Below are 55,618 nucleotides of genomic sequence, written 5' to 3'. Positions count from 1 at the left end.
GACACCCACGACGAGCAGCACCCCGATCACGACGAGCAGCTCGACCGTCCCGCCGGTGACCGACAGGGCCACCGCGCCGAAGGACAGGAGAGCCGCCCAGAAGTACATGGTCAGCACCGCCCGGCGGTGCGAGTGCCCGATGGACAGCAGCCGGTGGTGCAGGTGCATCTTGTCCGGCGAGAACGGCGACTGCCCGCGCCGGGTGCGGCGTACCACCGCGAGGAGCAGGTCGACGAACGGGATGAAGAGCACCGCGATCGGCACCAGCAGCGGCAGGGCCAGCGGCAGGAGGCTGGCCGCGGAGTCGAAGGACTGGGCGTCGACCCGGCCGGTGGCGCTCACCGCGGCGGCCGAGAGCATCAGCCCCACGAGCATCGACCCGGAGTCGCCCATGAAGATGCGCGCCGGGCTGAAGTTGTGCGGCAGGAAGCCCAGGCAGGCGCCGGCGAGCACCGCCGTCACGAGGGCCGGGGCGCTGGCGACCTCGTCGTAGCCGACCCGGCTGAGGTTGTAGCTGTAGGCGAAGAAGGCCAGCGCCGCGATGGCCGAGACGCCCGCGGCCAGCCCGTCGAGGCCGTCGATGAAGTTGAGCGCGTTGACCGTGAGGACGGTCAGCAGGATGGTCAGCGGCACGCCGACGTCCGGGCCGAAGGAGATGGTCCCGATGTCGGCGACCGGCAGGAACAGGAACGCCAGCTGGACACCGAGCAGCACCATGACGCCGGCGGCGGCGATCTGGCCGGTGAGCTTGGTGAGCGCGTCGAGGCCGAACTTGTCGTCGAGCACGCCGAGCAGGCAGATGAGCCCGCCGGCGACGAGGACGGCGGCGGTCTGCGAGTCGTCGAAGGTGCGCTGCAGGGCGGGCAGCCGGGTGGCCACCAGCACCGCCGCCGCGACCCCGAGGTACATGGCCACGCCGCCGCCGCGCGGGGTGGGGATGACGTGCACGTCGCGCTCGCGGGGGGCGGCCATCATCCGCAGCCGCACCGCCGCGATCCGCACCACCGGCGTGGCCAGGAAGGTGACCAGGCCCGCGGTCAGCAGGACGACGGCGTACTCGCGCACGGCTCAGCCCCCGTGCGGACCGCGCGCGGTCCCGGCCGGGCGCGCAGCGGGCGTGCTCATCGCGACGGGGCTCCCGGGGGCGAGGCGGCGGGCGGACGGGACTGGCGGTACCCCCACGGTATCCCCCCGTCACCGGACGGAGCGGGATCCGCAGCCGCCGGCGACGGGGCCCTAGTCCGTGACCTCGGGCACGACCTCGCGCAGCCGCTCGACCGGCACCGCGCCCACCCGCAGCACGCGCGGCACCGGGCCGGTGCAGTCGACGATCGTGCTGGCCGCCGAGCCCGCGCGCGGGCCGCCGTCGAGGACGACCGCGGCGTGCTCGCCGAGCTGCGCGTCCGCCTCCTGCGCGTTCGTGGCGGCGGGCCGGCCGGAGCGGTTGGCGCTGGACACGGCGAGCGGGCCGGTGCGGCGCAGCAGGTCGCGGGCGACGTCGTCGTCGGGGAGGCGGACGGCGACCGTCCCCTCGGCGTCGCCGAGGTCCCAGGCCAGCGACGGCGCGTGCTCGACGACGAGGGTCAGCCCGCCCGGCCAGAAGGCCTCGGCCAGCCGCTGCGCCACCCGGGGCACGCTCATGGTCAGCCCGGCCATCGTCGAGGCCTCCCCGATCAGCACGGGGACCGGCATGGCGCGGCCGCGGTTCTTCGCCGCCAGCAGGCCGGAGACCGCGGCGGGCGAGAACGCGTCGGCGCCGACGCCGTAGACGGTGTCGGTGGGCAGCAGGACCAGCTCGCCGCGGGCGATCGCGGCGGCGGCGGCGGCGAGACCCGCGGCGCGCTGCTCGGGGTCGGTGCAGTCGTAGAGGTCGGCCACGGGCGGTCAGTCTCCCCCAGCCCGGACGGCGGTCGTGAACCGCGGCCTCCCGGCGAGGTCGGGGTGGTCCGCGACGGCGGTGAAGTCGCCGGTGCCGCGCACCAGCGCGGGCAGCGCACTCCCCTGCGCGTCGGCGTGCTCGACGCCCAGCCCGCCGCCGGGGCGCAGCAGCCGGGCCGCCGTCGTCAGCAGCCCGCGGACGACGTCGAGTCCGTCCGGGCCTCCCCACAGCGCCAGCGGCGGGTCGTGGTCGACGACCTCCCGCGGCACCCGCGCGCCGTCGGGGACGTAGGGCGGGTTGGAGACGACGAGGTCGACGGTGCCGTCGAGGTCGCGCAGCAGGCCCGGGTCGGTCATGTCGCCGGCGAGCACGGTGACCGGCCGGTCCCCTGCCGCGGCGCGCAGGCCGGCGTTGTGGCGGGTCCACTCGATCGCCTGCGGGTCGCGCTCGACGGCGGTGACCCGCGCGCCGGGGTGCTCGTGCGCGATCGACAGCGCGATCGCGCCGGACCCGCTGCCCAGGTCGACGACGACCGGCTCGTCGACGCCGGCCAGCCGCGCCAGCGCCCACTCGACGAGCTGCTCGGTCTCGGGCCGGGGCACGAACACGCCGGGGCCGACGGCGAGCTCGAGGTGGCGGAACGGCGCCCGGCCGGTGAGGTGCTGCAGCGGGACGCGGGCGGCCCGCTGGTCGAGCAGCGCGGCGAAGCGGGCGGCGGCGTCGTCGTCGACGTCGTCGAGGGTGAGCAGTGCCGTCCGGGTGGCGCCGAGGACGTGGGCGAGCAGCAGCTCGGCGTCCACGCGGGGCGACTCGACGCCGGCCTCGGCCAGGCGGCGGGCGGCGTCGGCGAGCAGCGTGCGGGTGTTCAGGACCCGGCCGCCAGCAGCTCGGCGGTGTGCGCGCGGGTGAGCGCGTCGATGACCGGGTCGAGCTCGCCGTCGAGGACGGCGTCGAGGTTGTGGGCCTTGAAGCCGACCCGGTGGTCGGAGATGCGGCTCTCCGGGAAGTTGTAGGTGCGCACCCGCTCGCTGCGGTCGACCGTGCGGACCTGGCTGCGGCGCTGGTCGCTGGCGGTGGCCGCGGCCTCCTCGCGGGCGGCGGCCAGCAGCCGCGAGCGGAGCACCCGCAGCGCCGACTCGCGGTTCTGCAGCTGGCTCTTCTCGTTCTGCGAGCTGACCACGATGCCGGTGGGCAGGTGGGTGATGCGGACGGCGGAGTCGGTGGTGTTCACGCTCTGCCCGCCGGGGCCGGACGAGCGGAAGACGTCGATGCGCAGGTCGTTCGGGTCGACGGTGACGTCGACCTCCTCGGCCTCGGGCAGCACGAGGACGCCGACGGCGGAGGTGTGGATGCGGCCCTGCGACTCGGTGACCGGCACCCGCTGCACCCGGTGGACGCCGCCCTCGAACTTCAGCCGCGACCAGATGCCCTCGTCGGTGCGGGACTTCACCGCGATCGAGACGTCCTTGTAGCCGCCGAGCTCGGCGGGGACGGCGTCGAGGACCTCGGTGGCCCAGCCGCGGCGCTCGGCGTAGCGCAGGTACATGCGCAGCAGGTCGCCGGCGAACAGCGCGGACTCCGCGCCGCCCTCCCCCGCCTTGATCTCGAGGATGACGTCCTTGTCGTCGTCGGGGTCCTTCGGGAGCAGCAGCTCGCGCAGCCGGTCGGTGAGCTCGTCGATGCGGGTCTCGAGGCCGCGGGCCTCCTCGGCGAAGGAGGGGTCCTCGGCGGCCAGCTCGCGGGCGGCGTCGAGGTCGTCGCGGGCGGTGTCGAGCGCGCGGGCGGTCTCCACCACGGGCGCGAGCTGGGCGTAGCGGCGGCCCAGGCGCCGGGCGCGGCCGGCGTCGGCGTGCACCGCGGGGTCGGCGAGCTCGGTCTCCAGCGCGGCGTGCTCCTCGAGCAGCCCGCGCAGCCGGTCGGGCGCGGCGTCGGTCGGGCTGCTCATGGCGTACCTCTCGTGCGGGGTGGAGCGGGGGTGGACACGACGACGGCGCCCGTCCCACGCGAGGTGGGACGGGCGCCGTCGGGGGTGCTACTTGCCGGCGGTGGCGCCGCGCTTGCCGAACCGCTTCTCGAAGCGGGCCACGCGGCCACCGGTGTCGAGGATCCGCTGCTTGCCCGTGTAGAAGGGGTGGCAGGCGGAGCAGGTCTCGACGGTCAGCGTGCCGCCGGGGGCGGTGCTGCGGGTGGTGAAGGTGTTCCCACACCCACAGGTCACCGTGGTGGTGTGGTAGTCGGGGTGGATACCGGACTTCATGATGCGGGCCTCTTCCGGGGACGTCTCGGTGCTGTTGTCGTGAACGCCGGCGGCCGGCCGGTCATTCCGGCCCTGCTCGGGGCGCTGGCGCGGGGCTCGGCCGACCAGTATCCCCGATCGGCCGAGCGCGGCGGCGGGCGGTGCGTCAGTCGCGCTCGGGGCCGAGCGTCGTCTTCTGGATCTGCATGAGGAACTCGACGTTGTTGCGCGTCTTGCGCAGCTTGTCGAGCAGCAGCTCCAGCGCCTGCTGCGGCTCGAGCGCGGCGAGCACCCGGCGCAGCTTGATGACGATGGCCAGCTCGTCGGGCGAGAGGAGGATCTCCTCCTTGCGGGTGCCCGACGCGTTGACGTCGACGGCCGGGAAGACCCGCTTGTCCGCCAGCCGGCGGTCGAGCTTGATCTCCGCGTTCCCCGTGCCCTTGAACTCCTCGAAGATGACCGTGTCCATCGTCGAGCCGGTCTCGACCAGCGCCGACGCGAGGATGGTCAGCGAGCCGCCGTTCTCGATGTTGCGGGCGGCCCCGAGGAAGCGCTTGGGCGGGTAGAGCGCCGTCGAGTCGACACCGCCGGACAGGATCCGCCCGCTGGCGGGGGCGGCCAGGTTGTAGGCGCGGCCCAGGCGGGTGATCGAGTCCAGCAGGACGACGACGTCGTGGCCCATCTCGACCAGGCGCTTGGCGCGCTCGATCGACAGCTCCGCGACGGTGGTGTGGTCCGACGGCGGCCGGTCGAAGGTCGAGGCGATGACCTCGCCCTTCACCGAGCGCTGCATGTCGGTGACCTCCTCGGGCCGCTCGTCGACGAGGACGACCATGAGGTGGCACTCGGGGTTGTTCGTGGTGATCGCGTTGGCGATCGCCTGCAGCACCATCGTCTTGCCGGCCTTGGGCGGCGACACGATGAGCGCGCGCTGCCCCTTGCCGATCGGCATGACCAGGTCGATGACCCGGGTGGTCAGCTGGTGCGGGTCGGTCTCCAGCCGCAGCCGCTCCTGCGGGTAGAGCGGGGTCAGCTTGGTGAACTCCGGCCGGTTGCGTGCCTGCTCGGGGTCCAGGCCGTTGACCGAGTCGAGGCGGACCAGCGCGTTGTACTTGTCCTTGCGCTCGCCCTCGCGCGGCTGGCGGACCGCGCCGGTGATCGCGTCACCGCGGCGCAGGCCGTGCCGGCGCACCTGGGACAGCGACACGTAGACGTCGTTGGGGCCGGTCAGGTACCCCGAGGTCCGGACGAACGCGTAGTTGTCCAGGACGTCGAGGATGCCGGCGACCGGCAGCAGGACGTCGTCCTCGCTGACCGTCGGCTCGCTGGGCTGGTCGAAGCGGTCCCGGCCGTTGCGGCGGTTGCGGTCCCGGTAGCGGCGCCCGCGACGGCCGCGGCCGCCCTCGAAGTCGTCGTCGTCCTCATCGTTGCGGTTGTCCGCGCGGTCGTTCCGGTCGGTGCGGTCGTTCGGCCGGGCGTTGCGGTCGGTGCGCTCGCCGCGGTCGGGGCCGCGCCCGTCGCGCTGGCCGTCGCGCTGGCCGTCGCGCTGGCTCTCGCGGTTGCCGTCGCGCTGCCCGTCGCGGTTGCCGCGCTCGGCGCGGTCGCCGTCGCGGGCGTCGCGGCCGTCCCGGTTGCCGTCGCGCTGCCCGTCGCGGTTGCCGCGCTCGGCGCGGTCGCCGTCGCGGGCGTCGCGGCCGTCCCGGTTGCGGGTGCGGTCGCGGTTGCGGGCCGGGCGGTCGCCCTCGGCACGGTCGCCGTCGCCGCGGTCGCCGTCGCCGCGGTCGCCGCGGTCGGCGTCCGTCCGGTCGCCGTCGGTGCGGTCAGCGGCGGGTCGCTCGCCCTCGGTGCGCTCCGCGGGCGGGGCGGCCGGCGGAGCCGCGGCGGGGGCCTCGGCGGCCGGGGCCCCGGCAGCGGGCGCCTCGGCAGCGGGGGCCGCGGCGGCGGGCGCCTCCGTGGTGGGGGCACCGGCCGGGCGGCTGGCGGCACGCCGGCGCCGCGGGGCGCCCTCGGCCGGGGCGTCGGCGGCGGGGGCGGTCACCGGACCGCTGTTGGCGCCCCCGGTGACGGGGGCCTCGACCGGCGTGGCGGTGGCGGCGACGGCGTCGGCGCCCCGCGAGGCCGGGACGTTCGGGGCCGCGTCGGCCGGGGCGCCGGGCGCCGGGACGCTGCCCGGCGTCGCGCCGCCGACCTGGCGGGCGGAGATGGCGGCGACGAGGTCGCCCTTGCGCATGCGGCCCGTGCCGGGGATGCCCAGCTCGGCCGCGAGCCGCTGCAGCTCGGGGAGCAGCATGCCGGCCAGCCCACTGCCGCGGCGGCGGGAGCGGCCCGCCGTGCCGGTGGCCGCAGGTGCCTCGCCCGCAGCGCCCTCGGGGGCGCCGGTGGTGGCGAGGTCGGTGGTTTCGCTCACGTACAGGTCCTTCCCTGCGGTGGCCTGCGCCTACCAGCGCAGGAGGTGACCCGGCGCCGCCCCGTCCATCTGTTCCGGACAGGGGGGACGGCGGATCGAGTGGGTGCGGAGCGGGGATCAGCGTCGACAGGAAGGTCGTCTGCAACGTTCCGCGCGAGGCTCGCCCGAGGGGCGGCTACGCAGCAAGCCTAGGACTCGCCCCACGGACGGGACAACACCGCTGACCAGCGGAGTGTTCCTCGTTACGAAGACGATACCCCAGGCGTCACTCGAACCACTCGGGCGCCGCCGTGGTCCACCTCCAGGGGGTACACCCGCCACCCGTCCGGGGTGATCCCGCTCACCTCGCGCACCGCCGCCGCGTCCCCCGGGACGTCGTCGGGGTGCCGCCGCGCGAGCACGAGGACGCTGGGCCCGGCCCCGGACACGACGGCGGCGTGTCCGGCCGTGCGCAGCCGGTCGACCAGCGCGATCGTGTCCGGCATCGCGGCCGCGCGCTGCCGCTGGTGCAGCCGGTCGTCGGTGGCCTCGAGCAGCATCGCCGGCTCCGCGGTCAGCGCGTGCACCAGCAGTGCGGCGCGGGCGGCGTTGAACGCGGCGTCGGCGTGCGGCACCAGGTCCGGCAGCAGCGTGCGCGCGGTGTGCGTCGACAGGGTCGCCTCCGGCACCAGCACCACCGGCACGACGTCCTCGCTCACCGGCAGCCGGTCGGCCCGCGCGCCCTCGGGCGTCGTCCACGACAGCGTCGCGCCGCCGAGCAGGCAGGCGGCGACGTTGTCCGGGTGCCCCTCGAGCTCGTCGGCCAGCCGCAGCACCGCGCCGTCGTCCCGGACGTCGACGTCGGGGCACAGCTCGAACGCGCCGACCACACCGGCGACGACGGCCGCGGCGGACGAGCCCATCCCCCGGCCCTGCGGGATCGCGTTCTCCGCGCGCACGCACAGGCCCGGCGGCGTCCAGCCGAGCCGCTCGCAGGCGGCGCGGAAGGCCCGCACGACCAGGTGCCGCTCGTCGGTGGGCAGCTCCCCCGCGCCGACGCCGGACACCTCGACGGTGAGCCCGGAGTCGGCCACGGCGAACTCGACGACGTCGTGCAGCGTCAGCGCGAGGCCGGCGCAGTCGAACGCCGGACCGAGGTTCGCGCTGGTCGCGGGCACGCGCACCCGCACGGAGGACCGAGTGGCCACTCAGAGACCCAGCTGCGCGGCGGCCGCGGCGGCGTCCACCGGCACGGTGACCGGCGCGGGCGCACCGGAGATGGCCCACTCCGGGTCCTTGAGCCCGTTGCCGGTGACGGTGCACACGACGCGCTGCCCCGGCTCGAGCTCCCCGGCCGCGGCCACCTTGAGCAGCCCGGCGACCGACGCGGCGGAGGCGGGCTCGACGAAGACCGCCTCGCTGCGGGCGAGCAGCCGGTAGGCGGCGAGGATCTCGCGGTCGGTGACGGCGTCGATGCGGCCGCCGGACTCGTCGCGGGCGGCCAGCGCCTTGGTCCACGACGCCGGGTTGCCGATGCGGATCGCCGTCGCGATGGTGCTCGGGTTCTCCACCACCTGGCCGGTCACGATGGGCGCGGCGCCGGCGGCCTGGAAGCCGAACATCCGCGGCCGCCTCGTGGCCGGGCCGTCGGACTCGTACTCGCGGTAGCCCTGCCAGTAGGCGGTGATGTTGCCGGCGTTGCCGACCGGCAGGCAGTGCACGTCGGGGGCGTCGCCGAGGACGTCGACGACCTCGAAGGACGCGGTCTTCTGCCCCTCGATGCGGTACTGGTTGACGCTGTTGACCAGGCTGACCGGGTAGTCGATCGCCAGCTTGCTGGCCAGCGCGAGGCAGTCGTCGAAGTTGCCCTCGACCTGCAGCAGCTTGGCGCCGTGCACCAGCGCCTGGGCCAGCTTGCCGAGCGCGATCTTCCCCTGCGGCACGAGGACGGCGCAGACCATCCCGGCCCGCGCGGCGTAGGCGGCGGCGCTGGCGCTGGTGTTGCCGGTGGACGCGCAGATGACCGCCCGCGATCCCTCCTCGAGCGCCTTGGTGATGGCCATGGTCATGCCGCGGTCCTTGAACGACCCGGTCGGGTTCGCGCCCTCGACCTTGAGGAACACCTCGCAGCCGGTGCGCCGGGACAGCTCGACGGCGGGCACCAGCGGGGTGGCGCCCTCGTGCAGGGTGACCACCGGCGTCGTGGCGCTGACCGGCAGCCGCGACCGGTAGGCCTCGATCAGCCCGGGCCAGACCGGCGAGACGGCACCGCGCAGCGTCCCCGTCATGACAGACCCTCCACCCTCAGCACGCTGGTGACCCCGCGGACCGCGGGGACCTCCCGGAGCGCGGCGATCGTCGCCGACAGCGCCGCGTCGGGGGCGCTGTGCGTGACGATGACCAGCGTGGCGGCGTCGCCGTGCCCGTCCTGGCGGACGGTGGCGATGCTCACCCCGTGCTCGGCGAAGGCGGTCGCGACGGTCGCCAGCACACCGGGGACGTCGGCCACGTCGAGGCTGACGTGGTACCGGGTGGGCGTCTCGGCGATCGGCCGGGCCGGCAGGTCGGCGTAGGCGGTCGGCCCGGCCCCGGCGGCGCCGGCCACCCGGTTGCGGGCGACGGCGACCAGGTCGCCGAGCACGGCGCTCGCGGTGGGCTCGCCGCCGGCGCCCTGCCCGTAGAACATCAGCTGCCCGGCGGCCTCGGCCTCGACGAAGACGGCGTTGAACGCCCCGCCGACGGCGGCCAGCGGGTGCGACGTCGGGATCATCGCCGGGTGCACGCGGACGGCGACCGACTCGCCCTCCCCGTCCCCGTTGGCCGGCACCCGCTCGCAGATGGCCAGCAGCTTCACCGTGCAGCCGATCTCGGCGGCGCGGGCGACGTCGGTGGCGGTGACCGACGAGATGCCCTCGCGGTGCACGTCGGCGGCGGTGACCGCGGTGTGGAACCCGAGCGACGCGAGGATGGCGGCCTTCGCGGCGGCGTCGAAGCCGTCGACGTCGGCGGTCGGGTCGGCCTCGGCGTAGCCGAGCTCGGTGGCCTCGGCCAGCGCCTCGGCGAAGCCGTGCCCGGTCTCGGCCATCCGGGACAGGATGTAGTTGGTCGTGCCGTTGACGATGCCGACCACGCGCCGGATCTGGTCGCCGGCCAGCGACTCGCGCAGCGGCCGCAGCAGCGGGATGGCCCCGGCCACCGCCGCCTCGTAGTAGAGGTCGACCCCGGCCTTGGCCGCGGCGGCGTGCAGCGCGACGCCGTCCTCGGCCAGCAGCGCCTTGTTCGCGCTGACCACGGACTTGCCGGCCTCGATCGCCGCCTGGATCAGCGTGCGGGCCGGCTCGATCCCCCCGATGACCTCGACGACCAGGTCGACGTCGTCGCGGGTGACCAGGCCGAGCGCGTCGGTGGTGAGCAGACCGGCGGGCACGTCGGGGTGCCGGTCGGGCCGGCGGACGGCGACCCCGGCGACCTGCACCGGGCGCCCGACGCGGGCGGTGAGGTCGGCGGCCTGCTCGTCGACCAGGCGCAGCACCGCGCTGCCGACGGTGCCGCAGCCGAGCAGGGCGACCTTGAGCGGTTTCACGAGCGGGCTCCCACCGGGTGCTCGGGCGCGGGCTGGTCGATCGCCGGGGACGGGGCGGGCACCGCGGCCAGCACCGCGTCCAGGGTGAACACGTCGGACAGTGTCTGACGCCGCACGATCTCGGTGGCGGCGCCGTCCCGCACGGCCACCACCGGCGGCTTGAGCAGGTAGTTGTAGTTGCTGGCCATCGACCAGCAGTACGCGCCGGTGGCGGCGACGGCGAGCAGGTCGCCGGGCTGCACGTCCGAGGGCAGCCACAGGTCGCGGACCAGCACGTCGCCGCTCTCACAGTGCTTGCCGACGACGCGGCACAGCGCCGGCGGGGCGTCGGAGGTGCGGTTGGCCAGCACGCAGGTGTAGCTCGCGTCGTAGAGCGCGGTGCGGATGTTGTCGCTCATCCCGCCGTCGACGGAGACGTAGTTGCGCACCTGCGGCCCGCCGTGGCCGCCGCCGCCCAGCCGGACCGGCTTGATCGTGCCGATCTCGTACAGCGTGACCGTGCCCGGCCCGGCGATCGCGCGGCCGGGCTCGACGGCCAGCCGCGGCACCGGCAGGTCCAGCGCGGCGCACTCGGCGGCGACGACGGTGCGCAGCCGGCGGGCGACGTCGGCGGGGGTGACCGGGTCGTCGTCGGACAGGTAGGCGATGCCGAACCCGCCGCCGAGGTTCAGCTCCCCCAGCACCTCGCCGGTGGCCTGGTGCACCTGCCCCATCAGCCCGACGACGCGGTGCGCGGCGGCCTCGAAGCCGGCGGTGTCGAAGATCTGCGAGCCGATGTGGCTGTGCAGCCCGGACAGGTGCAGCGCGGGCTCGCGGATGACCCGCACGGCCGCGGTCAGCGCGTCCCCGGTGGCCAGCGAGAAGCCGAACTTCTGGTCCTCGTGGGCGGTGGCGATGAACTCGTGGGTGTGCGCCTCGATGCCGACCGTGGTGCGCACCAGCACCGGCACCGGGCTGCCGCCGGCGGCGACCCGCGCCTCGGCCATGGGCACCAGCCGGTCGATCTCGTCGAAGGAGTCGAGCACGACGTGGCCGATGCCGGAGTCGACGGCCAGCTGCAGCTCGACCAGCGACTTGTTGTTGCCGTGCAGCGCGATCCGCTCGGCGGGGAAGCCGGCGGCCAGCGCGACGGCGAGCTCGTTGCCGCTGCAGGCGTCCAGGTGCAGGCCGTCGTCGGCGATCCAGCGGGCCACCTGGCCGCAGAGGAAGGCCTTGGAGGCGTAGTGCACGTCGGCGCCGTCGAAGGCGGCCGCGAAGTCGGCGGCGCGGCCGCGGAAGTCCTCCTCGTCGAGGACGAACAGCGGGGTGCCGTGGGTGCGGGCGAGCTCGGTGACCGGCTTGCTGCCCACGTGGAGCTCGCCGTCGACCCGGCGGGCCGTGCGCGGCCAGACCTGCGGGTCGAGCGCGCCGAGGTCGGCCGGGGGCATCCCGGCCGAGGGCTCGGGGGCGAAGGCGCCGTGGAGCGGCCCCGCCGGGTGGGCCCTCACATCCGCTCCGGAGCGGAGACGCCGAGCACGCCGAGGCCGTTGCGCAGGACCACCGCGGTGGCCGCGCACAGCCACAGCCGCGCCGTGGTCAGCGGCGTCGCCTCCTCGTCGCCGCGGGGCAGGACCCGGCAGGCGTCGTAGAAGCGGTGGTAGGTGCCGGCCAGCTCCTCGAGGTAGCGGGCCACCCGGTGCGGCGCGCGCAGCTCGGCCGCCGAGGACACCACCCGCGGGAACTCGCCGATCGCCCGGAGCAGGTCGTTCTCCCGCTCGTGGGTGAGCAGCCCGGGATCGACGCCGTCCGCCTCCCCCAGCGTGAGGCCGAGGTCGGTGGCGTTGCGCAGCACCGAGGAGATCCGGGCGTGCGCGTACTGGACGTAGAAGACCGGGTTGTCGCTGGTGCGCCGGCTCCACAGCTCGACGTCGATGTCGATGGTCTGGTCCACCGAGGCGCGGGCCAGGGCGTACCGGGCGGCGTCGACGCCGATCGCGTCGGTGAGGTCGGAGAGCAGCACGATCGTGCCCGCCCGCTTGCTCATCCGGACCGGCTCGCCGTCGCGCAGCAGGTTGACCAGCTGGCCGATGAGGATCTCGAGGTGGGTGTCGGGGTCGTCGCCGGTGGCGGCCACCAGCGCCCTGTACCGGCCGACGTAGCCGGAGTGGTCGGCGCCGAGCATGATCACGACCCGGTCGAAGCCGCGGGACCGCTTGTCCAGGTAGTAGGCGCAGTCGGAGGCGAAGTACGTCGTCTCGCCGTCGGCCTTGACGAGCACGCGGTCCTTGTCGTCGCCGAAGTCGGTGGTGCGCAGCCACACCGCGCCGTCGGACTCGTAGACGTGCCCCTGCTCCCGCAGCCGGGCCAGGGCCTTGTCCACCGCGCCGGTGTCGTACAGCGACCTCTCGGAGAACCAGACGTCGAAGTCGACGCCGAAGCCCTCCATCGACCGGCGGATCTCGTCGAGCATCAGCGCGACGCCGCGGTCGCGGAAGGTCTGCCGCTGCGCGTCGTCGTCGCGGTCGAGGGCGTCGGGCACCTCGGCGACGACGGCGGCGGCGATGTCGGCGATGTAGGCGCCGCCGTAGCCGTCCTCGGGCACCGGCTCGCCCTTCGCGGCGGCCTGCAGGCTGCGCGCGAAGCGGTCGATCTGGGCGCCGGCGTCGTTGATGTAGTACTCGCGGGTCACGTCGGCGCCGCTGGCCTGCAGCAGCCGGCCGATCGCGTCGCCGACGGCGGCCCACCGGCTGCCGCCGATGTGAACCGGGCCGGTGGGGTTGGCGGAGACGAACTCCAGGTTCAGCCGCTGCCCGGCCAGCGTGGTGGTCCGGCCGTAGGCCTCCCCCGCGGTGACCGCCTGCACGGCGATCCGCCCCAGCGCGCCCTGCGCGAGGGTGACGTTCAGGAAGCCGGGGCCGGCGACGTCGACCCGGCCGACGCCCGGCTGCGCGCGCAGCTCCTCGGCCAGCAGGTCGGCCACCGCGCGCGGCGGCATGCCGGCGGGCTTGGCCAGGCGCAGGGCGACGTTGGTCGCGTAGTCGCCGTGCTCGGGGTTCCTGGGACGCTCGACGAGGACGTCGTCGGGGACGGCGACGGCGAGCGTGCCGCGCTCGACGACCGCCGCGACCGCGGTCCGGACGAGGTCGCGCAGCTGCTCGGGTGTCACTGCGTCATCGTAGGCAGCGTCCGCGACCCGGCTCCCCGCCGCACCCGAGTTGTCAGGGGGCGCACAGGTGCGCGACCTAGACTCGCGTGCCTGGAGGCAGGCGGGAGGCCTGCCGCGCCGGCGCGCACCCATGCTGCGCCACGACCGGCGGACGCACCACTCGACGAGCACTGAGGAGAAGCACGTGGCCAAGGACCGCAAGCCCGAGGCCGGCCGCGCCGGAGGCGGGTCGAGCCGGTCCGGGTCCGGTGCCCGTCCGGTGTCGACGGCCAAGTCGTCGGCCGGCGGGTCGTCGGCCCGCCCGCCCGCCGGCCGGAACGGGGGCCGCGGCCGCACCCGCCCGCCGACGCAGGTCGTGACGCAGCAGCGGCCGTGGGGCCTGATCGCCGCCGCCGTCGCCGTCGTGGTGTTCGCCGCCGCGGCCATCACCTACGCCGTCGTGCAGGTGCGGCAGTCCGACGCCGAGCGGATCGACGCCCTCGACGAGATCTCCGGCATCCAGAGCTTCGACTACGCCGCCGGCCAGGAGCACGTGACCACCCCGGTCGAGTACGAGCAGACGCCGCCGGTCGGCGGGCCGCACGACGGCGAGTGGGCCGACTGCACCGGCACCGTCTACGACGTCGACATCCGGCACGAGAACGCCGTCCACTCGCTGGAGCACGGCGCCGTGTGGATCGCCTACGACCCGGACGAGGTCTCCGGCGCCGACGTCGAGAAGCTCGCCGAGCTGGTCGACGGCGTCTCCGGCCGGCTGCTGTCGCCCTACGCCGGCCTCGACTCCGCGGTCAGCCTGCAGTCCTGGAACCACCAGCTGAAGGTCGACTCCGTCGACGACCCGCGGATCGAGCAGTTCGCCGACTTCCTCACCTTCAACTCCGAGGTCGAGGGCGCCTACCCCGAGGTCGGGGCCAGCTGCGAGAACCCGACCTTCATCAGCGACCCGCTCGTCACCGGCGAGGGCAGCCGCGGCACGGAGGCCATGACCACCGACGCCCCGACGACGCCGACCGCGGCCGCCGGGTCCCCCACGGAGTGAGCCCGCGATGACCGCCACCGCCACCCGCCCCGGGCAGGAGACCCCCGCGCCGGCGCCCCGCCCGCGCGGCCGCGGCCTGCGGGCCGCGCTCCTGGCCGTGATCGCCGTCGCGCTGGTCGCGCTCGGCGGCGGGCTGGCGGTGGGGCTCGGCATCGGGCAGGAGGCGACGCCGACGGCGGACTCCGTCGACGCCGGCTTCTCGCGGGACATGGCGGTGCACCACCGGCAGGGCGTGGAGATGGCCAACCTGGCCCTCGAGCGCAGCACCGACCCCGAGATCCGCCAGATCGCCTTCGACATCTCCAGCACCCAGACCAACCAGGCCGGGCAGATGGAGGGCTGGCTCGCGCTGTGGGGCCTCCCCCGCTCCGGCGGTGAGCACATGGCGTGGATGGGCGGCGGGCACGCCTCGCACGACACGCCCTCGACCTCCGGCTCCGGCGCGCTGATGCCCGGCATGGCCACCGAGGACGAGCTGGCGGCCCTGCGGTCGCTGTCGGGCACGGCGTTCGACGTGGAGTTCCTCCGGCTGATGATCCGCCACCACCAGGGCGGCTTCGACATGGCGCAGTACGCCGCGGGGAACGCCGCCGAGCCGGCCGTGCGGACGCTGGCCCGCTCCATCGCCGAGACGCAGACCGCCGAGGTGACGACGATGGTCGGCATGCTGACCGCGCGGGGCGGGACGCCGCTGCCGGCGCCCTGACCCGCCGCCGGGACGGGCGGGGAGGGCTGGTAACTTCTCTCCTGCCCCGAGCCCCCGTAGCTCAGGGGATAGAGCACCGCCCTCCGGAGGCGGGTGCGCAGGTTCGAATCCTGCCGGGGGCACACACCGGTGCTAACCGTTGGTCCCGTGAGCGGCTGACCGTTGGTTCCGGGCACGACGACGAGAGGCCCCGCCGGCCCCCTTGAGGGGCGCCGGCGGGGCCTCTCGCGCATTCGGAGGCGATGCGCGTGCCGCGGCGGCGGTGCGCGGGCGCGCCGGCGGCCCGCACCGGGCGGTCGCGGCCGGTCTGCGGGCACGCCGAGCGCCCCGGCGGCCCGAGGTGGGCGCGTCGGGGTGCCGGAGGTGCTGCGGCGGTGCGGTGGGGCGAGGAGTTGTGCCACGGGCTGTGGCACAACCGGCGGCTACGGGCCGGGCGGGCCGGCGGTGCGGGCGGCGGCACCGGCGGCGGCGCGGTCGTCGCCGGCGGCGGCGAGGGCCTTCTGCGCGGCGATGCGGGCGCGCAGCTCGTGCCGCAGCAGGGTGTGCATCCGCGGGCGGCGGGGCCGGCGGGCCGGGGTGGTGCCGGCGGCGGCGGTCTTGGCCTGCCGGGCGGTGAAGGTCTGCATCAGCCGCAGGTTGGCGGCCATCACGATGAACAGCGTCATCAGCGAGGTGCGGGCCAGGCCCATGACGCGGAACCGGCCGCGGGTGAGGTTCTGGCTGGCGTCGTTCTTGACGTTGCCGAAGATGCCCTCGATCCGGTTGCGCCGGTTGATGCTGTCCCACCACTCGGCCGAGCCGTGCAGCAGCGGCTGCCAGAACGGCAGCTCGGCCATGCCGACGCGGGACTTCTGCTGCCCGCAGATCTTCGGCGGCCGCCCGCCCGGCGTGAACACGGTCGGGTCGTGGTGGGCCGCCGCGGCGTGGGCGGCTTGGCCATCGAGGTGGGCTTAATGTCGCAGCGCAGCGCGCCGAGGGCGTGCATCGCCTTGCAGCCGAAGTCCCAGCCGCCGTCGTCGCGGCGGCCGCCGATGGCGTGCAGCGCGTACGGGGCACGCTGGGCGATCCGGGCCTGGTAGGCGAGGATCGCCGCCTTTGACGCGCCGACCTTCGGCGGCTCGAGGTTGCGCAGGTGCGCGGGCAGCCGGGGGCTGAACGGCTGCCCGTCGACGACGATGGCGCCGTTGGCCAGCGGCGCCTTGTTGTTGCCCAGCTGGTGCTCGGTGAGGTGGTGCACGGAGTCGAAGCCGAGGGCGAACACCGGCCAGATCCAGTCGTCGCCGCGGTCGACCTCGGAGGTGTAGAAGCGGTCGGCGAGCAGGTCGCCGCGGGGCCGGTGCGGGCGGCCGGCGGCCTCGTCGGCGCGCTCGTGGTCGGCGACCATCCGGGTGAGCTGCTCCAGCGCGGCGACGCGGGAGTCGGCGTTGGCCGCGGTCAACTCGATCCGCTCGACCAGGCACGGCACGTCGTCCCCGCCGACCTCGGGCACCCGGACGACGCCGTGCAGCCAGTAGCCGTACCAGCCCTCGCCCTTGCCGTTCCACCGGGCGTCGGGGTCACTGACCAGCGCGGGGCGCTTGGGCTGGCGGTGGAACTGATGCGCCCAGGACGGCACGGCGGAGGCGTCGACGGCGTAGGAGCCGGTGTGCGGGGTGTCGGGCAGGGTGGAGTCCAGGCCGCGATCGAGCACGTACCGCAGTCGGGCGAGGCGCTCGAGCAGGACCTCGGCGTGCGCGGCCTCGAGCTCGGCGTGCAGCTGGCGGCGCAGGTCGCGGTTGTCTTCGCCGGGGTGCTCGGCACGGATGGCGTCGTGCGCGTCGCGCAGCGCGGCGACGTTGTGCGGGGAGTCCGGGGACGGGTCGACGGCGTGCGCGAGCTGGTTGAACAGCCGGGAGAACATCCGCTCGGTGACGGCCTCGGGCACGCCGAGGCGGTGCTTGTCGGAGGGGTGCAGCCCGTTGAGCAGGGCGACCGCGTCGCGGATGATCATGGCCTGCTCGGCGAGGGCGAGCAGCAGCAGCGCGACGAGCAGGGTGCGCACGCTCAGCGTGCGGGTCTTGCCGCCGGTGGGCCGGTCGGCCTGGGCGGGCAGCAGCGACTCGAGGTAGCCGATCAGCGGACCGCGGTCGACGGTCGCCTCGGCCAGCGCGACCAGGCTGCGCGGCACCTTCACGACGGTCACCTTGTCCGGACCGGTCAGCGGCGCGTCGTCGCTGGCGGCGGCGAGCGCGGCCCAGCTGCCGGTGAGGCCGCGCCGCACCGGCAGGGTGATCTGCACGTCCCCGTCGTCGAGGACCTCGTCGCCGTGGCCCTCGTCGTCGAGGACCTCGCCGGTGGTCGGGTCGATCCTCACGCCGACTTCCGGCCGGTGGAGGTGCGCGGGGCGTCGAGCAGGGGCACGCGCAGCGCGGGGTGGCGCAGCCCGGGCAGGGTGAGCTGCCCGGCGACCGGCAGCGGGCCGTCGGAGCAGCGCAGCGCGGTCTCGTAGGCGGCGTCGTCGAGCGCGGGCAGCCGGGCGAGCAGGTCGGCAAAGGTCTTCTCCCCGGTCAGGCCGGCGGCGGCGAGCACGCCGGCGAACGGGGCGCCGCCGGCGAGCACGGCGGCCAGCCAGGTGGCGCGCAGTCGGCCGGCGGTGAGCGGGAACCGGTCGGCGACCCGCCAGCCGGTGGCGATGACCAGGTCGCCGATGTCGGTATCGGCGCTCAGGTCGAGCAGCGGCGCGTCGCCGGCAGCCAGCGCGGCGTCGAGGATCGGCGCCTCGCAGGCGCCGAGGACGGGGATGCGCCGCGGGGTGGGGCCGGCGGTGGTGAACACCACCGCGTGCTCGGTGACCTGCACGGCGGTGCCGGTCGCGCCGACCAGGTCGGCGCGCTTGGCGCCGGTGCCGCAGATCAGCCACACCAGCAGGGCGAGCCGCCGGCCCAGGGCCGGCATGCCGTGCGTGGCGCAGAAGTCGAAGACCTCCTCCAGCTCGGCGGCGGTCAGCGGCTCCTGCCGGGGGTAGGCGGTGAACCGCTTCGGCGGGGGCGGGCTGGCCGGGACCAGCGCCCGGCCGATGGTGCGCAGCCGGCCGGCGTAGGAGGAGCCGAACCGGGCGGGCACGGTGTACGCGCTCTTGCCGCGGCCGATCCTGCCGCCGGCCAGCGAGGTGGCGACCGCGGGCGAGCCGTACCAGCCGGGCACGGTGCGGCTGGTGCCCGAGCGCAGGTGCACCCGGGCGTGCACGCCGAGCGCCCAGCCGATGCGGCGGACCTGCTCGCGGGTGCGCGGCGCGAGGGTCGCCATTCCCAGGTGGACCAGGTCGGCGACGTCGGCCCACTCGGCGTCGGTGAGGCCCTCGGGCCGGTAGGCCAGCACCGCGGCGGCGATGCCGGACCTGCAGGCTGCTGTAGACCGGCTTGGCCAGCTGTCCGAGGAGGAGCTGGCCACGGCCGTGGCACGCATCGCCGCCGAGTTCGCCGCCGCGGAGGGCCACCCCGACCCGATCGCCGGCTACCCGCTGCCCACCGCATCACTGCCGGGCCGGCATGCCACGCCGGGGAGCGAGACCGCGGCGGCGTTGACCGCGCTGCTCGCCGCGTACATCGACCCGGCCCTTGCGCCGGTCGGGCGGCTGATGGACGTGCCGCCGGAGGTCGCCGCGCGGGCCCTCGCGCTCGCTCACGGACGTGATCGTCCACGCCGACCCGGGTGGGTCAAGCCGACGAGACGTCCGGCGCAGCAGCCCCGCGGTGCCTGACCACCGACAAGGGGCGTGGGGCTCGACGTCGGTTCCGGTGCAGGTCTCACCCGGCGGAGGCCATCCCCGGAACGCACTTCGAGCAGCGGGTGGCCGAGACCGGCTTCTCCCGCTTCCCGGTCGTCGCGGACGACGGCCGCCCGGTCGGCTAGAGGCGCGGCCTGCCCGTGACGTCTCTCACTGCCGCTTGTGGAAGATACCCCCGGGGGGTACAGCTTGTCTCAGATACCGCTCGGAGGTACCGCCCTGCCTCGCACGCCAGGAGTTCGCGCATGTCCGCCGCACCGCCCGCCCAGCCGCAAGCAGCCGAGGCTTCCTCCGCCGATCGTCGGCTGGGCCTGTCCTTGCTGATCATCGCCACAACCCAGCTGATGCTCGTCCTCGACGACGGCATCGCGAACATCGCGCTGCCCAGCATCCAGGCCGACCTGGACATGCCGGCGGCCAGCCTGCTGTGGGTGATCAACGCCTACGTCCTGGTCTTCGGCGCGCTGCTGCTGTTCGGTGGCCGGGTCGGTGACCTGTTCGGCCGGCGCCGGGTGCTGCGGATCGGCCTGGTCCTGTTCGTCGCCGCCTCGCTGCTGGGCGGTCTCGCGCCGAACGGGACGCTGCTGATCGCCGCCCGCGCGCTGCAGGGCGTGGGTGCCGCGCTGGCCGCGCCCAACGCGCTGGCGTTGATCGCGACCACGTTCCCCGCGGGCAAGCCGCGCAACTCCGCGATGGCGGTCTACGGGGCCATGTCCGCGGTCGGCATCATCGGCGGGCTGCTGCTCGGCGGCGCCCTGACCGGGCTGCTGGACTGGCGCTGGGTCTTCTTCGTGAACGTGCCGGTGGGTCTGGCGGTGCTCGCCGGCACCGGCACCCTGCCCGAGGGCGGCCGTGGCCGGGGTCGGCTGGACACCCCCGGCGCGGTGACCGGCACCGGCGCGATGGTCGCCCTGGTTTACGGTCTCGCCCGCGCCGGCGAGCACGGCTGGACCGACGGGCTCACTCTGGCCGCGTTCGCCGCCGCCGCGGTCCTGCTGGCCGTCTTCCTGATGCTGCAGTCGCGCACCACCGGGCCGCTGCTGCCGCTGAGCCTGTTCGCCGACCGCAACCGCGCCGGGGCCTACGCCACCGTGCTGTTCATCGGCGCCGGGCTGATGGGCAGCTTCTACCTGCTGGCGCTGTTCCTGCAGCAGGTGCTGCAGTACGGAGCCCTGAAGACCGGCGTCGCGTCGCTGCCCTTCGCCGCCGGCATCATCCTGGCCTCGGGGATGGCGTCGAAGCTGGTCGAGCGTCTGGCGCCGCGCGTGCTGGCCGCGCCCGGGCTGCTCCTGGCCGCCGCCGGCATGGCGTGGCTGTCCCGACTGGACGTGGACCCCTCCTACGCCGTCGACATCATGCCGGCGCTGTTCCTCACCTCCTTCGGCCTCGGGCTGGCGTTCGTGCCGCTGACGCTGACTGCCGTGCACCGCGTCGCCGAGGACCGCGCCGGGGTGGCCTCGGCGCTGGTCAACATGGCCCAGCAGATCGGCGCCGCTCTCGGGCTGGCCGTGCTGACCACCGTCTCGACCACGGCCGCCGCCGCGCAGCTGCCCGAGGCCACCCGGGTGCTGCAGCAGGGCCAGGCCGGCGGGGACGTCGATGCCGTGGCCCGGGCCGGCGAGGCGCTGGCGCACGGCTACACCTCCGGCTTCCTCGCCGGAGCCGGCCTGCTGCTGGCCGCCGCCGTCCTCGTCGCCGCGACCGTCACCACCCGCGGCACCCAGCGGGCCGCCCCCGCCACCGGCGAGTCCCAGACGGCCACCGCCTGACGGCCGGAAACCCGCCCACTCTGCACGTGACCGACCGAGGAGCACCGATGGACCACTCCATGCACGACGGGCGCCCGACCGGCACCGCCCCCACCCGGATGGCCGTGTCCGCCACCCTGCACTGCCTCACCGGCTGCGCGATCGGTGAGGTCCTCGGCATGGTCATCGGGACCGCGCTGGGCTGGTCGGACGTGCAGACGATCGTGCTCGCCGTCGCTCTCGCGTTCCTGTTCGGCTACGCGTTCACCATCGGGCCGGTGATGCGCTCCGGCCTGGCACTGCGAGCGGCGATCCCCGTCGCGCTGGCGGCCGACACCGTCTCCATCACCGTCATGGAGATCGTCGACAACGCGGTCATGCTGCTGGTGCCCGGCGCGATGGACGCCGGCCTGGACAGCCCGCTGTTCTGGGGCGCGCTCGCCTTCGCGCTCGCCGTGGCCTTCGTCGTCACCGTGCCGGTCAACCGCTGGCTGATCGGCCGGGGCAAGGGGCACGCCGTAGTGCACCAGTACCACGGCGGCGGGCACGGGTCGCCCGAGCAGCACCCGACCGCCGGGGATCTCCACGGGCGCGACCACCACTGAGCCGCGCCCGACCACGGCGACCGCCGACGGCCTGCGTCCGCCCAGCGGAGGGCGGCCGTCAGGCGCCCTTGAGCTGGTTTCGGCGGGCGTAGGCGCGGGCGGCACGGGCACGGTCGCCGCAGCGGACCGAGCACCAGTGCCGGCGGCCGTGCGTGCGCAGCAGGTACCGGTTGCACGGCGGTGACGCGCACGCGGCCAACCGCTCGGCGTCGGGACCGGTGAGCAGGTCGGCGGCGTCCGCAGCCAGGACCGCCAGCGCGTGGTCGACGATCTGCGTCGTGCGGTGCGGCGGAGTCCGGTGCAGCCCGCGGGCCTCGTCCCACTGCAGCAGGGACGCCGTGGGCACGCTGGTCAGCGCCTCGTTGACGGCGCGCACGGCGGCTGCGGGAGCGGGGAGCCCGTCGATCCGCGACGCCAGCAGCGCCCGGACCTGCTCCCGCAGCGCCCGCAGCTGCGCCGCGCACTGATCCCGCAGGCCGGCGTCGGAGGGTGCGAGGTCGCGCTCGGCCAGCCACTCCGTCGCGGCCGTGGGCGTGCCCAGCAGCTCGAGGAACTGACCTCCCGGCAACGCCACGGCGCTGTTGGCGAAGTCCAGGGCGAGGTGCTGCTCGGCACCCGGCGCCGGCGGCAGGACGCGGTGCGCGGACTCGGCGGTCACGGCCTCCAACATGGTTCTCATGGTACGCCTTGCGATCTTCCGTGAGAACCGTCTACCGTCGCCTCACGGAAGATCCGCTTCATACCCGTGAGGTGTCACCTTGACCGACGTCCGTCCCACCGCCGACCAGATCCCCGTCCGGGTCCTCAGCGGCCCGACCACCCTCATCGAGTACGGGGGCCTGCGGTTCCTCACGGACCCGACCTTCGACGCTCCCGGCGAGTACCCGCTGGGCCCGGGCCTGGTGCTGACCAAGACCGCTCCCTGCCCGGTCGGCACGGCCGACATCGGCGCCGTCGACGCGGTACTGCTCTCCCACGACCAGCACCCCGACAACCTCGACAACGCCGGCCGCGAGCTACTGGCCGACGTGCCGCTCACCCTCACCACGCCCAGCGGCGCCGAGCACCTCGGTGGCACCGCCCGCGGCCTCGCCCCGTGGGACACCGTCGAGCTGCCCCGTCCCGACGGCGGCACCGTGACGGTGACCGCCGCCCCCGCCCAGCACGGCCCCGAGGGCTGCGAGCCGATCACCGGCGAGGTGATCGGCTTCGTCCTGACCGCCAGCGACCTGCCCACCGTCTACGTCAGCGGTGACAACGCCTCACTGGACCTCGTCCGCGACATCGCCGACCGCGTCGGCCCGGTGGACACCGCCGTGCTGTTCGCCGGCGCCGCCCGCACCCCGTTCTTCGACGGCGCGCTGGTCACCGTCGACGGCACACAGGCCGCCGAGGCCGCGCAGATCCTGGGCGCCCGCCGGGTCGTGGCCGCCCACTGCGACAGCTGGGGCCACTTCACCGAGAGCCGCGACGACGTCGCCGCCGCCTTCGCCGCGGCAGGGCTGGCTGATCGGCTGCAGCCCGCCTGACCCCACCTGGGGTGGTCGGGAGCGGCACACGCTGCCCGCCGCCCTGGAGAAGTCGGCCGTGCCCGGACCCGTGGACAGCGACTTTCGCCCGCGGGCCGGGGCACGTCTGCAGCGAGCGTGTAAGAAGTCGGCGGAAAACGTGTAAGAAGTGAGCCGGACGGCATGCTCCGCTGCTGGTCAGAGCAACGGTTAGCACCTCACACACGGACCCACCAGGACGGCCCGGACGGTCTCCCGTCCGGGCCGTCCTGCGTCCCGGCCCGCGGTCAGCGCGCGCGGAAGGGGCGGTAGCCGCCCCCGTACTGGACCGGCGCCGGGCCGGGCCACGCCCCGTCGCCGTCGGTCACCGCCCCCTCGGCCCCCACGCCGAGCAGGGTGCGGGTGACCTGCTGGGTGGAGTCCAGCAGGTCGTCGAGGGCCCGGTCGAGGTGCCCCGCGGTGACCGCGACGACCGGGTCCTGCTCGTGCAGCGCCTCGAGCACGGCGCGGCGCAGCAGCTCCTTGAGGAACGACGCCGTCACGCCCTCGCTGCGGTCGACGGCGCGCGTCACGTCGTCGTCGGTCAGCCGCAGCGGCACCGCCCGGCCGTAGAGGAGCAGCAGCCGCCGGCGGGCCGTGGCGTCGGGGAGGTCGACCTGCACGGCGACGTCGACGCGGCCCGGCCGGGCGGCCAGCGCCGGCTCCAGCAGGTCGGCCCGGTTCGTGGTCAGGACGAACAGCAGGTCGGCGTCGGGCGCCGCGCCGTCCATCGCGTCGAGCAGGTCGAACAGCACGGGGCTGCCGCCGGGACCGAAGGAGCGGTCGGCGGCCACGAGGTCGACGTCCTCGAGCACCACCACGGCCGGCTGCAGCTCGCGGGCGAGCTCGGTGACCGAGCCGACGACGCCGAGCGAGCGCCCGGTGAGCAGCAGCCGGGTGTAGTCGCCCATGCGGCCGAGCAGGTAGCGCACGGTGTGCGTCTTGCCGGTGCCGGGCGGCCCGTAGAGCAGCAGCCCGCGCTTGAGGTGCTGGCCGGCGGCGCGCAGGCCGGCACGGTGCCCGGCCACTCCCAGCGCGTGCCGCTCGACGCGGTCGAGGACCGCCGCGGGCAGCACGACGTCGTCGCGCGTGAGGTCCGGCGGGTCGAGGAAGGTGAGCGCGACCTGGCCGGACGGCGTCGGGGTCACCTCCACCAGCCGGCCCCGGTAGACGTTCAGCTCGCGGCGCAGCCGGTCGAGCTCGGCCAGGACGGCCTGCGCCCGCTGCACCGGCAGGCCGGCCACCTCGACGCTCATCGTCGGCCGGTGCTCCCCCGCCTCCTGCACCAGGAGGACGTAGCGGCCGTCGTCGTCGGTGACGAGCAGCAGCGCCAGGCGCAGGCAGGCCAGCGTCGACCCCGGGCCGTTCGGGAGGTCGACCACCGCGGGCGCGCTCAGCCGCACCGGGGGCAGCGCCTCGCCGGTCATCAGCTGCTGCAGGTCGATGCCGACGTAGTGGGGCGGGAGGACGACGCCGCGCACCTCCACGGAGCGCCCGGGCGCGGCGCTCCACGCGTCGAGCGCGGTCTGCAGGTTGACGTGCTCGAAGGCCGGCAGCTCCCGGGCGACGACCGACTGGCCGAGGCCGGCGGGGCCGAGCGTCCCCTGCACCAGCGCGACGACCTCGTTGCCCGCCGCGGGACCCGACAGCTGCAGCCAGTCGAGCAGAGACCGCAGCCCCGCGGCGAACTCCCTGACCTCGTCCTCCGACGTTCCCGCCACCGCGACCCCGCTCCCCTCGACCCACGTGGCGGCGGAGCGTAGCGATCGCCGGCCCGGCGTGTCGCCGGGGAACCCGGGGCCGGCCCCGCCCGCGTGGCGGGGCCGGCTCCCGCGCTCAGGCGGTCTTCGCCGGGCGGTCGAAGCGCCAGCCCTGCTCCCGCAGCAGCGGGACCAGCCGGTCGACGGCGTCGACGGTCTGGCTGCGGTCGCCGCCGCCGTCGTGCATCAGGACGACGGCGCCCGGGGTCACCCCGTCCACGACGCGGCGGACCAGCTCGTCGGTGCCCGGCGGCTCCCAGTCGCCGACGGCCAGCGCCCAGCCCAGCGGCTGCATGCCCAGCTCCGCCGCGACCTCCGGCGTCTGCCCCCAGCTCCCGTAGGGCGCGCGGAAGAACGGGATGTGCGCGCCGGGCACCGCCTCGCGGATGACCGCGGACGTGGCCTCGAGGTCGGCGCGGATCTGCTCGGGCGTCCAGCCGGCCATGTCGTCGTGGTGCATCGTGTGGTTGCACAGCGTGTGGCCGTCGCGGGCGATCGCCCGGGCGACCTCGGGGTGCTCGCGGACGTGGTCGCCCCACAGGCAGAACGTCGCCTTCACGTGGTGCTCGCGCAGGACCTCGAGCAGGCGGTGGGTGTCCGGCGGGTTGGGCCCGTCGTCGAAGGTCAGGGCGACCGACCGGTCGTCGTGCCGGGTCGTCGTCACGACCTCGGCGGTGGGCTGCCCGGCCTGCGCCGGCGGTGCGGCGGTCAGGAGGAGACCGGCCGTGAGGGCGGGGACGGCGAGGCGGACCAGGCGGGCGGGACGGCGCACGGGAGCTCCTGTCGGCGATCGGCGGGGCGTCTCGGTTCCCGGGAACTTCCGGAACGAGCGCGGCCGAGCGTGGCACCCGTCACAGCCGAGGGCAAGCGCGGACCGGCACCGGAGGGCGTCCCCCGAGGTCGGGACGGCGAGTCGCGGCGGGTCGGGTCAGCGCGGGGCGGCGGTGCTGTCGCGCACGACGAGCCGGGTGGCCAGCTCGACCTTCGGCCCCTCCAGCCGCTCGCCGTTGACCAGCCGCAGCACGGTGCGGACGGCCAGCTCCCCCATCTGCCCGAGGGGCTGGTGCACCGTGGTCAGCGGGGGCGAGGACCACGCGGCCTGCGGCAGGTCGTCGAAGCCGACGACGCTCACGTCGTCGGGGACCCGCAGTCCGCGCCGGCGCACCGCCTCGTAGACGCCGAGCGCCATCTGGTCGCTGGCGGCGAACACGGCGGTCGGCGGGTCGGCCAGCTCGAGCAGCTGCGCGGCGGCCCGGGCGCCGGAGGCGTAGTCGAACTCGCCGGGGACGACCAGCCGCGGGTCCGCCGCCAGGCCGGCGAAGTCCAGCGCGGCCCGGTACCCGTCGAGCCGGGCGCGGGTGCACCACAGCCCGGGCCGGCCGGCGACGTGGGCGATCCGCCGGTGGCCGAGCGCGGTGAGGTGCTCGGTGGCGGCGACCCCGCCGGCCCAGTTGGTCGCGCCGATGGTGGGGACGTCGAGGTCGGGCAGGCCGGCCGGGTCGACGACGACCGCCGGCAGGTGCAGCCCGCGCAGCTCGCTGTGCAGGTCCGGGTCGAGCGCGGTGGTGACCAGGATGACGCCGTCGCTGGCCCGCGCCCGGACGTTGTCCAGCCACAGCCGGGCGGAGCTGCGCCGCCGGTGCACGGCGGAGACGACGGTGCCCACCCCGGCGGCGTGCGCCGCCTGCTCGACGCCGCGGATGACCTCCAGCGCCCACGGGCTGTCGAGGTCGTCGAAGACGAGGTCGACCAGGCCCGCCCGCTCCTCCCGGTGCGGGCCGCGGCGCTGGTAGCCGTGCTCGCGCAGCAGCCGCTCCACCCGCTCCCGGGTGTGCGGCGCGACGTCGGAGCGGTGGTTGAGCACCCGGGAGACGGTGGGCACGGACACGCCGGCCTTCGCGGCGATCTCGGAGATCGTCACGGCATGGCGCTGGGTGTCCGTCACGTCCCCTCCTCCGGGCCGGCGGCCAGCCTACGGCGGTCCCCCGACACGTACCGCCGCTCCGGGCGCCCCACCCCCTGCGAGGAACCGCAGAAGTTCCGGTAACTTCCGGAAGTGACGCGGGCCACAGGGCCGTGCCCGCGCACCGGACGTCCTTGGAGGGACACCGTGAAGCGAGTTCTCCGACTGGCCGCCGCCACGTGCGCCGCCTCCGCCCTGCTGTCCACCGGCGCCCAGGCCTGGGCCGCGCCGGCGGGCGGGGGCACCGGCACCGCTCCCGGCTACGACAAGCAGGACACCCTGCGCCGCCTCGCGCCGCAGGACCTCGTGATCGGCAGCGCCGTCGCCGGCGGCGGGCACCACGTGGACATGCCCTACCCCGACCCATTCCCGAACGACGCGCAGTACCGCGAGGTCCTCGCCGAGGAGTTCAGCTCGCTGTCGCCCGAGAACCAGATGAAGTGGGAGTTCCTGCGCCCGCAGCGGGACGTGTGGAACTTCGGGCCGGCCGACGCGATCGTCGCCTTCGCCCGCGAGAACCACCAGGTGGTGCGCGGCCACACGCTGCTGTGGCACAGCCAAAACCCCACGTGGCTGGAGCAGGGCGACTTCTCGCCCGAGGAGCTGCGCGAGATCCTGCGCGAGCACATCCAGACGGTGGTCGGTCGCTACAAGGGCCAGATCCAGCAGTGGGACGTGGCGAACGAGATCTTCGACGAGGCCGGAAACCTCCGGACCGGGGAGAACATCTGGATCCGCGAGCTCGGCCCGGGGATCATCGCCGACGCCTTCCGCTGGGCCCACGAGGCCGACCCGGAGGCCAAGCTGTTCTTCAACGACTACGCCGTCGAGCACATCGGCGCCAAGAGCGATGCCTACTACGCCCTCATCCGGCAGCTGCAGGCCCAGGGCGTCCCCGTCGACGGGTTCTCGGTGCAGGGGCACCTGAGCTTCCAGTACCCCTTCCCGGACACCCTCCAGGAGAACCTGCAGCGGTTCGACGACCTCGGCCTGGAGACCGCCGTCACCGAGCTCGACGTCCGCATGCCCGTCACGCCCGGCACCGAGCCCACGCCCGCGCAGCTGGAGCAGCAGGCCGACTGGTACGGCCGTACGCTGGAGGCCTGCCTGGCCGTCGAGGACTGCAACTCCTTCACCCTCTGGGGCTTCACCGACAAGTACTCCTGGGTGCCGGTGTTCTTCCCCGCCGAGGGCGAGGCCACGGTCATGGACGAGGACTTCGTCCCGAAGCCGGCCTACACCCGGCTCCAGGAGGAGCTGGCCGAGGCCCGGCCCGGCCGGCAGGTCACCGAGCGCTGACCGTCCCGCCCGTCGCGCCGCCCGGCACCGGTCCCGTCCGGTGCCGGGCGGTCGCGCGTCCGGGGTTAGCGTGCGGAGCATGGAGCACACCGGGGTGCAGACCACCCGTGCCGGCGACGTCGAGCTGGCCTACGAGACCTTCGGCTCGCCCGGGGACCCGCCGCTGCTGCTGGTCATGGGACTGGCCACGCAGATGATCGGATGGCCCGACGAGTTCTGCCGGATGCTGGCCGCGCGCGGCCTGTACGTCGTCCGGTTCGACAACCGGGACATCGGACTGTCCACCCACCTCGACGACGCCGGGGCGCCCGACGTCCTCGCCGTCATGGGCGGCGACCACTCGGGGGTGCCCTACCGCCTCGCCGACATGGCCGACGACACCGCCGCCCTCCTCGACGCGCTGGGCATCGACAGCGCCCACGTCGTCGGCGCCTCGATGGGCGGGATGATCGCCCAGACGCTGGCCGTCCGGCACGCGGACCGGGTCCGCAGCCTCACCTCGATCATGTCGACCACGGGCGACCCCGCCGTCGGCGCGCCCGCCGAGGCCGCCATCGGCGTCCTGCTCGCCCCGCCGGCCACCGACCGGGAGAGCGCCGTGCAGCGTGCGGTCGACACCTACCGGGTCATCGGCTCCCCCGGCTTCGAGTTCGACGAGCACGGGCTGCGGGAGCGGGCCGGGCTGTCGTTCGACCGCGCCCACAACCCGGCCGGCGTCGCCCGCCAGCTGGCCGCGATCCTGGCCAGCCCCGACCGCACCGCCGAGCTCGCGCGGGTCGCCGTCCCCACCCTCGTCGTCCACGGCGAGCACGACGCGTTGATCGACGTGTCCGGCGGCCGGGCGACGGCGGCGGCGATCCCCGGCGCCGAGCTGCTCGTCGTCGACGGGATGGGCCACGACCTGCCGCGCGAGGTGTGGCCGCAGCTGGTCGACCGGATCACCGCGCTCGCCGCCCGCGCCGACGGCCGCTGAGCGCGACCGGGGCCCCGCCGCGGCGGGGCCCCGGGATCGCGGTCAGCTGGTGAGCATGCCGCCCTCCACCGGGATCGTCGTCCCGGTGACGTAGCCGCCCGCGTCGCTGACCAGGAAGACCAGGGCGGCGGCGAGCTCCATCGGGTCGCCGGCGCGGCCGGCGAGCACCCGGCCCATCTGCTGGTCGAGGTAGCCCTCGGGGTACTGGTCGGTCATCTCCGAGGCGAAGAAGCCCGGCGCGAGCGCGTTGACCCGGATGCCCTTGCGGCCGGTCCACTGCTGGGCGAGGTCGCGGGTCAGCCCGATCAGGCCGGCCTTGCTCGCCGCGTAGGCCGCCTGCGGCAGCCCGGCGGTGGTCAGGCCCAGCACGCTGGAGATGTTCACGATCGAGCTGCCCGGCTTCATCACCCGCCCGCAGGCCTGGGCCATCCAGTAGCAGCCGTTGAGGTTGACGTCGATCACCGCCCGGAACTCCTCGGGCTTCTCCCGGGTGGCCGGCGCCGCGGTGCCGATCCCCGCGTTGTTCACGAGGACGTCGACCCGGCCGAACTCGGCCATCGCGGCGTCGACCAGCGCCTGGCAGTCCTCCACCTTCGCCACGTCGGTGCGCACGGTGATCGCCCGCCGGCCCTCCGCCTCGACCGCCTCCTTCGTGGCGGCCATCCGGTCCTCGCGGCGGGCCCCCAGCGCCACGTCCGCCCCGGCCTGGGCCAGCGCCCGCGCGAACACCACGCCCAGCCCCGAGGACGCCCCCGTGACGATCGCCACCTTCCCGTCGAGCCGGAACATGTCCAGGATCGTCCTGTCCGCCACCGTGGTCTCCTCTCCCCTGCTGATCTCGTCCCCGGACCGTAACGGCGCTGTGCGGTAGATCACCGGGCGGGCGGGTAGGGAGGGCCGGCGGGCAGCAGGTCCCAGCCGTAGGAGGTACGTCGATGTCGCCGCAGGACCCCCCGGGCACCCCCTTGTGGCGGCAGGCCTTCGACGCCGCCGAGAAGCGGGTCGCGCCGCACGCCGAGAGCCTGGTGCGGACGCCGTACTTCGCCACCGGCGTCGGGCTGCTGCGCCGGGCGCAGACGCTGGCCCGGGACACCGCCCGCGGCGTCTCCGCGCGCGCCTGGCACCTGGTCAACCTGCCCGCCGGCACCGACCTCGCCCGGCTGCGCGCCCAGGTCGGCGCGCTCGACCGCGAGGTCCGGCGGCTGACCGTGCAGCTGGAGAACGAGCGCCGCCGTCCCCGGACGGCGGACGTCCCGCCCCCCTCGTCCTCGGAGGAAGCCGATGCCGACGGTGCCCAGTCCCCAGGCGGTCCTCGACCGCGTCCGCCGCGACGTGGAGCGCAACGCCCTCCGCGCACGTAACGGCATCAAGCTCGTCGCCGGCGTCGACCGGCCCGGCGTGGGGCTGACGCCCAAGGACGTCGTCTGGGAGCGCGGCCGCACGCAGCTGTGGCACTACCGCAGCGACAAGGTGCGGTACTCGCCGCCGCTGCTGATCGTGTTCAGCCTGATCAGCCGCAGCTACATCCTCGACCTCACGCCGGGGAACTCCTTCATCGAGCAGCTGCTCGACGCGGGGTTCGACGTCTACATGGTCGACTGGGGCGAGCCCGACGCCCGGGACGCGCAGAACCGGCTCGAGGACTACGTCGACGACTACATCCCCGCCGCCGTCGAGCGGGTCCGCGAGCTGTCCGGCGCCGACGAGGTCAACCTGTTCGGCTACTGCTTCGGCGGCGACCTGACCCTGCTCTACGCCGCCCACCACCCCGACGCCCCGGTCCGCAGCCTCACCGTGCTGGCCACCCCGGTCGACTTCACGAAGATGGGGCCGATGGCCGACGTCTTCCGCGGCGGCCTCGAGGTCGACGACGTGGTCGACGAGGACGGCAACGTGCCGCCGCGGGTCGTCGTCCAGGGGTTCCGCACCCTCACCCCCACCTCCGAGGTCACCCGGTACGTGACGCTGTGGGAGCGGCTCTGGAACGACGAGTACGTGCAGGCCTACCAGGCGATGACCGGCTGGTCCGACGACCACATCCCGTTCCCCGGCGCGGCCGCCCGCGAGACGGTGCAGATGCTGGTCCGGGACAACGGGATGGTCACCGACCGGCTGACCGTCGCCGGGGACCCGGTGCACCTGTCGGACATCCGGCTGCCGTTCCTCACCGTGCGCGCCGACCGCGACCACATCGTCCCGCCGGACGCGACCGCCCCGCTGATCGACCTGGTCGGCTCGGAGGACAAGCACGAGCTGCGGCTCAACGCGGGGCACATGGGCCTGGTCGTGGGCCGGACGGCGGCGAAGACGACCGTGCCGGAGATCATCGGCTTCCTGAGGAAGCGCAGCGACGAGGTCGGGGAGGACTGACCGTGGAGGTCGTCGAGCTGGAGTCGGCGCACTGCGACGCGCTGCTGCGCTTCTTCGCGGGCCTGCCCGAGGGGGACCTGACCTTCATCGAGGAGGAGGTCACCGACCCCGACGTCGTCCGGTCCTGGGCGTCGGGCGGCGCGGGCGGACGGCGGTTCGTGGCGCTGGACGGGGACGAGGTCGCCGGCTACGTCGCGGTGCGCCCGCTGCCCGGCTGGTCCTCGCACGTCGGGGAGGTGCGGCTGGTCGTCTCCCCCACCCGGCGCGGCGCGGGCCTGGGCCGCCAGCTCGCCCGGCAGGCGCTGGTGACGGCGGTCGGCGACGGGCTGGCGAAGCTGGTCGTCGAGGTGGTCGCCGAGCAGGGCGCGGCGCTGGCGCTGTTCACCGACCTGGGCTTCACCGGGGAGGCGCTGCTGCGCGACCACATCCGGGACCGCGAGGGCAACCTGCGCGACCTCATGGTCCTGGCCCACCACGTCGACGAGACGTGGGCCGGCATGGCCACCGTCGGCCTGGACGAGGCGCTGGGCCAGGACCTGAGCTAGCAGCCGGCGCGCAGCACCTGCCGCTGTTCCGGCCTCCCTGCAGGGCCTCGCCACGAGCCTGCGAGTGGTGGGGGGCAGGGAGGTCCTTCATTCCCTGACCCGGCCGCCGTCGACGGTGATCCGCCGGGTGGTGGCCACCGCCTCGAGCATCCGGCGGTCGTGGGTGACCAGCAGCAGCGTGCCCGGGTAGGCGGCCAGCGCCGACTCCAGCTGCTCGATCGCCGGCAGGTCGAGGTGGTTGGTCGGCTCGTCGAGGACGAGCACGTTCACCCCGCGGGCCTGCAGCAGCGCCAGCGCCGCGCGGGTGCGCTCGCCCGGCGAGAGGGTCGCCGCGGTGCGCAGCACGTGCTCGGCGGTGAGGCCGAACTTGGCCAGCAGGGTGCGCACCTCGGCGGTCGGCCAGTCCGGCACCTCGGCGGCGAAGGCGTCGAGCAGCCGCCGGTCGCCGGTGAACAGCCCGCGGGCCTGGTCGACCTCGCCGAGCCGCACCGCCGGGCCGAGCGACGCGGCGCCGGAGTCCAGCGGCACCCGGCCCAGCAGCGCGCCGAGCAGCGTCGTCTTGCCCGCGCCGTTGGGCCCGGTGATCGCCAGCCGGTCGCCCCAGTCGACCTGCAGGCTCACCGGCCCGAGGGTGAAGTCCCCGCGGCGCACCACGGCGTCGCGCAGGGTGGCGACGACGGCCCCGGCCCGCGGGGCGGCGGCGATGGTCATCCGCAGCTCCCACTCCTTGCGGGGCTCCTCGACCACCTCCAGCCGCTCGAGCCGGCGCTCGGTCTGCTTGGCCTTGGCCCCCTGCTTCTCCGCCGTCGCCCGGTTGTGCGCCTTGATGTGCTTGTCGGGGTCCTTCGACTTCTTGACCGCGTCGCGGACCCCCTTGGCCAGCCAGTTGCGCTGCATGCGCGCCCGGGCCTCCAGCTCGGCCCGGGTCTCCGCGTACTCCTCGTACTCCTCGCGCGCGTGCCGGCGGGCCACCTCCCGCTCGGCCAGGTAGGCCTCGTAGCCGCCGTCGACCACCCGGACCAGTTGCTGGGCGAGGTCGAGCTCGACCACGCGGGTCACCGTGCGGGCGAGGAACTCCCGGTCGTGGCTGACCACGACGACGCCGGCGCGGTTGCCGGCGACGAAGCGCTCGAGCCGGTCGAGGCCGGCCAGGTCGAGGTCGTTGGTCGGCTCGTCGAGCAGCAGCACGTCGTAGCGGGACAGCAGCAGCGCGGCCAGCCCCACCCGCGCCGCCTGGCCCCCGGACAGCGCGGGCACCGCGGCGTCCGGGCCGACGCCGGGGGCGACCTCGGCGAGGACCTGCTCGAGCCGCTCGTCGAGGTCGGCGCCGCCCAGGGCCAGCCAGCGCTCCAGCGCCTCGGCGTAGGCGTCGTCGGCGCCGGGGCGGCCCTCGGCGAGCTCGGCGGTGGCGGCGTCGAGGGCGGCCTGCGCGGCGGCGACGCCGGTGCGGCGGGCCAGCGCCGCGGCGACGGTCTCGCCCTCGCGGCGGTCGCGCTCCTGCGGCAGGTGCCCGACGGTCGCCGTCGGCGGGCTCAGCGTGATCGAGCCGGAGCCGGCGGGCAGCTCGCCGGCCAGCGTGCGCAGCAGCGTGGACTTGCCGGCGCCGTTGACGCCGACCAGGCCGACGACGTCACCGGGCGCGACGACGAGGTCGAGGCCGGAGAAGAGGACGCGCGCGCCGTGGCCGGCGGCCAGGCCGCGCGCGACGAGGGTGGCGCTCATGGGGGTGCTCCCGGGAGGACGGATCGGTCGGGTCGACGTCGTTCCGGGGCTCACAGCACGCGCCCACGGTAGCGCGCGGGCCGGTCAGGCGTCGCGCGCGTTCCCGTCGCCCGCCTCGTCGTCGCGGTCCCCGTCGAGGTCCCCGTCGAGGTCCCCGTCGAGGTCCCCGTCGAGGTCCCCGTCGAGGTCCCCGTCGAGGTCCCCGTCGAGGTCCTCGTCGAGGTCCTCGTCGTGGTCCCTGCCGAGCACCTCGTCGGCCATCTCGTCGAGCATCGCCTCGAGCACGTTGTCCTCCTCCCCCGCCGGGCGGCGGCGGACCAGCCACGGCCGGAGGTGGTCGTAGCCGCGCACCGACACCCGGCGCAGCGGCCGCACCCGGTAGCGGGGGTGCCCCCGCAGGCGGCGGGCGAGCTCGCGGTCGACCAGCACCGTCCCGGCGCGGGCCACCGAGGTCAGCCGGCTGGCCAGGTTGACCACCGGCGAGTAGACGTCGCCGAGCCGGGTGAGCACCGTGCCGTAGGCGGCGCCGACCCGCAGCGGCGGCCGGTCGGGGGCGTCCCACGCCTCGGGCAGGGTCAGCCCGATCTCGACGGCGTCGTCGGCGGAGGCGGCGGTGTAGAGGACGCCGTCGCCGACGGTCTTCACCACCCGGCCGTGCGAGCGGGCGATGACCTCGGTCGCGGTCGCCTCGAACGCCTCGACCATCGCGCCGAGCTCGCGGGCGGCCATGCCGCGGGAGCGGGAGGTGTAGCCGACCAGGTCGGCGAACCCGACGGCGAGCTCGCGGCGGTCGCCGGGCTCGCCGGTCGCCAGCACCCGGTCGATGTTGGCCGCGAGGTGCCGGCGCCACACGTAGTCCTGGGTGCGGGCCAGCAGCGGGAGCAGCACGTCGGCCGCGGCGACCGGGTCGACGGCCTCGGGGCCGAGCTCGCGGGCCTGCCGGGTGAGGACGTCGGCGAGCAGGTCGGTCTGCCAGTCGGCCAGCCGCGACAGCGCCTGTCCGGTGGCCCGGGCGATCGAGGCCTCGGTGTCGAGGTCGACGAAGCCGGAGTCGATGAGCGCCGACAGGGTCCCCAGCGCCCCGACGTCGGCGAGGGTGAAGGCCGGGTCGTCGTCGGCGACGTCGGGGAAGCCCAGCGCGCGCCACAGCCGCTGGGTCCGCTCGGGCGGCATGCCCGCGGCCGCGGCCACCTCCAGCCGGGTCAGCCGGCGCGGGCCGCCGAGCAGCAGTCGCTCCAGGGCCTCCCGGACGGCGTCGCGGTCCGGGCCGGACAGGGGGTCCACGTCCGCCCCGGGTCAGCCCGTCGTGTGGACGACGAGCACGTCGCAGGCCGAGCGGCGCGTGGCGTCGGCCGGCACCGAGCCCAGCAGCCGGCCCCGGATGCCGTTGAGCCCGCGGTTGCCGACCACCAGCAGGTCGGCGTCCTCGCGCCGGACGACGTCGAGCAGCGCCTCCACCGGCGACCCGAGGACGGCGACGGTGCGCACGTCGCCGGCGCCCGCCTCCGACGCCACCTCACCGGCGTGCCGCACGGTCTCCTCGGCGGGGGTCGAGCCGACCACCTGGTAGGCCTCGTCCCCCAGCACGTCCCGGGCCCGGGACAGCTCCCGGTCGTCCTCCTCGGTGGGCAGGTGGGCGCAGGCCACGACGAGGGTCGCCCCGCAGGCGCCGGCGAGGGCACCGGCCCGCGCGACCGCGCGCAGCGAGGACTCCGAGCCGTCCGTCCCGACCACGACCGTCCGATACGCGCTCACGGCGCGCACTGTAGTGATCGCGCCGCGCCGCTGTGCCGCCGGTCACGGCCGGGCACCCGATCGGGCTGCCGGGAAACGGCTGGTGGACGGAGGGTTGCCGGGCCGTGACCGGCGGCGCGCCGCTCCCCCCGGGACCTCGGCGGCGTCCCCGGCGTGGGCCAGGATGGCGACCGCACGGGGACCCGACGGCCGAGGAGGACCATGACCAGCGCGACCCCCGGACGCCCGGGACCGGTGCGGGTCGAGGTGGCCGGCCTGAGCAAGACCTTCGGCACGGTGCGGGCCGTCTCCGACCTCGGCTTCACCGTGGAGCCGGGCTCGGTGACCGGCTTCCTCGGCCCCAACGGCGCGGGCAAGACGACGACGCTGCGGATGGTCCTCGGGCTGGTCACACCCGACGCCGGCACCGCGACCTTCGACGGCGTCCCCTACGCGGCCCTGCGCGAGCCGGTGCGCACCGTCGGCGCCGTCCTCGAGACCGCGTTCCACCCCGCCCGCTCCGGCCGCGACCACCTGCGCGTGTACTGCCGCGCCGCCGGACTGCCCGTCTCCCGCGCCGACGAGGTGCTCGAGCGGGTCGGGCTCACCGCCGCCGGGCGCCGCCGTGCCGGCGGCTACTCCCTGGGCATGCGGCAGCGGCTGGCGCTGGCCACCGCCCTGCTGGGCGACCCGCCGGTGCTCGTGCTCGACGAGCCGGCCAACGGCCTGGACCCCGAGGGCATCCTCTGGCTGCGCGGGTTCCTGCGGCACCTCGCCCACGACGAGGGCCGCACGATCCTCGTGTCCAGCCACCTGCTGGCCGAGGTCGAGCAGACCGCCGACCGCGTGGTCATCGTCGGCGCCGGCCGGCTGGTGCGGCAGGGCTCGATCGCCGAGCTGCGCGCCGGGACGTCCGGGGGCAGCGTGCTCGCCCGCAGCCCCGAGGCCGACCGGCTGGCCGCCGTCCTCGCGGGGGCGGGCATCCCCGCCACCCGCGGCGACGACGGCCTGGTCACCGTCACCGGGACGACGACGGCCGACGTCGGCGCCCGCGCCTTCGCCGCCGGGGTCGAGCTGCACGAGCTGCGCGCCGAGACCACCGGCCTCGAGGACCTCTACTTCCGGCTCACCGCCGGCCAGGAGCAGTTCGCCGCCGGCCCGGCCGCCGCGACCACCGAGGGAGCCGCCCGATGACCGCGCTGGTGCGCGCCGAGTGGACCAAGCTGTTCACCACCCGCGTGTGGATCGGCCTGCTGGCCGGCGCCTGCCTCATGGCCGGCGGCTTCGCCGCGCTGTTCACCGGCCTGGCCGGCGCCGAGCAGGACGGCCAGCCGGGGCTGCCCGCGGTGGGGACGCCGGAGTACGAGGAGGTCGTCTTCTCCGTCGCGGCCAACGCCAGCGTCTTCTTCCTGATCCTCGGCATCATCGGGATGACCGCCGAGTACCGGCACCGCACCGCGACGCCGACCTTCCTCACCACCCCGCGCCGCGGGCGGGTGGTCACCGGCAAGCTGCTCGCCTACGCCGCCGCGGCCGTCCCGTTCGCGCTGCTCGTGCTGGTCGTCGACGCCGTCGTCGTGCTGGTCTACGCCGGTGCCCGCGGGGCGGCGCCGTCGCTGGACGCGGACAACCTGCGGACGCTGGGCGCGGCCGGGCTGGTGCTCGTCGTCTTCGCCGTCATCGGCGTGGGCGTCGGCGCGCTGCTGCGCAACCAGGTCGGCGCGATCGTCGGCGCGCTGGTCTACCTGTACGTGGCGGAGCCGATCATCTCCTCGATCGGCGCGATCCAGGGCGCCTACAAGTGGCTGCCCGGCGGTGCGGTGCAGGCGATCACCTCCGACTTCCAGGCCCCGGACCTGCTGGAGCCGTGGCAGGGCGGCCTGCTGCTGCTCGGCTACGGTCTGCTGGCGGCCCTGCTCGGCACCTTCCTCGCCGTCCGCCGCGACGTCGGCTAGCCGTCGCCGGCCTCCCCGAACCCGCACCGAGAGGTCCTCCCGCATGACCACCCGCATGACCGTGCAGCGCCTGGGCCGGTTGGTGGCCGACGGCGACGCCGAGGCCGTCCGCAGCGCCGTCGCCGAGACGCCGCGGCTGCTGACCGGCGCGGTCGACCACGACGGCGACGGCGGCTGGACCCCGCTGCACCTGGCCGTCGCGCAGGGCCGCGAGGACGTGGTCGAGGTGCTGGTCGAGGCCGGTGCCGACCTCGCCGCGCGCACCGAGTCCGGCCGCACGCCGCTGCACGTCGCCGTCGAGCACGCCCCGCAGCTGGTGCCCGTCCTCACCGGGCTGGGCGCGGCCGTCGACGCCGCGGCCGCCGCCTACCTCGACGACACCGGCCGGCTCGCCGCCGAGCTCGACGCCGGGGCGCCGCTGACCGACGCCGCGGGCGGCTGGGACCTGCTGACGCTCGCCGCCGCCGGCGGGGCGGCGGGCGCGCTCCGCCTGCTGCTCGACCGCGGCGCCGACCCCGACGGCGGCGCGCTGGCCGCGGCGGCCGCCGCCGGCCGCCCGGACCTGGTCCGCGTGCTGCTCGACGCCGGCGCCACCGTCGGCCGCCGGGACCCCGACACCGGCCGCACGGCGCTGCACGAGGCGGTCGCGGCCGGCCCGGGCGACGACGCGCCCGAGGTCGTGCGGCTGCTGCTGGCCGCCGGGGCCGACGTCAACGCCACCACCAGCGACGGCGCCAGCGCCCTGGACATCGGCCGGGTCGCGGCGGCCCGCCACCGGCGCGACGCTGGTCAGGCGGGCGCCCGGGACGCGCTCGTCGACCTGCTCGTCGCGTCCGGCGCGACCGACTGACCGGCCCCCGACCAGCGGCGTCCGGAACGCGGACGGCCTGCTCCGTCCGGTTCCGGAGAACCGGACGGGCGTAGACTCCAACCCCGGTCCAGCGACGTCCACCGACGACGAAGAAGGCACTCGCCCCGTGTCACGCGACAACTCATCCCGGCCGTCCACCACCTCGTCCTCCTCCGCGGTGGCGGGCTTCGGCACCAACGAGTGGCTGGTCGAGGAGATGTACCAGCAGTACCTCGCCGACCCGTCCAGCGTGGACCAGGCCTGGCACGACTTCTTCGCCGACTACCGGCCGGGCAGCCCGGTCGCCGCGAGCGACGACCGTGAGCAGGCCCCCGCCGGCAACGGCGCCGCCGCGCAGCCGGCCCCCGCGGCCGCCCCCGAGCGCCCCGCGGCCGCCGACGCCGCCGCGTCGGCTCCCCCGGCCACCGCCCCCGCGGCGCCGTCCCCGGCCCCGGCGCGCGCCACCCCGGTCCCCGAGCGCACGGAGGCCACCGTGGTCGACCAGGCCGCCGACCGCGCCGACCAGAAGGCGAAGGCCGCGCCCGCCCCGGCGAAGCCCGCCCCCGCCGCCAGGCCCGCCCCGGCCGCCGCCGACGGCCCGAAGCGGATCCCGCTGCGGGGTGCGGCGGCCAGCGTCGTCAAGAACATGAACGCCTCGCTCACCGTGCCGACGGCGACGAGCGTGCGGGCGGTGCCGGCCAAGCTGCTGGCCGACAACCGCATCGTCATCAACAACCACCTGAAGCGCTCGCGCGGCGGGAAGGTCTCGTTCACCCACCTGATCGGCTACGCGCTGGTCCGGGCGCTGGACGACTTCCCGAACATGAACGCGGCCTTCGCCGAGGTCGACGGCAAGCCGACCCTGGTGCAGCCCGAGCACGTCAACTTCGGCCTCGCCATCGACCTGCCCAAGGCCGACGGCTCCCGCTCGCTCGTCGTCGCCTCGATCAAGGCCGCCGAGCAGATGGACTTCGCCCAGTTCTGGGGCGCCTACGAGGACGTCATCCGCCGCGCCCGCGCCGGCAAGCTGACCCTCGAGGACTTCTCCGGCACCACGATCAGCCTGACCAACCCCGGCACGATCGGCACCGTCCACTCGGTGCCGCGGCTGACCGCCGGCCAGGGCGCGATCATCGGCGTCGGCGCGATGGAGTACCCGGCCGAGTTCCAGGGGATGAGCCCCGAGGCGCTGACCGAGCTCGGCGTCTCGAAGATCATCACGCTGACCTCGACCTACGACCACCGGATCATCCAGGGCGCCGAGTCCGGTGACTTCCTGCGCCGGCTGCACCAGCTGCTGCTCGGCGAGGACGGCTTCTACGACGAGGTCTTCCGGTCGCTGCGCCTCCCCTACGAGCCGGTGCGCTGGATGCCGGACGTGCGGGTGAGCCGCGAGGGGCAGATCGACAAGGAAGCCCGGGTCATCGAGGTCATCGAGTCCTACCGGCGCAACGGCCACCTCATGGCCGACACCGACCCGCTCGAGTTCAAGGTCCGCAGTCACCCCGACCTGGACATCCTCCAGCACGGCCTCACGCTGTGGGACCTCGACCGGCCCTTCCCCGTCGGCGGGTTCGTCGGCGAGAAGGTCATGCCGCTGCGCGACATCCTCGGCGTGCTGCGCAACTCCTACTGCCGCACCGTCGGCGTGGAGTACATGCACATCACCGACCCCGAGGAGCGCGAGTGGCTGCAGAAGCGCATCGAGCTCAAGGCCGAGCAGCCCGACCGGGAGAAGCAGAAGCACATCCTCGGCCGGCTCAACGCCGCTGAGGCGTTCGAGACCTTCCTGCAGACCAAGTACGTCGGCCAGAAGCGGTTCAGCCTCGAGGGCGGCGAGTCGGTCATCCCGATCCTCGACGAGGTCCTCATCGCCGGCACCGACCACGGCCTCGACGAGGTCGCGATCGGCATGGCCCACCGCGGCCGGCTCAACGTGCTCGCCAACGTCCTCGGCAAGAGCTACTCGAAGATCTTCGGCGAGTTCGAGGGCAACATCGACCCCGGCACGGTCCAGGGCTCGGGCGACGTCAAGTACCACCTCGGCGCCGAGGGCACCTTCGAGAACCCGTTCAAGCCGGGTGCCCAGATCGCCGTCTCGCTGGCCAGCAACCCCTCGCACCTGGAGACGGTCAACCCCGTCCTCGAGGGCATCACCCGCGCCAAGCAGGACATGATCGACAAGGGCGAGCAGGGCTTCACCGTCCTGCCGGTCCTGCTGCACGGCGACTCCGCCTTCGCCGGCCAGGGCGTCGTCCAGGAGACGCTGAACCTGTCCCAGCTGCGCGGCTACCGCACCGGCGGCACCGTGCACGTGGTCATCAACAACCAGGTCGGCTTCACCACCAGCCCGGCCGCGGCCCGCTCGAGCCTGTACTCGACCGACGTCGCGCGGATGGTCAACGCGCCGGTCTTCCACGTCAACGGCGACGACCCCGAGGCGTGCGTGCGCGTGGCCCGGCTGGCGGTCGAGTACCGGCAGGCGTTCAAGAAGGACGTCGTCATCGACCTGGTCTGCTACCGCCGCCGCGGGCACAACGAGGGCGACGACCCGTCGATGACCCAGCCGCTGATGTACGACATCATCGACCGCAAGCGCTCGGTCCGGAAGCTGTACACCGAGGCGCTGGTCGGCCGCGGCGACATCACGCTGGCCGAGGCCGAGGAGGCCCTGAAGGACTACCGCGACCAGCTGGAGCGGGCCTTCGCCGAGACCCACGACGCGACCGAGACCCCGAAGCCGCAGCCGGTCATGGACCAGCCGGCCCAGCAGGTCTCGGCCGTCGCCACCGCCATCACCCCCGAGGTGATGAAGGCGATCGGCGACGCGCACGTCTCGCTGCCGCCGGACTTCACCCCGCACCCCAAGCTCAAGCGGCTGCTCGAGCGGCGAGCGGCGATGGTCAGCGAGGGCGGCATCGACTGGGCGATGGGCGAGCTGCTGGCCTTCGGGTCGCTGCTCATGCAGGGCGTGCCGGTGCGGCTGGCCGGTCAGGACTCCCGCCGCGGCACGTTCGTGCAGCGCCACTCGGTGCTCATCGACCGGGAGACCGCCGCCGAGTACACGCCGCTGGCGCACCTTGCCGAGGACCAGGCGAAGTTCTTCGTCTACGACTCGCTGCTGTCCGAGTACGCGGCGCTGGGCTTCGAGTACGGCTACTCGGTGGCCAACCCCAAGGCGCTGGTCCTCTGGGAGGCCCAGTTCGGTGACTTCGTCGACGGCGCGCAGATGGTCATCGACGAGTTCATCTCCTCCGGCGAGGCCAAGTGGGGCCAGCGCTCCGGCGTGACCATGCTGCTGCCGCACGGCCTCGAGGGGCAGGGCCCGGACCACTCCAGCGGCCGCATCGAGCGGTTCCTGCAGCTGTGCGCCGAGAACAACATGACCGTCGCCAACTGCTCGACGCCGGGCAACTACTTCCACCTGCTGCGCCGGCAGGCGCTCTCCGACGTGCACCGGCCGCTGGTCGTGTTCACGCCGAAGTCGCTGCTGCGGGCCAAGGCGGCGGTCAGCCCGGTCGCGGACTTCACCGACGAGGGCTTCCGCCCGGTGCTCGGCGACCCGGGTGTCGGCGGCGAGCCGCTCGACGACGCCGCGGTGCGCCGGGTGCTGCTGTGCAGCGGCAAGGTCGCCTACGACCTGTTCGCGCAGCGGGAGAGCGAGGGCCGCGCGGACACCGCGATCCTGCGGGTCGAGCAGCTCTACCCGCTGCCGGCCGAGCAGATCGCCGAGGCGGTCGGCCGCTACCCGAACGCGCAGGACCTGGTCTGGGTGCAGGAGGAGCCGGCGAACATGGGCGCCTGGTCGTTCATGGCGCTCAACCTCCCCGAGCACCTCGGCGGCCGGACGCTGCGGCGGGTCAGCCGGAAGGCCTCGGCCAGCCCGGCGGTCGGCTCGGCGAAGGTCCACGAGGTGGAGCAGAAGGAGCTCATCGCGAGCGCCTTCGCGGACTGAGCCCGGCGTGTACTTCACCGACCGCGGGCTGGAGGAGCTGGCCGACCGGCGCGGCGAGGAGCAGGTGACCCTCGCCTGGCTGGCCGACCAGCTGCGGGCCTTCGTCGACCAGCACCCCGACTTCGAGGTGCCGGTCGAGCGGCTGGCCACGTGGCTGGCGCGCGGCGGCACCGACGACGTCGACGACCTCGACTAGACGAAGGACCCTCACGAGATCGGCGGTCCCGCCCGCTCCGGCCACCCGGAGGCGGCGGGACCGCCGATCTCGTCGTCTCCGGAGCGCGCCTGCGCCGGCCGGGCCGCGGACGACGGCACGCTGTGTCCGTGCTCGGTCACTCGCACGCCCTGTCCGGACTCGCGGCCGGGGCGGCGACCCTGCCCTGGGCGCCCGTCGAGGGCACCGTCGCCCAGGTCGCGTGGGTCGCCGCCGTCGGCGGGTTCGCCATGCTGCCCGACCTCGACCACACCGGCTCCACGGTCTCGGACATGTGGGGGCCGGTGACCGACGTGCCCTCCGGCGCGATCGGCCGGCTGGCCGGCGGGCACCGCTGGGGCACCCACGACGCCGTCCTGGCGCCGCTGGCCTTCGGCGCGCTCGCGCTGGCCGCGGCGAACCTGTTCTGGGCCAGCCTCGTGGTCATGGCGCTCGGGATCGGGCTGGCGCTGCGGGCGCTGCACTTCGTCATCCCCGGCCGGGCGGAGAACACCGTCGTCGGCAACCTGCTGCTCTCCTTCGGCGGCGCCTGGCTGCTGCTGGCGCACAGCCCGCAACCGACGTGGCTGCCCTACGCGGTGGGGCTCGGCGTCCTGACCCACATCGCGGGCGACCTGATCACCAGGCAGGGCGTGCCGCTGCCGGTGCTGTGGCTGGCCAAGCGGCGGCGGCTCGCACTCACCCCGATGCGCACCGGGACGACGCTGGAGAAGGCGGTGCTGGCGCCGCTGTTCCTCGGCGTCGCGGTGTGGTTCGTCTACGCCAACACCGGCGTCCGCGAGACCGTGGACCCCTACCTGACCGACCTGCTCAGCCTCGGCTGAGCTCGGCAGCAGGGTGTGATCCTCTGTGCGTGAGTGCGGCTACCCCGATGTGAGCGGTGTGGTGCGCGTTGGCGCTCTCGCGCCCGGCGGCTACAGGCGCGCTCGCACGTCTGCCACGCCCGCACCGGCGAGCTCGGGCAGGGCGGCGGTTCGGCCGGAGAGGGTGGTGAGGAGCGCGGTGGCCGGTCCGGAGACCTGGGCGCCCTCGCCGTAGTGCCAGTCGGTGTCGGTGGCCGAGAACGCCAGCCCGTCGAGGATGCCCGGCGGCAGCGAGCGACGGGCGCGGGGGCTGGTCAGCTGCTCGAGGGCGACCCGGGCGTTCTCCGGGTCGGTCGGGGATGGCACCCCGAGCGGCCGGTAGACGTCCTGGGCGTGGATGACCAGGTGACTCAGCGGCGCCTCGACGGGTGCGCCGGGCACGGAGAAGGTGCGGTGCTCGGTCTTCCGCAGGCCGGCGACCACCTCGGCCGGTGTCCGTGTGTCCGTGGTCGCCCAGCGGTCGGCGGCGCGGTCGAAGTCGAACCTGGCGCGCAGCATCATCAGCAGGAACCGGGGTGCCGAGAGCTCGTACGGCATGAGCAGGTGCACGACGAGGTCTCGCACCGCCCAGCCGGCGCACAGGCTGGGGGTGTCCCACTGCTCCTCGTCGAGCCCGTCGAGCACGTGGAGCAGTCGGGTGCGCTCGGTCTGGACGCGCGCGTCCACGTCCTGCTGGATCTCGGTCACCTGGATCCCTCTCGTTGCCCTTGCCGGCCCGCCGACGCCGGGTCCTCGCCGTCCAGGGGAAGGACGGCCGTCGGTGCCAGGAGTCATCGCTGGCGCCGAGTCTCACCCGTACAGGGGATCCGTACCGGCCGCGCCACGCACGGACTCACGCACATCTGGCACACCTTGCTGCCGAACTCGGGCTCGGCTGACTCCCGGCTGCCGTCGCGGGGTCCTGGCATCCGGCGGCGATGGCCGACGTCCGCACCGCACCCCGCTGGTGGCAGCCGCTGCTCGCCCGCGCGCTGCGGGCGGTCGCCGCGGCGCTGTGGACGGGCGTCGACACGGGCCGGCTCCCATGGCGGCCCCGGCGACTGCGGTGGGACCGGGCGCTGCTGCTGGTCGTCGCGTCCCACGGCTGCGTCGCCTGGCTCGCCGCCTCCGGTGCCCGGTGCTGCTGGCGGCCGCGTGGGCCCCGGCCCGCCGCGCCGCGGTCGGCGTGGGTGACCAGCCCGTGGCCGGTGGACCCCGTGTGGGCGCCGATCGCGGCGGTCGGCGTGCTCGCGCCCCGGGTGGCGCGAGCCTCGGTGCCCGGTGGGACGCCCAGGGCGCGCCGGCGGCCGGGCAGGCGCGGACGGCGGAGGCGCAGGCCGCCCGGGGCGCGCTGGCTCCGCGGGTGGCCGGACGGCGCTGACGTCCGACCGTGGCCCGGCCGCCCGCGACCTCCCCGGAGCAGCCCGGGGCCCGCGCGGGGGTTGTGCCGGGCCGAGGTCAGCCGGCGCGCGTCATCGTGGACTCGTAGCCGCCGCCGGGCCAGCGCCAGGCGCCCTCGTTGACCGTGCCGTCGGGGCTCCAGCGCCCCTCGTAGCGGGCCGGGGAGTCGGTGCCGCCGAACCAGATCCGGAGGACGTCGTCCCCGACCCGGTAGGTGTACTCGAGCAGCTCCCCGCCGGCTCCGAAGTAGTGCGAGCGCAGCTCGCCGGCGGCCTCGTCCCAGCCGATGTACTCCACCCCGCGGGTGGGGTCGTCGCCGCGCAGGTCCACGTGCTAGACCAGCCAGTTGCCGCCGTCCATCCACTCGTAGCGGACCTCCCCGCGCGGGCCGCCGGGGCCCGAGACGGTCCAGGTGCCGACGAGCCGGTCGAGGCTGCGCAGCGCCGCCGTGCGGGCCTCGGGGGCGGTGGGGGTGCTCGGGTCGGGGTCCATGGTCGCCTCCTGGGTGGGCGGGGCCGGGCACCGTCGCCGGGCCACACGGGGAGGACCGCCCTGCGGCCCGTCCCTCATCGGTGGAACCCGGGGAGGGTTCCGAGACCGTGCCGCGCCGACGGCGGCTACGGTCCCCCGCTGTGACCGCCGTCGCACCGCGCCTGTCCCGGGGCACCCACCTCGGCTACGCCCTCGGCTCGATCGGGACGGCGGCCTTCGGCACGGTGCCCGGCCTGCTGCTGCTCCACTACCTGACCGACGAGCTGGGCGTCGCCGCCGGGCTGGCCGGGCTGGTGGTGTTCGCCCCCAAGGCCTGGGACGTGCTGCTCAACCCGTGGGTCGGCAGCCGCTCGGACCGGACGGCGGGCCGCTGGGGGCCGCGCCGGCCGTGGATGCTGGCCGGCGGGCTCGCCCTGCCGCCGCTGTTCGTCCTCGTGTTCGCCGGCCCCGGCGCCCCGCCCGCGGCGGCCGCGGCGTGGGTGGCGGTCACCTTCCTGCTCGCCGCGACCGCCTACGGCTGCTTCCAGGTGCCCTACGTGGCCCAGCCGGCCGAGATCACCGACGACCCCGGCGAGCGGTCGACGCTCATGTCCTGGCGGGTGGCCGCGCTGGCGCTGGGCATCCTGCTCGCCGGCGCCGGCGCGCCCGCGGTGGTCGACCTGGCCGGCGGCGGGCGAGCCGGGCACCTGGCCATGGCGGTCTTCGTGGCGGTGCTGCTGGCCGCCGGGATGCTCGGCGCCGTGGCCGGCACGCGGCGGGCGCCCACCCTCACCCGCGTCGAGAGCGAGGGGCGCCTGGGCGCCACGCTCGTCGTCGCCTGGCGGTCCCGGCCGTTCCGGGTGCTGCTCACCGGCTTCGTCGTCCAGGCGCTGGGGATCGGGGTGATGCTCGCCGGCGTCCCCTACTACTCCGAGCACGTGCTCGGCGACGCCGCGGCCGGCTCGGTGCTGTTCGCCGCGCTGGTGGGCCCGGCGATCCTCGTCATGCCGCTGTGGCTGCGGGTGAGCCGGCGGCTGGGCAAGCGCACCGGGCTGCTGACGTCCTCGGCGCTGTTCGCGGCCGGGGCCGGGGCGCTCGCGCTGGTCGGCACCGGCGGCACCGGGCCGGCCGTCGCGCTGGTCGTGCTGGTCGGGGTCGGCTACGCGGGCATGCAGATGTTCCCGCTGGCGATGCTCCCCGACGTCGTCGCCGCCGACGAGGCCGCCTCCGGCCGCCGGCGGGCCGGCGTCTTCACCGGCGTGTGGACGGCGGCCGAGACGCTCGGCCTCGCCGTCGGGCCGGGCCTGCTCGGGCTGCTGCTCGCCGCGGCCGGCTACGTCTCCTCCACCGGCGGCGACGCCGTCCAGTCCGGCGGCGCGGTGCTCGCCGTCCGGCTGGGCTTCACCGTCGTCCCGGCGCTGTTCGTGCTGGCCAGCCTCCCGGTGCTGGCCCGCTACCGGCTCCACCCCGTCCCCGCCCGGCCCCAGGAGGTCCCCGCGTGACGCCGCAGGAGGTGCTGGCCGAGCTCACCGCGCTGCAGGCCGGCGACGTGCCCACCCACGGGGGCTCGACGATGGCCTACGTCTACGACTCCGGGCTGGCCGGCGTCGAGGACCTCGCCGCCGCCGCGCAGGCCGCGTTCCAGTGGACCAACGCGCTCGACCCGACCGCCTTCCCCAGCGTCGCCCGCATCGAGGACGACCTGGTGGGCGCGGCGGCCGACCTGCTCGGCGGCGGGCCGGCGACGGTCGGCACGGTCACCAGCGGCGGCACCGAGAGCTGCCTGCTGGCGGTGCTGGCCGCCCGCGAGCGGTGGCGGGCGCGCGGCGGCACCGGGCGGCCGCGGCTGGTCCTGCCGGTCACCGCGCACGCCGCGTTCCGCAAGGCCGCGCACCTGTTCGACCTCGAGGTGGCCGACGTCGCCGTCGACCCCGTCACCTGCCGGGCGCTCCCCTCCGCGGTGGCGGACGCTCTCGACGCCCGCACCGCGCTGGTCGCCGTCAGCGCGCCGTCCTACCCGCACGGCGTGCTCGACCCCGTCGGCGAGGTGGCGGCCCTGGCCGCCGCCGCGGGCGTCCCCTGCCACGTCGACGCCTGCATCGGCGGCTGGGTGCTGCCCTTCCTCGACGACGTCCCGGAGCCCTTCGACCTGTCGGTGCCCGGCGTGACCTCGCTGTCGGTGGACCTGCACAAGTACGGCTACGCGCCCAAGGGCGTCTCGGTGCTGCTCACCGCCGAGCCCGAACTGCGGCAGGGGCACTGGTTCAGCACCGCCGGCTGGCCCGGCTACCCGGTGGTCAACCCGACGCTGGCCGGCACCCGCCCGGCCGGGCCGATGGCCGCCGCGTGGGCGGTGCACCGGTGGCTGGGCCGCGACGGCTACGCCGACCTGGCGCGGGCCACCCGGGCGGCCACGGTGGCGCTCGCCGAGGGCGCGGCGGCGATCCCCGGCCTGCGGGTGGTCGGGACGCCGGTGGCCACGCTGGTCGCGCTGGCGCAGGACGGCCCGGACGGCGTCGACGTGCTCAACCTCGCCGACGAGGCCACCGCCCGCGGCTGGCTGCTGCAGCCGCAGCCGCCGTACGCCCAGCCCGGCGGCGCGGACCTGCCGGCCACGCTGCACCTCACCGTCACCGGCGCCACGGCCGGCCGGGTGGACGCCCTGCTCGCCGACCTCGCCGACGCCGCCCGGGCGGCCGCGGCGCTGCCCCCGCCGGTGGCCGACCCGGACCTGGTGGCGGCGGCCGCCACCATCGACCCCGCGGCGCTCACCGTCGCCGAGGTCGACGCGCTGCTGGAGGTCGCCGGTGTCGGAGGCGGCCGGCTGCCCGAGCGGATGGCGCCGGTGCACGCCCTGGTGGCCGCCCTCCCCCGCCCGGTGGCCGAGCGGCTGCTCGCCGGCGTCCTCGACCTGGTCTACCGGCCCCGCCGGGCGGCGCTCAGCGGGTGACGCCCTGCTCCCGGGCGCAGGCGGCCACGGCCTCGGCGACCGCGGTGGCCACCCGCCGGTCCAGCGGGCTGGGCACCACGTGGCCGGGCGCGAGGTCGTCGCCGACGACGCCGGCGATCGCCTCGGCGGCGGCCAGCTTCATCTCCTCGGTGATGGCCGTCGCGCCGGCGTCGATGGCGCCGCGGAACACCCCGGGGAAGGCCAGCACGTTGTTGATCTGGTTGGGCAGGTCGCTGCGCCCGGTGGCGACGACGGCGGCGTGGCGCGCGGCCATCTCCGGGTCGACCTCCGGCGTCGGGTTGGCCAGGGAGAACACGATGCAGCCGGGCGCCATCGAGGCGATAGCGGCCTCGGGCACCGAGCCGCCGGACAGGCCGAGGTAGACGTCGGCACCCTCGAGCGCGCCGGTCATCGTGCCCGCGTACCCCGAGCGGTTGGTGTTCTCGGCGACCCAGCGCTTCACCGGCGTCAGGTCCTCGCGGCCGGGATGCAGCACGCCGCGGGAGTCGGCGACGCAGATGTCACCGACCCCGGCGCCGAGCAGGATCTTCGTGCAGGCGATGCCCGCCGCGCCGGCGCCGGCCACGACCACCCGCAGGTCGGCCAGGGTGCGGCCGGTGACCCGGGCGGCGTTGCGCAGCGCGGCGAGCACGACGATCGCCGTCCCGTGCTGGTCGTCGTGCATGACCGGCACGTCGAGCCGCTCGCGCAGCCGGTCCTCGACCTCGAAGCAGCGCGGGGCGCTGATGTCCTCGAGGTTGATCCCGCCGAACGACGGCGCGATCGCGGCGACGGTCTCGACGATCTCGTCGACGTCGGTGGTCGACAGCACGATCGGCACCGCCGACAGCCCGGCGAACTCGCTGAACAGGCAGGCCTTGCCCTCCATCACCGGCAGTGCCGCGGCCGGGCCGATGTCGCCCAGGCCCAGGACGGCGGTGCCGTCGGAGACCACCGCGACCACCCGCGGGGCCCAGGTGAACCGGCGGGCCAGCGCGGGCTCCGCGGCGATCGCGCTCGAGACGCGGGCGACGCCCGGGGTGTAGGTGAGCGCGAGGTCCTCGCGGGTCTCGATCGGCCGGGTCGGGCGCACCGCGAGCTTGCCGCCCTCGTGCACGGCGAACGCCGCGTCCCCGCTGAAGCGGTCGGCACTGTCCCCGGCGGAGCCCGTCGCTGCGCTCATGGCCTCGACAGGGTAGTGCTGTGACCTCCGTCGCCCGGCCGCCGACCCGCGCGCGGGGCAGGGGGCTCGCTACCGTGCGCCCGTGGAGATCCGAGAACTCGCCGTCCCGGACAGCTACGTCCTCGACCTGGTGCCGCACGGGGACGACCGGGGGCGGTTCACCGAGTGGTACCGCGCCGACGTGCTCGCCGCCGCCACCGGGTGGGCGCTGCCGCTGGCCCAGGCCAACCACAGCGTCTCGGCGCGCGGCGTGCTGCGCGGCGTGCACTTCGCGCTCGTGCCGCCGGGGCAGGCCAAGTACGTGTACTGCCCGGCGGGACGGGTGCTCGACGTCGTCGTCGACGTCCGGGTCGGCTCGCCCACCTTCGGCGTCTCCGACGCCGTCCTGCTCGAGGCGGAGCAGCCGCGCGCGGTCTTCCTCGCCGAGGGCCTCGGCCACGCCTTCCTCTCCCTCGAGGACGGCTCGTCGGTCACCTACCTGGTCTCCTCGGGCTACTCCCCGGGCCGCGAGTTCGGCGTCTCGCCGACGGACCCCGAGCTCGGCCTGCCGTGGCCGGACGACGTCGAGGTCCGGCTCTCGGACAAGGACCGGGCCGCGCCCACCCTGGCGCAGGCCCGCGAGCAGGGCATCCTGCCGACGATGGAGGAGTGCCGCGCCTGGTACGCGCAGCGGCGCGCCGGCGCCTAGCCGGCTGGGGCCGCGGCCAGCCGGCCGGGGCGCGGGTGCAGCCGGAGGACGACCCGCCCCACGGCGACCGCGGGCCCGTAGGCCCGGCTGTCGTCGGTCACCAGCGGGTTGTCCCCGCGGACGTCGACGGCGCCGCCGTCGAGCAGCCGGTGCACCCGCTTGACCACCAGCAGGTCCGGGCGGGCCGGGAAACGGGCCAGCACGACGTCGCCCACCCGGGCCCGGCCGCGCCGCAGCCGGCGGACCAGCAGCCGGTCACCGTGCCGGACCGTCGGCGTCATCGAGGGGCCGGTGACCCGCGCGAGGACCCACACCGCGGGCAGCGGCGGGACGGGACGCTCGCCCGTGTGAGGGGTGATCACCGCGAGTAGGGTCGCAGACGACCAGATCCCGCGACATCGGAGGTAGGCACATGCTGCTCAGCCGCGTGTTCGCCGCCATGGAGGCCACCGCGCACTGCGACCTCCCGTGCGGCGTGTACGACCCGGCCCAGGCCCGCATCGAGGCGGAGTCCGTCAAGGCCATCCAGGAGAAGTACCAGGCCAGCGACGACGAGGTCTTCAAGCAGCGCTGCGTGCTCATCAAGGAGCAGCGCTCGGACCTGGTGAAGCACCACCTGTGGGTCCTGTGGACCGACTACTTCAAGCCGCCGCACTTCGAGAAGTACCCGCAGCTGCACGAGCTGTTCAACAAGGCCACCAAGCAGGCCGGCGCCGCGGGCGGCAAGGGCAGCATGGACCCGGCCGAGGGCCAGAAGCTCCTCGACTACATCGCCGAGATCGACCGGATCTTCTGGGAGACCAAGGCCGCGGCCTGAGTCGCGCAGCAGGACCCGACGGCCGGTGGGCACCCCGCCCACCGGCCGTCGCCGTCCCCGGGACGCGACGGGTCCCGTCGCGCCCGCCGGTCCGCACGCCGCCACCCCCGGACCGGACGAGGGGCCGGTCCCGACGGCCGGTCGACGTCGCCACTCCCGCGAGCCGACGCCGCGACCCGCCCACCGGCCTCCCCGGCGGGTGGACGGGCCGCCCGGCCGCCCCCGGTACCGTCGGACCTCGATGCGCATCGACCGGGCCGGGTGGCCCTTCATCACCGGACCCCTGGCCCCGGCCGCGCTGCTGGCCGCTGCCGGCGCGGCCCGCGGGCGCCGCTGGGCGCGGCTCGCCGCGTGGCCGTTCCTCGCCCTGTCGGCCTACATGGTCCTGTTCTTCCGCGACCCCGAGCGCGCCTGCGACCGCGAGGAGCCGCCGGCCGACGTCGTCCTCTCCCCCGCCGACGGCGTGGTGATGGTCGCCGGCGAGCCGCAGGAGGGGGTCGCGCCCCAGCCCGAGCCCGAGGGCGGGTGGCAGCAGGTCAGCGTCTTCCTCTCGGTGGTCGACGTGCACGTCAACCGCTCGCCCTACCGCGGCGAGGTCGTCGAGAGCTCCTACCGCAAGGGCAGCTTCCTGGCCGCCTACCGCGCCGAGTCGGCGCACCGCAACGAGCGCAGCGAGCTGTGGCTGCGCGAGGACCACCCGGAGGGCGAGCGCACCGTCGTCTTCCGGCAGCTGGTCGGCGTGCTGGCCCGCCGCATCGTCACGCGCACCGGCGTCGGCCGGCGGCTGGCCACCGGCGAGCGCTTCGGCCTGATGAAGTTCGGCTCGCGGATGGACGTCTTCGTCCCGGCCGGCTGCACGCTCACCGTGCGGAAGGGGCAGCGGGTGCGCGGCGGGGAGACCGTCATCGCCCGCTGGCCCGCCGCGCGCTGAGGGGCCCGCGGTGCCCAGTACCGCCTCGGGAGAGGGGCGGCCGACCCCCACGCGGCGCACGGCCACGGTCGAGTTCGTCCGCGGGTCGGTGCGCGGCAGCCGCCGGCGCGCGCTGGCGACCCTGCCCAGCCTGTTCACCCTGGGCAACATGATGTGCGGCTTCGCCGCCATCCTCGTGTCCATCCGCGGCCAGTACACGCTCGCCGCGGTGCTCATCGGCCTGTCGGTGCTGTTCGACATCACCGACGGCGCCGTCGCCCGGCTGGTCGGCGCGGTGAGCGCCTTCGGCCTGCAGTTCGACTCGCTGGCCGACCTGGTGTCCTTCGGCCTGGCCCCCGCGCTGCTGGCGTTCACGCTGTTCTCCGAGGGCCGCGACGAGTGGGACCCGCTGGGCTGGGTCGTGTGCTTCCTCTGGGTGGCGTGCGCCGCGATCCGGCTGGCCCGCTTCAACACCACCATCGACCCGACGGCGGACAAGCGGTACTTCACCGGCATGCCCAGCCCCGGCGCGGCCGGCGTCGTGCTGGCCTCGGTGTTCGCCTTCGGCGACCAGATGCAGGGCCGCGACCGGCTGTGGGTGCTGCTCATCGTGGCCGTCCCGGCGCTGCTCATGGTCAGCACCGTCCGGTTCCGCTCGTTCCGCTCGCTGGTCAGCCCGAAGAGCGGCCGGCCCTACGGCCTGGTCGCCGCGGCGGTCGCGCTGGTGATCGGCTTCGCCACCGTCCCCGTCGTCACCGGCTGCGTGCTCGCCTACGGCTACCTGCTGGCGCCGGTCCTGGTCCCCCTGCTGTCCCCCCTCGCCCGGCTGGTGCCGGCCCGCCTCCGTGAGGTGCTGACGTGACGGTCCGCCCGATCCGTCCCGACGACGTCCCCGCCGTGGTCGGCCTGGTGCGCGAGCTCGCCGAGTACGAGAAGGCGGCGCACGAGGTGCGGCTCACCGAGGAGCAGCTGCACACCGCGCTGTTCGGCGACTCCCCCGCGCTGTTCGGGCACGTCGCCGAGCGCGACGGCGCCGTCGTCGGGACCGCGCTGTGGTTCCTCAACTTCTCCACCTGGCGCGGCACGCACGGGATCTACCTCGAGGACCTCTACGTGCAGCCGCGGCACCGCGGCAGCGGCCTCGGCCGGGAGCTGCTGCGCACCCTGGCCGCCACCTGCGTCGAGCGCGGCTACGACCGGCTGGAGTGGTCGGTGCTCGACTGGAACGAGCCCTCGATCGCGTTCTACCGGGCCGCCGGCGCGGTCCCCATGGACGAGTGGACGGTGTTCCGGCTCACCGACCGGGCACTGGCCGGTTTCGCGGCCGACCGGCGCGATGCGGCAGGCTGACGCGGTGACCATCGAGCGCGGCCCCGCGGAGTGCTGGCTGACCGACATGGACGGCGTCCTCGTGCACGAGGGCCAGGCCCTCCCGGGCGCCGCCGAGTTCCTCGCCCGGCTGGTGGACCAGGACCGCCGCTTCCTCGTCCTGACCAACAACTCGATCTTCACCCCGCGCGACCTGTCCGCCCGGCTGTCGCGCTCGGGCCTGCAGGTGCCCGAGACCTCCATCTGGACCTCGGCCCTGGCGACGGCGGACTTCCTGTCCACCCAGCTGCCCGGTGGCTCGGCCTACGTCATCGGCGAGGCGGGGCTGACCACCGCCCTGTACGAGGCCGGCTACACCCTCACCGACACCGACCCGGACTTCGTCGTCCTCGGCGAGACCCGCACCTACTCGTTCGAGGCGATCACCCGGGCGATCCGGCTGATCGGCACCGGCGCGCGGTTCATCGCCACCAACCCCGACGTCACCGGGCCCTCGCCGGAGGGGCCGCTGCCGGCCACCGGGTCGGTCGCCGCGATGATCACCGAGGCGACCGGCGCCAAGCCCTACTTCGTCGGCAAGCCCAACCCGATGATGTTCCGCAGCGCGATGAACCGGATCGACGCGCACTCGGAGAGCACGGTGATGATCGGCGACCGGATGGACACCGACGTCGTCGCCGGCATCGAGGCGGGCCTGGAGACGATCCTCGTGCTCACCGGCTCGACCACCGCCGCCGACGTCGGCCGCTTCCCGTTCCGGCCCAGCCGGGTCCTCGACTCGATCGCCGACGTCGTCGACCTCGTGGTCTAGCGCCCGGTCGTCTAGCGGTCCAGGAAGGCCAGCCGCGCCTCGGGCGTGAACAGCAGGTACAGCTCGGCGACCGCCAGCACGATCAGCGGGATGCCCAGCAGCGGCTGGCCGCCGGGGAACGCGGTGCTGTAGCCGAACAGACCGAGCAGGATCTGCAGGACGACGACCGGTCCCCGCGCCCACCCCGACAGCCGCCGCAGGCCCACGGCGGCCGCGGCCAGGACGGCGCCGAAGATGCCGACGTAGACCACCTCGGCCAGCGCGCGGGCCACGCTGTCGGGGTCGCTGGTGAGGGTCAGCCACAGGATGACCAGCGCCCCGCCGATCAGCAGGGCCGCCTCGATCGCGGCCACCAGCGCCGCCCGGACGACCGCGGGCGGGGCCTCCGGCCGACCCGGCCGCGGCGGTCGGGCGGAGGGCTGCGCAGCGCCGCCGAGGAGCCGCTCGGCCCGGCTGGGGCGGCGGGTCGCGTCCTCGTCCGTCACAGGAGCGAGGCTACGCGTCACCGGTCACGCGAGGCCCCGTCCGTGCCCGTCGGGCGGCCGGGTGCTGGCTAGCCTGACCCCATGCGTGCGCTCGTGGTGGCCAACCCCGCGGCGACGACGACCACCGGGCGGGTCCGGGACGTGCTGGTCGGCGCGCTGGCCAGCGAGCTCAAGGTGGACCTCGCCGAGACGACCCACCGCGGGCACGCCCGGGAGCTGGGCCGGCAGGCGCTGGCCGACGGGATCGACGTCGTCGTCGCGCTCGGCGGGGACGGCACCGTCAACGAGGTGGTCAACGGCCTGCTGGCCGACGGGCCGGGTGAGCACGTGCCGACGCTGGCCGTCGTCCCCGGCGGCTCGACCAACGTCTTCTCCCGGGCCCTGGGCCGCTCCCGCGACCCGGTCGAGGCCACCGGCGAGATCCTCGACTCGCTGCGCGCCGGGCGCACCCGCCGCGTCTCCCTCGGCACCGCCAGCGCCACCGGCACCAGCACCGCGCCCGCGCGCGGGGTCGACCCGGGCGTCGCAACCGCCGTCGCCGAGGTCGACGCCGCGGCCGACCCCGGCTGGACCGACCCGCGCTGGTTCGTCTTCGCCGCCGGCCTGGGCTTCGACGCCGACGTCATCGCCCGGGTGGAGGCGCAGCGGGCGCGCGGCCGCCGCTCCACCGGGGCGCTCTACGTCCGGGAGGCCACCCGCGCGTTCGTCCTCGGCCGCGAGCGCCGCCGTCCCGCCGTGACGCTGTGCGTCCCGGGCTCGCCCGACCTCGACGGGCTGTTCCTCTGCCTGGTGTCGAACGTCAGCCCGTGGACCTACCTGGGCTCCCGGCCGGTCAACCCGAGCCCCGAGGCCTCCTTCGAGGCGGGCCTCGACGTGTTCGCCCTGGGCCGGATGGGCGTGCTGCGGATGCTGCACACCACCCGGCAGGTGCTGGCCCGCCGCCCCGACGCGCGCGGCCGCGGCGTGCACCGCCTGCACGACCTGGCCGGCTTCGAGCTGCGGGCGTCGCGCCCGCAGGGCTGGCAGCTCGACGGCGACCACCTCGGGACGGCGACCGGGCTGCGCGTGCGGTCGGTGCCGTCGGCGCTCTCCGTCATCGCCTAGCGCGCGGAACCCCCACGGCGCCCGGAGGACACGCCTCGGGACCTGTGTCGTGCACCACCGCGCCGCCGAGTGGCGCCCCTAGCACGCCCGTGGTGAGCTTGCTCACGAGGGGTCGACCCAGGGCCCCGGTGCGCTTGACACGAGTTCCTCAGGTGAAAACATCGCGAGAGGAACGCAACCTGCCGGTAACAAGCGGTGGGCGGTCGCTGGAACGAGGCGCTGGGCAACCGGTGTCGCGCCCGCGCATGCGGCCCGATGTCAGCGATCTGCGAGCAATGTAGTCGACACCGAGGAGTGCACAGACATGGACTGGCGCCACCGCGCGCTCTGCCGGGACGAGGACCCGGAGCTGTTCTTCCCCATCGGGACGACCGGCCCCGCCCTCGTGCAGATCGAGCAGGCGAAGGCGGTCTGCCGTCGCTGCTCGGTCGTCGAGTCCTGCCTCGACTGGGCTCTGCGCTCGGGTCAGGACTCCGGCGTGTGGGGCGGGCTGTCCGAGGACGAGCGGCGTGCTCTCAAGCGCCGTCAGTCCCGCACCCGCGTCCGCGCCTGACACAGCAGTTGCCGGCACCCGCCGGCCGAGCAACGGCGGGTGGGCGGTGACCCCCGGGGGGGCCCGGCTCGCGGGCCGGGATGTAGACGGCCGC

At 75.4% G+C, this 55,618-nt stretch carries 55 protein-coding genes and 1 tRNA gene (1 of these 56 cut by a window edge); 28 read left to right on the top strand and 28 right to left on the bottom strand.

Annotated elements, in window-relative coordinates:
- From ACI79Z_RS17660 to argS, 11 genes are all read right to left on the bottom strand, one after another.
- Positions 1–1,065: the 5' portion of a glycosyltransferase family 4 protein gene (locus tag ACI79Z_RS17660; RefSeq protein ID WP_456903379.1), read on the bottom strand. 240 nt of this gene lie to the left of the window's left edge; 1,065 of the gene's 1,305 nt are visible here — the first part of the coding sequence; the start codon lies at positions 1,063–1,065; its stop codon lies off the left edge, out of view.
- A gap of 171 nt (positions 1,066–1,236) precedes the next feature.
- The gene (locus ACI79Z_RS17655; RefSeq protein ID WP_387992439.1) at positions 1,237–1,878 is read right to left on the bottom strand and encodes an L-threonylcarbamoyladenylate synthase; all 642 of its coding nucleotides are present in this window, start codon (positions 1,876–1,878) and stop codon (positions 1,237–1,239) included.
- A gap of 6 nt (positions 1,879–1,884) precedes the next feature.
- Positions 1,885–2,733 (bottom strand): peptide chain release factor N(5)-glutamine methyltransferase, encoded by an 849-nt coding sequence (gene prmC / locus ACI79Z_RS17650; RefSeq protein ID WP_456903387.1) that lies wholly within the window; start codon positions 2,731–2,733, stop codon positions 1,885–1,887.
- Positions 2,734–2,744: 11 nt separating this feature from the next.
- Positions 2,745–3,824 (bottom strand): peptide chain release factor 1, encoded by a 1,080-nt coding sequence (gene prfA / locus ACI79Z_RS17645; RefSeq protein ID WP_387992436.1) that lies wholly within the window; start codon positions 3,822–3,824, stop codon positions 2,745–2,747.
- Positions 3,825–3,911: 87 nt separating this feature from the next.
- Positions 3,912–4,136 carry a 50S ribosomal protein L31 gene (gene rpmE / locus ACI79Z_RS17640; RefSeq protein WP_387992433.1) on the bottom strand — a complete coding sequence of 75 codons (225 nt, stop codon included), beginning with the start codon at positions 4,134–4,136 and terminating at the stop codon, positions 3,912–3,914.
- Positions 4,137–4,281: 145 nt separating this feature from the next.
- Positions 4,282–6,522: a transcription termination factor Rho gene (rho, locus tag ACI79Z_RS17635; protein ID WP_456903378.1), complete on the bottom strand. Its 2,241-nt coding sequence runs from the start codon at positions 6,520–6,522 to the stop codon at positions 4,282–4,284.
- A gap of 242 nt (positions 6,523–6,764) precedes the next feature.
- Entirely contained in the window at positions 6,765–7,679 is a 915-nt protein-coding gene (gene thrB, locus ACI79Z_RS17630) for a homoserine kinase (protein WP_387990070.1), read from the bottom strand.
- A gap of 30 nt (positions 7,680–7,709) precedes the next feature.
- Positions 7,710–8,789 carry a threonine synthase gene (thrC, locus tag ACI79Z_RS17625; RefSeq protein WP_387990073.1) on the bottom strand — a complete coding sequence of 360 codons (1,080 nt, stop codon included), beginning with the start codon at positions 8,787–8,789 and terminating at the stop codon, positions 7,710–7,712.
- On the bottom strand, positions 8,786–10,084 hold the full coding sequence (locus tag ACI79Z_RS17620) for a homoserine dehydrogenase (protein ID WP_387990076.1): 1,299 nt from the start codon (positions 10,082–10,084) through the stop codon (positions 8,786–8,788). The genes thrC and ACI79Z_RS17620 overlap by 4 nt, the downstream gene beginning before the upstream one ends.
- Positions 10,081–11,571, bottom strand: a complete 1,491-nt coding sequence (gene lysA, locus ACI79Z_RS17615; RefSeq protein ID WP_456903377.1) for a diaminopimelate decarboxylase — start codon at positions 11,569–11,571, stop codon at positions 10,081–10,083. The genes ACI79Z_RS17620 and lysA overlap by 4 nt, the downstream gene beginning before the upstream one ends.
- Positions 11,568–13,229 (bottom strand): arginine--tRNA ligase, encoded by a 1,662-nt coding sequence (gene argS, locus ACI79Z_RS17610; protein WP_456903376.1) that lies wholly within the window; start codon positions 13,227–13,229, stop codon positions 11,568–11,570. The genes lysA and argS overlap by 4 nt, the downstream gene beginning before the upstream one ends.
- A 184-nt stretch (positions 13,230–13,413) precedes the next feature.
- Between argS and ACI79Z_RS17605 the strand changes: the two genes are divergently transcribed.
- The 3 genes from ACI79Z_RS17605 (at position 13,414) to ACI79Z_RS17595 (ending at position 15,096) form a co-directional block, all read left to right on the top strand.
- Entirely contained in the window at positions 13,414–14,268 is an 855-nt protein-coding gene (locus tag ACI79Z_RS17605) for a DUF3105 domain-containing protein (RefSeq protein WP_387990085.1), read from the top strand.
- A 7-nt stretch (positions 14,269–14,275) separates the two neighbouring features.
- Positions 14,276–14,974: a DUF305 domain-containing protein gene (locus ACI79Z_RS17600; protein ID WP_456903375.1), complete on the top strand. Its 699-nt coding sequence runs from the start codon at positions 14,276–14,278 to the stop codon at positions 14,972–14,974.
- A gap of 50 nt (positions 14,975–15,024) precedes the next feature.
- A tRNA-Arg gene (locus ACI79Z_RS17595) sits at positions 15,025–15,096 on the top strand.
- Between the two features lie 300 nt (positions 15,097–15,396).
- Here the strand turns inward: ACI79Z_RS17595 and ACI79Z_RS17590 are convergent.
- The 3 genes from ACI79Z_RS17590 to ACI79Z_RS17580 are packed head-to-tail and all read right to left on the bottom strand — an operon-like array spanning position 15,397 to position 18,331.
- On the bottom strand, positions 15,397–15,663 hold the full coding sequence (locus ACI79Z_RS17590) for a hypothetical protein (RefSeq protein WP_456903374.1): 267 nt from the start codon (positions 15,661–15,663) through the stop codon (positions 15,397–15,399).
- Positions 15,639–17,327: a hypothetical protein gene (locus ACI79Z_RS17585; protein WP_456903373.1), complete on the bottom strand. Its 1,689-nt coding sequence runs from the start codon at positions 17,325–17,327 to the stop codon at positions 15,639–15,641. Before ACI79Z_RS17585 ends, ACI79Z_RS17590 begins: the two co-directional genes overlap by 25 nt.
- Positions 17,324–18,331 (bottom strand): hypothetical protein, encoded by a 1,008-nt coding sequence (locus tag ACI79Z_RS17580; protein ID WP_456903372.1) that lies wholly within the window; start codon positions 18,329–18,331, stop codon positions 17,324–17,326. The genes ACI79Z_RS17585 and ACI79Z_RS17580 overlap by 4 nt, the downstream gene beginning before the upstream one ends.
- 10 nt (positions 18,332–18,341) lie before the next feature.
- Between ACI79Z_RS17580 and ACI79Z_RS17575 the strand changes: the two genes are divergently transcribed.
- The 3 genes from ACI79Z_RS17575 (at position 18,342) to ACI79Z_RS17565 (ending at position 21,093) form a co-directional block, all read left to right on the top strand.
- Entirely contained in the window at positions 18,342–18,713 is a 372-nt protein-coding gene (locus ACI79Z_RS17575; protein WP_456903371.1) for a hypothetical protein, read from the top strand.
- 272 nt (positions 18,714–18,985) lie between these two features.
- Positions 18,986–20,509, top strand: a complete 1,524-nt coding sequence (locus ACI79Z_RS17570) for an MFS transporter (protein ID WP_456903370.1) — start codon at positions 18,986–18,988, stop codon at positions 20,507–20,509.
- 47 nt (positions 20,510–20,556) lie between these two features.
- Positions 20,557–21,093, top strand: a complete 537-nt coding sequence (locus tag ACI79Z_RS17565; protein WP_387990101.1) for a DUF4396 domain-containing protein — start codon at positions 20,557–20,559, stop codon at positions 21,091–21,093.
- A 58-nt stretch (positions 21,094–21,151) separates the two neighbouring features.
- Here ACI79Z_RS17565 and ACI79Z_RS17560 read toward each other — a convergent pair whose 3' ends face one another.
- Positions 21,152–21,763 (bottom strand): ABATE domain-containing protein, encoded by a 612-nt coding sequence (locus tag ACI79Z_RS17560; protein ID WP_387990104.1) that lies wholly within the window; start codon positions 21,761–21,763, stop codon positions 21,152–21,154.
- Between the two features lie 88 nt (positions 21,764–21,851).
- On the opposite strand from ACI79Z_RS17560, the gene ACI79Z_RS17555 reads away from it, so the two are divergent.
- Entirely contained in the window at positions 21,852–22,622 is a 771-nt protein-coding gene (locus ACI79Z_RS17555; protein WP_456903369.1) for an MBL fold metallo-hydrolase, read from the top strand.
- 266 nt (positions 22,623–22,888) lie between these two features.
- Here the strand turns inward: ACI79Z_RS17555 and ACI79Z_RS17550 are convergent, their stop codons facing one another.
- The 3 genes from ACI79Z_RS17550 to ACI79Z_RS17540 form a co-directional block, all read right to left on the bottom strand.
- Positions 22,889–24,361: an AAA family ATPase gene (locus tag ACI79Z_RS17550; RefSeq protein ID WP_456903368.1), complete on the bottom strand. Its 1,473-nt coding sequence runs from the start codon at positions 24,359–24,361 to the stop codon at positions 22,889–22,891.
- Positions 24,362–24,476: 115 nt separating this feature from the next.
- Positions 24,477–25,172 carry a polysaccharide deacetylase family protein gene (locus ACI79Z_RS17545; RefSeq protein WP_387990113.1) on the bottom strand — a complete coding sequence of 232 codons (696 nt, stop codon included), beginning with the start codon at positions 25,170–25,172 and terminating at the stop codon, positions 24,477–24,479.
- Positions 25,173–25,328: 156 nt separating this feature from the next.
- On the bottom strand, positions 25,329–26,345 hold the full coding sequence (locus tag ACI79Z_RS17540) for a LacI family DNA-binding transcriptional regulator (RefSeq protein ID WP_387990116.1): 1,017 nt from the start codon (positions 26,343–26,345) through the stop codon (positions 25,329–25,331).
- A 165-nt stretch (positions 26,346–26,510) separates the two neighbouring features.
- On the opposite strand from ACI79Z_RS17540, the gene ACI79Z_RS17535 reads away from it, so the two are divergent.
- The gene (locus ACI79Z_RS17535) at positions 26,511–27,662 is read left to right on the top strand and encodes an endo-1,4-beta-xylanase (RefSeq protein WP_456903367.1); all 1,152 of its coding nucleotides are present in this window, start codon (positions 26,511–26,513) and stop codon (positions 27,660–27,662) included.
- A 79-nt stretch (positions 27,663–27,741) separates the two neighbouring features.
- Positions 27,742–28,635: an alpha/beta fold hydrolase gene (locus ACI79Z_RS17530; protein WP_387990122.1), complete on the top strand. Its 894-nt coding sequence runs from the start codon at positions 27,742–27,744 to the stop codon at positions 28,633–28,635.
- 42 nt (positions 28,636–28,677) lie between these two features.
- Here ACI79Z_RS17530 and ACI79Z_RS17525 read toward each other — a convergent pair whose 3' ends face one another.
- On the bottom strand, positions 28,678–29,448 hold the full coding sequence (locus tag ACI79Z_RS17525) for an SDR family NAD(P)-dependent oxidoreductase (protein ID WP_387990125.1): 771 nt from the start codon (positions 29,446–29,448) through the stop codon (positions 28,678–28,680).
- 122 nt (positions 29,449–29,570) lie between these two features.
- Between ACI79Z_RS17525 and ACI79Z_RS17520 the strand changes: the two genes are divergently transcribed.
- From ACI79Z_RS17520 to ACI79Z_RS17510, 3 genes are read left to right on the top strand one after another with little or no spacing between them, the layout of a single operon-like run.
- Positions 29,571–29,996 (top strand): hypothetical protein, encoded by a 426-nt coding sequence (locus tag ACI79Z_RS17520; protein ID WP_387990128.1) that lies wholly within the window; start codon positions 29,571–29,573, stop codon positions 29,994–29,996.
- Complete coding sequence (locus tag ACI79Z_RS17515) at positions 29,917–31,005, top strand: alpha/beta fold hydrolase (RefSeq protein ID WP_456903366.1); 1,089 nt, start codon at positions 29,917–29,919, stop codon at positions 31,003–31,005. Before ACI79Z_RS17520 ends, ACI79Z_RS17515 begins: the two co-directional genes overlap by 80 nt.
- A 2-nt stretch (positions 31,006–31,007) precedes the next feature.
- A complete protein-coding gene (locus ACI79Z_RS17510) occupies positions 31,008–31,550 on the top strand; it encodes a GNAT family N-acetyltransferase (RefSeq protein WP_387990133.1) in 543 nt (180 codons plus the stop codon).
- Positions 31,551–31,637: 87 nt separating this feature from the next.
- Here the strand turns inward: ACI79Z_RS17510 and ACI79Z_RS17505 are convergent, their stop codons facing one another.
- The 3 genes from ACI79Z_RS17505 to ACI79Z_RS17495 form a co-directional block, all read right to left on the bottom strand.
- Positions 31,638–33,272 (bottom strand): ABC-F family ATP-binding cassette domain-containing protein, encoded by a 1,635-nt coding sequence (locus tag ACI79Z_RS17505; RefSeq protein WP_456903365.1) that lies wholly within the window; start codon positions 33,270–33,272, stop codon positions 31,638–31,640.
- Between the two features lie 84 nt (positions 33,273–33,356).
- Positions 33,357–34,556, bottom strand: a complete 1,200-nt coding sequence (locus ACI79Z_RS17500) for an adenylate/guanylate cyclase domain-containing protein (protein ID WP_456903364.1) — start codon at positions 34,554–34,556, stop codon at positions 33,357–33,359.
- Between the two features lie 12 nt (positions 34,557–34,568).
- Positions 34,569–35,027 carry a universal stress protein gene (locus ACI79Z_RS17495; protein ID WP_387990141.1) on the bottom strand — a complete coding sequence of 153 codons (459 nt, stop codon included), beginning with the start codon at positions 35,025–35,027 and terminating at the stop codon, positions 34,569–34,571.
- Positions 35,028–35,228: 201 nt separating this feature from the next.
- Between ACI79Z_RS17495 and ACI79Z_RS17490 the strand changes: the two genes are divergently transcribed.
- The 6 genes from ACI79Z_RS17490 (at position 35,229) to ACI79Z_RS17465 (ending at position 42,804) form a co-directional block, all read left to right on the top strand.
- A complete protein-coding gene (locus tag ACI79Z_RS17490; protein WP_387990144.1) occupies positions 35,229–36,200 on the top strand; it encodes an ABC transporter ATP-binding protein in 972 nt (323 codons plus the stop codon).
- Positions 36,197–36,961: an ABC transporter permease gene (locus ACI79Z_RS17485; RefSeq protein WP_456903363.1), complete on the top strand. Its 765-nt coding sequence runs from the start codon at positions 36,197–36,199 to the stop codon at positions 36,959–36,961. The genes ACI79Z_RS17490 and ACI79Z_RS17485 overlap by 4 nt, the downstream gene beginning before the upstream one ends.
- A 43-nt stretch (positions 36,962–37,004) precedes the next feature.
- Positions 37,005–37,811 carry an ankyrin repeat domain-containing protein gene (locus ACI79Z_RS17480; protein ID WP_456903362.1) on the top strand — a complete coding sequence of 269 codons (807 nt, stop codon included), beginning with the start codon at positions 37,005–37,007 and terminating at the stop codon, positions 37,809–37,811.
- A gap of 178 nt (positions 37,812–37,989) precedes the next feature.
- Positions 37,990–41,766, top strand: a complete 3,777-nt coding sequence (locus tag ACI79Z_RS17475; protein WP_456903361.1) for a multifunctional oxoglutarate decarboxylase/oxoglutarate dehydrogenase thiamine pyrophosphate-binding subunit/dihydrolipoyllysine-residue succinyltransferase subunit — start codon at positions 37,990–37,992, stop codon at positions 41,764–41,766.
- 7 nt (positions 41,767–41,773) lie between these two features.
- On the top strand, positions 41,774–41,962 hold the full coding sequence (locus ACI79Z_RS17470; RefSeq protein WP_387990157.1) for a DUF6104 family protein: 189 nt from the start codon (positions 41,774–41,776) through the stop codon (positions 41,960–41,962).
- 128 nt (positions 41,963–42,090) lie between these two features.
- Complete coding sequence (locus ACI79Z_RS17465; RefSeq protein WP_387990160.1) at positions 42,091–42,804, top strand: metal-dependent hydrolase; 714 nt, start codon at positions 42,091–42,093, stop codon at positions 42,802–42,804.
- A gap of 90 nt (positions 42,805–42,894) precedes the next feature.
- On the opposite strand, the gene ACI79Z_RS17460 is transcribed toward ACI79Z_RS17465, so the two are convergent.
- The 3 genes from ACI79Z_RS17460 to ACI79Z_RS17450 form a co-directional block, all read right to left on the bottom strand.
- Positions 42,895–43,530, bottom strand: coding sequence for a maleylpyruvate isomerase family mycothiol-dependent enzyme (locus ACI79Z_RS17460; protein ID WP_456903360.1), 636 nt, complete (start codon positions 43,528–43,530; stop codon positions 42,895–42,897).
- Between the two features lie 750 nt (positions 43,531–44,280).
- Positions 44,281–44,553 (bottom strand): hypothetical protein, encoded by a 273-nt coding sequence (locus tag ACI79Z_RS17455; RefSeq protein ID WP_456903359.1) that lies wholly within the window; start codon positions 44,551–44,553, stop codon positions 44,281–44,283.
- 3 nt (positions 44,554–44,556) lie between these two features.
- Entirely contained in the window at positions 44,557–44,715 is a 159-nt protein-coding gene (locus ACI79Z_RS17450; RefSeq protein ID WP_456903358.1) for a hypothetical protein, read from the bottom strand.
- A gap of 140 nt (positions 44,716–44,855) precedes the next feature.
- Here ACI79Z_RS17450 and ACI79Z_RS17445 point away from each other — a divergent pair, with 140 nt between their 5' ends.
- Positions 44,856–46,196, top strand: coding sequence for an MFS transporter (locus ACI79Z_RS17445; RefSeq protein ID WP_456903357.1), 1,341 nt, complete (start codon positions 44,856–44,858; stop codon positions 46,194–46,196).
- Complete coding sequence (locus ACI79Z_RS17440) at positions 46,193–47,644, top strand: pyridoxal phosphate-dependent decarboxylase family protein (protein WP_456903356.1); 1,452 nt, start codon at positions 46,193–46,195, stop codon at positions 47,642–47,644. The genes ACI79Z_RS17445 and ACI79Z_RS17440 overlap by 4 nt, the downstream gene beginning before the upstream one ends.
- Here ACI79Z_RS17440 and ACI79Z_RS17435 read toward each other — a convergent pair.
- Positions 47,634–48,827 carry an NAD(P)-dependent malic enzyme gene (locus tag ACI79Z_RS17435; protein ID WP_456903355.1) on the bottom strand — a complete coding sequence of 398 codons (1,194 nt, stop codon included), beginning with the start codon at positions 48,825–48,827 and terminating at the stop codon, positions 47,634–47,636. The genes ACI79Z_RS17440 and ACI79Z_RS17435 overlap by 11 nt on opposite strands.
- 82 nt (positions 48,828–48,909) lie before the next feature.
- On the opposite strand from ACI79Z_RS17435, the gene ACI79Z_RS17430 reads away from it, so the two are divergent.
- Complete coding sequence (locus ACI79Z_RS17430) at positions 48,910–49,515, top strand: dTDP-4-dehydrorhamnose 3,5-epimerase family protein (protein ID WP_387990178.1); 606 nt, start codon at positions 48,910–48,912, stop codon at positions 49,513–49,515.
- Here ACI79Z_RS17430 and ACI79Z_RS17425 read toward each other — a convergent pair.
- On the bottom strand, positions 49,512–49,877 hold the full coding sequence (locus ACI79Z_RS17425; RefSeq protein WP_456903354.1) for a S24 family peptidase: 366 nt from the start codon (positions 49,875–49,877) through the stop codon (positions 49,512–49,514). The genes ACI79Z_RS17430 and ACI79Z_RS17425 overlap by 4 nt on opposite strands.
- Before the next feature lie 50 nt (positions 49,878–49,927).
- Between ACI79Z_RS17425 and sodN the strand changes: the two genes are divergently transcribed.
- From sodN to ACI79Z_RS17400, 5 genes are all read left to right on the top strand, one after another.
- Positions 49,928–50,332: a superoxide dismutase, Ni gene (gene sodN / locus ACI79Z_RS17420; protein ID WP_456903353.1), complete on the top strand. Its 405-nt coding sequence runs from the start codon at positions 49,928–49,930 to the stop codon at positions 50,330–50,332.
- Between the two features lie 241 nt (positions 50,333–50,573).
- Positions 50,574–51,263: a phosphatidylserine decarboxylase gene (locus tag ACI79Z_RS17415; protein ID WP_387990184.1), complete on the top strand. Its 690-nt coding sequence runs from the start codon at positions 50,574–50,576 to the stop codon at positions 51,261–51,263.
- 10 nt (positions 51,264–51,273) lie between these two features.
- Positions 51,274–52,104 carry a CDP-diacylglycerol--serine O-phosphatidyltransferase gene (pssA, locus tag ACI79Z_RS17410; RefSeq protein WP_456903352.1) on the top strand — a complete coding sequence of 277 codons (831 nt, stop codon included), beginning with the start codon at positions 51,274–51,276 and terminating at the stop codon, positions 52,102–52,104.
- Positions 52,101–52,592 (top strand): GNAT family N-acetyltransferase, encoded by a 492-nt coding sequence (locus ACI79Z_RS17405; protein WP_387990190.1) that lies wholly within the window; start codon positions 52,101–52,103, stop codon positions 52,590–52,592. Before pssA ends, ACI79Z_RS17405 begins: the two co-directional genes overlap by 4 nt.
- A gap of 4 nt (positions 52,593–52,596) precedes the next feature.
- Complete coding sequence (locus ACI79Z_RS17400) at positions 52,597–53,382, top strand: HAD-IIA family hydrolase (RefSeq protein ID WP_387990193.1); 786 nt, start codon at positions 52,597–52,599, stop codon at positions 53,380–53,382.
- A gap of 11 nt (positions 53,383–53,393) precedes the next feature.
- Here the strand turns inward: ACI79Z_RS17400 and ACI79Z_RS17395 are convergent, their stop codons facing one another.
- A complete protein-coding gene (locus ACI79Z_RS17395; protein ID WP_387990195.1) occupies positions 53,394–53,867 on the bottom strand; it encodes a hypothetical protein in 474 nt (157 codons plus the stop codon).
- Positions 53,868–53,948: 81 nt separating this feature from the next.
- On the opposite strand from ACI79Z_RS17395, the gene ACI79Z_RS17390 reads away from it, so the two are divergent.
- Positions 53,949–54,971 carry a diacylglycerol/lipid kinase family protein gene (locus ACI79Z_RS17390; protein WP_387990198.1) on the top strand — a complete coding sequence of 341 codons (1,023 nt, stop codon included), beginning with the start codon at positions 53,949–53,951 and terminating at the stop codon, positions 54,969–54,971.
- A 304-nt stretch (positions 54,972–55,275) separates the two neighbouring features.
- Complete coding sequence (locus ACI79Z_RS17385; protein WP_387990201.1) at positions 55,276–55,524, top strand: WhiB family transcriptional regulator; 249 nt, start codon at positions 55,276–55,278, stop codon at positions 55,522–55,524.
- Positions 55,525–55,618: the final 94 nt, after the last annotated feature.

It is taken from the genome of Geodermatophilus sp. SYSU D00663 (assembly GCF_054050655.1).
Note: the sequence above shows the minus strand (reverse complement) of the source record. Positions and strands in the feature narration are given on the sequence as shown.

Bases quoted from the DNA above. Each gene is read 5' to 3' on its own strand.
- ACI79Z_RS17570 (WP_456903370.1), top strand. From the start codon at position 18,986: ATGTCCGCCGCACCGCCCGCCCAGCCGCAAGCAGCCGAGGCTTCCTCC.
- ACI79Z_RS17480 (WP_456903362.1), top strand. From the start codon at position 37,005: ATGACCACCCGCATGACCGTGCAGCGCCTGGGCCGGTTGGTGGCCGAC.
- ACI79Z_RS17385 (WP_387990201.1), top strand. From the start codon at position 55,276: ATGGACTGGCGCCACCGCGCGCTCTGCCGGGACGAGGACCCGGAGCTG.
- ACI79Z_RS17505 (WP_456903365.1), bottom strand. From the start codon at position 33,272: ATGAGCGCCACCCTCGTCGCGCGCGGCCTGGCCGCCGGCCACGGCGCG.
- ACI79Z_RS17490 (WP_387990144.1), top strand. From the start codon at position 35,229: ATGACCAGCGCGACCCCCGGACGCCCGGGACCGGTGCGGGTCGAGGTG.
- ACI79Z_RS17560 (WP_387990104.1), bottom strand. From the start codon at position 21,763: ATGTTGGAGGCCGTGACCGCCGAGTCCGCGCACCGCGTCCTGCCGCCG.
- thrC (WP_387990073.1), bottom strand. From the start codon at position 8,789: ATGACGGGGACGCTGCGCGGTGCCGTCTCGCCGGTCTGGCCCGGGCTG.
- ACI79Z_RS17520 (WP_387990128.1), top strand. From the start codon at position 29,571: ATGTCGCCGCAGGACCCCCCGGGCACCCCCTTGTGGCGGCAGGCCTTC.
- ACI79Z_RS17485 (WP_456903363.1), top strand. From the start codon at position 36,197: ATGACCGCGCTGGTGCGCGCCGAGTGGACCAAGCTGTTCACCACCCGC.
- ACI79Z_RS17565 (WP_387990101.1), top strand. From the start codon at position 20,557: ATGGACCACTCCATGCACGACGGGCGCCCGACCGGCACCGCCCCCACC.
- ACI79Z_RS17600 (WP_456903375.1), top strand. From the start codon at position 14,276: ATGACCGCCACCGCCACCCGCCCCGGGCAGGAGACCCCCGCGCCGGCG.
- ACI79Z_RS17450 (WP_456903358.1), bottom strand. From the start codon at position 44,715: ATGGACCCCGACCCGAGCACCCCCACCGCCCCCGAGGCCCGCACGGCG.
- ACI79Z_RS17515 (WP_456903366.1), top strand. From the start codon at position 29,917: ATGCCGACGGTGCCCAGTCCCCAGGCGGTCCTCGACCGCGTCCGCCGC.
- prfA (WP_387992436.1), bottom strand. From the start codon at position 3,824: ATGAGCAGCCCGACCGACGCCGCGCCCGACCGGCTGCGCGGGCTGCTC.
- ACI79Z_RS17530 (WP_387990122.1), top strand. From the start codon at position 27,742: ATGGAGCACACCGGGGTGCAGACCACCCGTGCCGGCGACGTCGAGCTG.
- rpmE (WP_387992433.1), bottom strand. From the start codon at position 4,136: ATGAAGTCCGGTATCCACCCCGACTACCACACCACCACGGTGACCTGT.
- sodN (WP_456903353.1), top strand. From the start codon at position 49,928: ATGCTGCTCAGCCGCGTGTTCGCCGCCATGGAGGCCACCGCGCACTGC.
- ACI79Z_RS17435 (WP_456903355.1), bottom strand. From the start codon at position 48,827: ATGAGCGCAGCGACGGGCTCCGCCGGGGACAGTGCCGACCGCTTCAGC.
- ACI79Z_RS17590 (WP_456903374.1), bottom strand. From the start codon at position 15,663: ATGGGCCTGGCCCGCACCTCGCTGATGACGCTGTTCATCGTGATGGCC.
- ACI79Z_RS17415 (WP_387990184.1), top strand. From the start codon at position 50,574: ATGCGCATCGACCGGGCCGGGTGGCCCTTCATCACCGGACCCCTGGCC.
- ACI79Z_RS17390 (WP_387990198.1), top strand. From the start codon at position 53,949: ATGCGTGCGCTCGTGGTGGCCAACCCCGCGGCGACGACGACCACCGGG.
- ACI79Z_RS17575 (WP_456903371.1), top strand. From the start codon at position 18,342: ATGCCGGACCTGCAGGCTGCTGTAGACCGGCTTGGCCAGCTGTCCGAG.